The organism is Pseudocolwellia agarivorans (assembly GCF_002000085.1).
GTDB lineage: Bacteria > Pseudomonadota > Gammaproteobacteria > Enterobacterales > Alteromonadaceae > Pseudocolwellia > Pseudocolwellia agarivorans.
On the sequence record NZ_MUZU01000007.1, the window covers coordinates 173,014 to 230,684 of the forward strand.

Here is a 57,671-nt window from a genome sequence, read left to right on the forward strand (position 1 = left end):
TCTACAGATACATAACCACCATAGTACTTTACAATTTTTTTAATGATGGCAAGCCCCATTCCACTTCCCTCAACTTCATCACGAGGCTTCAGTGTTTTAAACATTTTAAAAATATTAATGTGATTATTATGGCTAATTCCGGGACCATCATCTTCAATGAAGAATTTATAATAGACCCCCTCTTCATGACAGCTCACGGTAATATTACCGTTATTTTTGTCATGATGTTTAATGGCATTATTTAGTAAATTACGGAGCACTTGTTCAAATGGAGCGCTAACTGTTAAAAAGTCAGGGAGATTACCTTTAACATGTAATTGAAAGCCCTTAGGTGGGGCAATAAGGCTAAATAACTCTTCAATTAACTCATTACAATGAATCTGGGTTAGCTTGTATTCTTGTCGATTAGCACGAGAATAATCCAACAAATCACTCAACAACGAATCTAAGCGCTGAACTCGTGAACGCATTAACCTGATATTTTCAGGTACTTCATTTAAATTTCCTTCTTCAACATCTTCAGCTATCCAATTTGCCAGTTGATCAATACCACGTAAAGGTGCTTTTAAATCATGAGAGGCTATATAAGCAAATTCATCGAGCTCTTTATTTGATCGCGCTAAATCTTTTGCTCGTTCTTCTGCATCATTTTTCGCCACCTTAGATTCAATCATTAATGCTGAAAGTCTTTTACGCTGCTGAGTTAATTCTTCTACATGCTCGTTAAGCAGTACGTTTTTCTGCTCAAGTAACTTTGTTCTTTCTTCTACTGTTTCTTCTAATTGATTATTTTGGTCTTTTAACTGTTTACCCAACTTTTTAATATGTTGAGAACGATAAATAACAACTTGTAAACCGTATATACATAAAGCTAACAACACACTTATCATAATGCCAGAAATGAGTACCCAATAAGCAATACGAGGAGATTCAATATCACGCAACAAACCTTCATTAAGGGATACATCCAACTTCCAACGGCGATCAGGAATTGTTAAATCAAAACTAAAAGCTGTACTTTCATTCCCGTTGCCATATAAAAGCCCTCCATTATCACTTTCTACATCGACTAATGTTAAAATTAAACCTTCTTTATCTGCTTTTTCTCTAACATTTTCCATTAAGTTATTAATGCGAAATACGCCTGTTGCATAACCAATAAGGAAATTAGAGCGTTCAGCCTCTGTAGTCGCAGATACGTTAGTTCGGTAAACTGGGGCTATCATTAAAAAACCATATGAGTCTTCGTTTTCTTGTACAAGGTTTATTTTAGACGTAGCTGTTATTTGTCCTGTATTTTTAGCTTTTTGTAAAGAAGCTCGACGAATACTATTACTGCTTAAATCAAACCCTTGAGCAGCTTTGTTAATATCATAAGGACTAATAAAGGTAACGGGGGTATAGTAAGATTTGTTGTTACTAACAATTAATTTACCTGTTTCTGTTCGTTCAGTAATATTAAAATTAGGGTGTTTAATTTTAATATTAGCTTCAAAAATCTTTCTATCTTCTGCAACAATATAAGGAACCCAGCTTAGAGCCTGAATATAATGACGCTTTTCAATATTAACTATGTCCATATAACGATCAAAATTATCTTGAGAAAGGTTTTGTAGGTTTGAACTATAAAATGCCTGTAACGCTTGTAAATCATTAACAGACATATCAATAGCATCTTGAAAACGAATTGAAACCTGTTTAGCAATATTTTTAAGTTTAAGGTAGCTTTGTTTTTTTAATTGCTCGCCCACTTGTATTGATAAGTAATAAGTACTAAAAACTCCCATACAACCAATAATAATAGAAAAAAACAAAGCTCTAATTAATAATTTATTCATTCTGTTAATAGCTCAAACGGTTAATATTATACTTACACTTCAAATTGCTGAACAATATTTCTGATTTCTTTTCTTTCCAATATATAATCGATACACCTTATTAATAATGGTTTAGACAAGTCATTTTTTTTAATAGAGTCGTTAATTTCATTCATTAAAAATTCATTATCCATTGTGGATTCTTCTTGACCAGATAACAAAATTACCGGCACATCAATTTTTTTAGATTTTAATGCTCGAGAAAAATCCTCCGCTGTATTACCGCTCAGTTGATAATCTAATAAACAAACATCTATCTTCTTTTGTTGTAATATAGCAATCGCTTCATCAATCCCTGAAGATTCAATTATTTGATATTCTCGCTCATTAACGTCTTTTAAATAGCGCTTAATTATTTTGCGATCAATAATATCATCGTCAATAACTAGTACCGTTATGTTTTGGTTTTTTTCGATACGATGATGTAAACGCTCTGAACGACTAATCAACAAACTTTTAAATTGCTCTTGTGCTTGAGTTAATGCATTTTCAACAAATTTCAAACGAGAAATATTTGTAATCGTAATTAACACACCTTGTTTTGCTTCGAGTGTATGCTCATTAAGGGTGTGAGGCATTATTTTTAATAAAACAGCTTGTCCTGATTTAGTCAGTATATCTCTTTCAATAATAATGTTTTTACTACGCACAATAGCAATTTGGATGAAAAACTCACTGTAATCTAATTGGTGTGTAATATCTTGTATAGAATGACCAATATCGCTTGGTCTTAAATTAAAATAATGAGTAGATTGTAATGTATATTTTCGGATGGCTAATTGCTCATCTAAAAAAACGATACCGATATCAATAGAGTTGATCACATTATCAAGATCTGTATTGGCCTCACTTAATTGAGTGATTTTTTCTTGGTATTCATTATTTACGGTATACAGCTCTTTATTTACTAATTGTAATTCGCTATTCGTTGTTTCCAACTTTTCTATTACTCGTTTTAAACACTCAAGCTCTTTGTTAAGTTCGTCTTTCAAAACATCATTTCTTTTTTGAGTTGTTTCTTCGGTTTCAACAGTTGCATGATACGAGCTGTTCAACGTTTGTGATGACTTGTCCATTAAAGGTCCACTTAAATTTTATTTATCACTTATAGCTAAATTATTAACTTGCTATAGTAGCGAGTGCTGCAGCATTAAGAAGTAACGATTGAGTATCTGTTTTCGTTAATGGTCTATTAAAATAATACCCTTGATGGGTGTAACAATCGTTGGCAATCAACCAATCTTTTGTTTGTGCGTTTTCAACGCCTTCAGCAATAACACCTAAATTCAACATTTCACATAACCCTATAATAGCTTTAACAATTTTAGCGGTATCATCATCAGATAAAACATCTTTAATAAAGCTACGATCTATTTTTATGTAATCTAATGGCATTCTTCTTAATAAATTTAAAGATGAGTATCCTGTACCAAAATCATCTAGCGCAATTAAAAAGCCAGCTTTTTGAAGTTTTTTCAAATTTTTGCCAGCAATGGTAGGATCTTCAATAAAAGCCGTTTCAGTAACCTCTAGAGTAAACCACGTTGGTGACATATCTTTACTGGCAAATAGATCAATAACTTGATCAGAAAAATCGTGAAAATGTAACTGCTTAGCAGATAGGTTTATCGCGACCCTTTGAGGTTGCTTAATAAGCCCTACTTTAACCCATTGACTCACGGTTTTGATAGCCTCATTAAATAACCATAATGAGAATTCATAGATTAAGTTGTTATCTTCAACAAGTTTAATAAACGTATCAGGTCCTACATGGCCTAAAATATCGTTGTTCCATCGTGAAAGTACTTCAAATCCTGATATTTGATTTGAATGAATGTTTACTTGCGGTTGAAATACAATGGTAAATTCATTTTTTGATGGGTTATTTAAACTTTCACGAAGCCTGTTTAACATGGTGATATTATGTTCAAGTTGGCTATCATAAAAATAAAATTGATTTCGCCCTAATTCTTTCGCTTTATATAAGGCTAAATCCGCCTTATTTAACATGTCGGTTGGAGTATGAAGCATCTTATCTTCATCGGTCATTGCAATGCCAATACTACAAGACATAGCTATAGGATGCTCTTCTACTGTAAAGGGTAAGTGCACAGCATTCACAATTTTTTGAGCGATTGAAGCAAGCACATGAATTGTTTTTATATCAGTAAAAATAATAGCAAACTCATCTCCTCCCAAACGAGCAATGGTATCTTCATTTCTTACCGTTGATGCCAAGCGTGAAGCGACTTCTTGAATAACTTTGTCGCCAACAGGATGCCCTAAGGTATCATTAATATTTTTAAACTTATCTAAATCTAAAAACATTAATGCAGTAATACCATGCCGACTAGAACGCGACAATGCTACCGCTAATCGGTCATTAAAAAAGCTTCGATTAGACAAGCCTGTTAAATGATCATAATTAGCCATTTTTTCTAATTTTTCTGCATGGAGATAACTCTCTGAAATGTCATGCAGGGTCAATATAAAACCAGTTAACTCACATTTATCATTAAATAAACCAATGGCATTAATAGAAACCCATAAATTAGATTGATCAATTCTTTTTAATTGTATTTCTCCTGTATAGTTTTTGGCGTAAAAGGTGACTCTTTGTATAGTAGGTAATATTTCTTGAATGTCAGATTGATGTAAACAAGAGAGCCAACCTTGCTCTTTTGAGTCTTTAATATTTTGTCCTGTATATCGCCCCCATGTTTCATTTACATAAGAACACCGCCAATTTTTATCTAGTTGTAAAATAGCCATAGGAACAACACTGGTTAAAGCATTAAATCGTTGTAAACTCGAAAAATAATCTTGTGCTGTAATTTCCGCATCATATTTTTCATTAAGCATTAACCCAAAACATTGAGTGCCTAAATACTCTATTTCAAACAACTGAATATCAACCTTAACTGATTGGTAAGAATTGTGTTCAAAATTAACATCGCACCACTGTTCTTTATTTAAGTGTCCAAGAAAGCCATATTTATTAATTGTATTAAGTAAAGCTGTTGCAACGCTCGGTATAGATTTTTCGAGTAGTTTATCCATAGTAGGCCAACCACGTTCAATATTTGAATGAAATAATTTCTGTGAAGCCGAGTTAGCTTTCAATACTTTGAATTCATCATTAAATATAAACGTTGGGTGAAAAGTGTTTTTTAATAAAGACTCTACAGCTTTTTTATTATTACTTATGTTTTTTTGGGGGGTTACTTTAACGGGGTATAATTCAGTTTCTTTAACTGAATGTTCAAACAACTTTAATGAAGAAGCAACAAGTGATGTAATATCTGGTAATTTCTGAGTGACTTTAGATAACTTCACATTAATTAATAAAATTACAGCATAAATCCCCAATGCGTCCTTAATAGGAACATAGCGTATATTATTGATGTTTTTATTATTTAATACATTGGAGTTGTGTAGATTACTGTTTTTGTCAAAAAATAGTGTTTCTTCTGTACAAGCTTGCTCAAAGAAGTTCCGTTCTAAATGTCGGGTTAATTTAATAACATCTTTTTCGGGTAAATCGAGAGAATTAATAACAACCTTTGTATCTAAATATACAAAGTTCGGCTGTACTGTCGTACTGACCACAAACCCCAGAGCAAACTCCGCATTATTTAATTCTACAAATGCTTCAACACATTCTTTAAAAATATAATGGTTTATACTATTCATACTTAGAGTTTCAACCTAATTTCATCCTTGGATAACATAAAACATAACGCTAAAGTTAAGGCGTTTCTTTGTATTTTAAAGTTAATTACTTACATATTAGTGCATATCAGTAAAAAAGCGAGAAAGTAGAGTATTTATTTAAATACGTATTTTTACGCCTTCATAACTATCTATCAACTTATAAAAAAATGAATAACCACTTAAGTTTCACAATTAGAAAAATAACGCATTTAAAAAATAAAATCATAGACTTACAAAACACAACCTCAAATAAAAATCAATAAGTTATAAAAAATCAAAGTCTACATTAGAGTAAAATAGAGTATTACTGGAAAATAAAATATAAAAAGCTAGAATGTAACTCTTTATTTTTTAGGTAGCCCCATGACAAACTCTAAACTACATTCTGTTTTTACTGCAATTGACGATATTAATTCAGAAGATCCCAATACCACGCTATTTAACGGAAAAACTCAACCTAAAGAATTATTATATGGTCAATACATGACCGCATGTATTAACCAATATTGGCCTAAAGCCAATGAACTATTACAAATAGCTGTTCGTGCGCAGCATATTAAACGCTGGCACCTAAAACGAACTGAATTTGATGCGGGTAAAGCAGGTTATTTAAAGTGGCGAATTGAACAAGGTAAATTTCACGCTGAATTAACTAAAAACCTCATGATTGAACATGGTTACTCTGAAGAAGATGCAGAAACTACCGCTAAGCTATTACGTAAAGAAAAAATAAAATCAAACCCTGATACTCAAACATTAGAAGATGTCGCTTGTTTAGTATTTCTGCAGCATTATTTTGATGAGTTTGCAGCAAAACATACCGAAGAAAAAATCATTAGAATATTACAGCTTACGTGGCGAAAAATGTCAGACCAAGCACATGAAATTGCACTTAAATTAACTTTACCTGATCATTTAGCCGCTTTAGTGGGTAAAGCCTTAGCATAATCGCCGTATTTAGATTGCAAACTAACAAACTCTAGACTATTTGTCTGCTTGCTGGTTTAGCAATAGGTAGTCTATAAACGAAAATAGCCGGCCCCACCATCAAAGTCATAACCAACACCTTTAACCAAATATTTTCCAGTATATAACACGACCAGACCCCAGCTAATACCATAGAACATAAAGAAATCATTTTAGACTTTTGTGATATGGATCGTGAGTCTTGCCAATCTCTGATCAACTGACCAAATAATTTACTGTTTAATAATTTTTTATGAAAATAAGGTGACGACTTTGCAAAACACCCTGCTGCTACCAACAAAAATGGCGTTGTCGGTAGCAATGGCAAAACAGCGCCTAAAATAGCTAAAAAAACAAATATACAGCCAGTGCTTTTTAAAAGAAAATTTTGAATAGATAACCTCATATCTCATCAATAAATCTATACCTTTAAGTATAGCTAAAAAGGTAATTTTGGCTAACCCAACCAATGACTTATCGTTCTGTGTTCCAACTAAATAAAGCAGAGCCTAAAACTAAAAATAGTGAACACATAGCAACTAAGCACCATAAGTGAAAGCTTATATCAGCTAAGCTTGCGCCTTCAGTAATTATTTTACGTGCTCCCGTTACTAAATGCGTTAATGGCAAGAAATTTGAAAAAGTTTGAATTGCACTTGGAGCACCTTCTAAACTAAACCAAACACCTGATAACAACATCATCGGCCATGATGTTAAGTTTAACAAGCCACCAATCAATTCTTCACTTTTACTTCGACTCGCTACTAAAAGCCCTAAAGTAATTAAGCTAAAAGCACCTAAGGCGCCAATAATAAATAAGTCTAAATAACTGCCCAACATATAAAAATCGAAGAAAATGTTACAGCCAATATACACAGTACTCGACATAAACATAACAATAAATAAACGTGATACCAGTTGGGCTGATACAAACTCAAAAGCGGATAAAGGTGTTGCCTTCAAACGCTTAAGCACTGAATTTTTTCTGTACCTAACAATGACGTAGCCAACACCAAACAAGCAGCTAAACATCATATTCATCCCCAAAATGCCAGGTAAAACCCAATCAACATATCGAATAGGCTTTCCTTGTGTAGTTAAACGTTGATAGTTTGTGTGTTCACTTTTAAATATTTTTTCCACTAAATAGCTATTAGGCGCACCTTCATTTACCCAATATTTTTTTAGGTTAAAATCTACTAGCAAGTCTATAGCATGATGTTCAAGCTTTGTGGTGGCTAGTGTTACATCATTATAATCAACAAAGTCTATATGCTTAGTTTCAATGAAACTTGATTGTGCTGTTGGTAAATTAATCACTCCTACTTTATAAACGCCACGCCCATCACCTGAAAAAACAAAAGATAAGCCTGCTAACATTAAAACAGGAAATAATACGTTCCAACCTAAAGAAGATCTGTCTCGAAAGAATTCAAGATTACGAGCTTTTACCACTGCAAAAAAACGTTTAAAGTTCATCAATTAATCCCTCAAAGAATAGCCAGTTAGTTTCAAAAACAAATCATCTAAGTTAGCTGACTTTACATGTAGACCTTCTAGCAAGACTTTATTCTCAATCAATTGTGTTAAGGTTTTTTCCACATGTTGCGTAGTGATCTCTACCCTATCGCCTTGAACTTCACCTTGAAACTTTTCAACTAGTTCAGGCGTTAAATGCATAGATGGAAGATAAATAAAAATACTCTCGAAATGTTTATTTAATAAAGCATCAGGTGTTCCCGATTCAATAATTTTCCCGTGATCCATAATCACTACTTCATCACACAATTGTTCTGCTTCGTCCATGTAATGTGTAGTTAAAATAATCGTTTTATCTTCAGCTTTAATATTCTTAATCAACTGCCAGAAATTACGACGTGCTTGTGGATCTAATCCTGTTGTCGGCTCATCGAGAAAAATTATTTCAGGATCGTTAATCAAAGCCAGCGCCAGTAATAAACGTTGTCTTTGACCACCTGAAAGTAAGCGGTTATTTTTATTTAGAAACTCACTAAGGTCACACAACTCAATCAATTTCTCTTGAGACACGGTTTTATCATAAAAAGCAGCAAATAAATCTAAGGTTTCTTTTACTGTTAAAAAATCTTGTAGTGCCGTATTTTGAAATTGAATACCTATTTGTTGAGAAATAGACGGATCAACCTCTTTTCCGTTATAAAAAACGCAGCCTTGAGTGGCAGAAATAATACCTTCCATTATTTCAATCGTGGTTGTTTTTCCTGCGCCATTAGGACCTAACAGCCCAAAACAATGTCCTTTCATGATTGAAAAACTCACATCGTCAACAGCATTTAAATCACCGTATTGTTTTACTAAGTTTTCAACCTTAATCACTTCCTGCATATTTATTCCTGTTGTCCAACCACAAACGAATATCTAAAAACAAAATATCTTATTTTATCTGCTTTTGGTAATAGCGTTGTGTAAATTGAATTAAATGATCATTAAATGCTTTTTTACCTGTAAAGCCATAAGATTCAGCTAGGTTTGAAATTTCTTTCCGTTGGAATATTTTACTAATGATGGGAGCCATAGAAGGATCAAAAGACCTTTTCATTTGATGCTGTAACCACTTATGTAGATGATAAACACAAACACTATATTGGCGTTTTTTAGTGTAAAAGTCTTCTATCGTTTTCAAGTCAGAGTTATTTAGTTTAGGTAAAGAATCTATTGGGCAATAAGTCATAATTTGCCAAACAAGTTCAGGTAACAACTCTTTATATTGTTCAGCTAATAAGTAGTCAAAACTCTGATAAAAACTATTTTCAATTTTATCGAGGTATTCACTGTGTTGTTGATTAATAACTTTTAGGAGTAACGCTGAATGTTCACCGCTGGCTTTATCTTTAGTAAAACCAATACGAGCAATTTTATAATTTTGTTTCTGCCAAAAATTAAGTAGTGGCTTGTTCGCCCCAAAACTTGTTCCAATGAAGTCGATATTTTGTTGCTGTGCATACTCTTCAATATTTGATAAGAACAAACGACCTAATCCCTTATCTTGCAACTCAGGTAGAATAGCAATACGCATAACTCTTAAATAAGAATAGTTAAAGCTGTTCTCTTCACCACAATGCGTTAATAAAGATTGCGGAATAAACTGATCTTTTAATCGTCTTTGGTTCGTTTGAATTAACCCTTTTAACTCTTCATCTGCATTTGTCCCTTCTTTTAATAATAAAGCGACACCAATTAATTGCTTTTGAGAAGACAGAGTCACTAACCTAATATTTTGGTTATCAAGTAATAATCTAAGATCGTTCGGTGACGTTTGGTAATGTGCCGTAACGAGCACAGCAAAAACTTGCTGTAAGAGTAACTCGTTTAACATTAACTTCTCTGTACTGACTTGGGTAAACTCAAAAAATAAATTCTCATTATTCTTTGCCATTAAAGATTCTGATAATGAAAAGCTTGCTGGTAAACTTGGCGTTTCTGCATTCAACAAACAAAGCTCATAAATAAAAGCTTCAACAGGATCATTTTCTGCCCACCTGATTGGCTGACTGATATGTAAAACTTTACCTTCTGGATATTTTTGCGAGACGTTCTTTTGGAATTTTAAAGAGAAACTTCTTCCTGCACCTTCGTATCCATGAACCGTACTAGCAAAAACCATCCGGTGATGTTTAACCAATAATTGATTTAAAAAATATAAAGGTATCGAAGCAGCTTCATCCACTAAAACTAAATTAAACACAGTTTTAGTTTTTATTAATTCGTCTACGGCAATAAACTGTACGCAACCATTTTCATGTTCTAATTGGTTGGTATCAATGGGATATTTATTTTTATGCGCTAAACTTTTTGCTAACTGCATAAAAAACACATTTAAAGATTTTCTATGTGTAGACGTAATAGCGATCCTTAATTCAGACTTTGTGTTATCTAATAAATGAGCACATGCTATCGCTAAAGCTGATGACTTACCTCTACCTCTGTCGGCTGTTAGTATTAAAGGCCTATTTCTATGACCTTTTACCACTTGGATAATATGCTTTACTGCAATGAATTGCTCTTCCGTTACACATTTCATTGCTAGAAGGGAGCTTTTTGGATCCTTTTGGGGAATTACTGAAATTTGTTTAAAACTGTTTTCTAAATTTATACTATCTGAATCAGCTTCCTTTACAATTTCGAAGGTTGAATAATTTAAAATTTTATTAACCAAACGTTGATTAAATAAGCTATTTCTAAAAAAGCTTGAGGCCTCTATCTTGTTAGGTAAAACGATAAAAAGAATACCTCCAGCAACCAAGGTGCCAGATAAAGCAGCCAAGGCATCTACATTGAGTTCTTCGCTATACAAAACAACAAAATGACTTTCTGTACCTAATTGATTTCTATATGTTTGCTTATTTATATTACTTTGACGTTTTACATTATCGCTGTAAATATACCAACGCTTTCTTTGTTTAACTTGTCCCTCATCAACAAAAGGATATGAATCAACTTTTTTAAGTAACGAATTAGCCCATTGCTCACTTCCTTGTAAAATAACTAACTGCCTGTTAAAGCGATTAAAAGCACTTATAGATATGTTATTTATCCACGAAGAAAAGTTAGTTGGAGTCATTTATGTACATCTAGAATATTAAATCAACATTTAGTTTATCAAGCTATTAAAAATATCTAAACAAACATAAATAAATTATTGATATTCAAATTTGAAAAGTTATAATTTTTTACCTATGTTCAAAGTATAAAGTTGTAAAATTTAGGTGTTATATGAGTGATGATCTAGATAGCAGTGATGAAATAGATAGTATTGACGAAAGTGATTACGATAAAGATCTAGCAAAAGGAACAAAAGCAGAGCGTAACAGTAAAGTAAGAAGGCGTATCGACGATCTCTTAGAAAGAAAACGCTTAAAAGAATTATTAGACGATAGTGATGATTGGGAGTTATAAAAAACAAAATACGCTAAATAATCAATACCTTAACCTCCCGTATTATTTTTATTATCCTTAGTATCTAAAACTGTTAAAATAATAAAAAATCATTTGAATTAACTTAATGAATTTACTTGAAAAACTAAAATGTTTACTCACCTTTGGTCAAGGGGTAGCTCTACCTTTACCTGATATTTCTTCAGAAACCGATCCATTAGCTTTATTTGAGCAGTGGTTTAACGATGCCCAAAAGTCGGGGATATTGTTACCTGAATCTATGTCTATAAGTACGTGTGACACTAACGGTCAACCACGTTCTAGAATGGTATTACTCAAAGAATATAATACTGATGGCTTTGTTTTTTATACAAACTATGGCAGCAGTAAAAGCCAAGAATTAGAAGCAAATAATAAAATATCACTGCTCTTTCATTGGAATGTTTTACAACGCCAAATTCGTATAGAAGGCGAAGTATCAAAAACATCGGCCGAGCAATCTAAACGTTATTTTCATAGCCGAGATAGAGGTAGCCAAATTGGTGCTTGGGCGTCTAAACAAAGCACTAAGTTAACATCTTCTGGTGAGTTAAAAGAACGTGAAGCTTATTATAAGAAGAAGTTCGCAGGTTTAGCGGAAATTCCTTACCCTGAGTTTTGGGGTGGTTGGAATGTTAAACCTACTTATATTGAATTCTGGCAAGGTAGAGCGAGTAGATTGCACGATAGGATCTGCTTTGAAAAACATAACAACAAATGGACTCATTTTAAACGTCATCCATAATCAACTAAATTATATATTGATTTAAGGAAGGGTGAAGCAAAGTGCTCTTTGTTTGTTCAACAATATTCAGACAATAAAAAAGCGCAAACAATAAAATGTTTGCGCTTTTGTGTTTCTAACTTGTTAATAATTCTTAGTACCTAATAATTATCCGCCAACTAAGGCTAATAAAATCCCAGCAGCAACTGCAGAACCTAGTACACCAGCAACATTTGGTCCCATAGCATGCATTAACAAGAAGTTATGCGGATTAGCTTCTAAGCCAACCTTATTTGCTACACGAGCCGCCATAGGTACAGCAGAAACACCTGCAGCACCAATTAATGGATTAATAGGATCTTTACTCACTTTATTCATAAACTTAGCCATCAGTACACCTGATGCAGTACCAATTGAGAATGCAACAGCACCTAAGCCTAAAATACCTAAGGTTTCAACGTTTAAAAACGCATGAGCACTTAATTTAGAACCAACACCTAAACCTAAAAATATCGTCGTAATGTTAATTAATTCGTTTTGAGCTGTTGTACTTAAACGATCAACAACACCCGATTCACGCATTAAGTTACCTAAACAGAACATACCAACCAACGGAGTAGCTGACGGTAAAAAGAATATTGTCATTAGCAACACACCTAATGGGAATATAATTTTTTCTATCTTAGTAACATGACGAAGTTGAGCCATTTCAATTTTACGTTCATCAACACTGGTTAAAGCACGCATAATTGGTGGTTGAATAATAGGAACAAGCGCCATGTATGAATACGCGGCAACAGCGATAGCACCCAATAATTCAGGCGCTAGCTTAGAAGCTAAAAATATTGCTGTAGGCCCATCGGCACCACCAATAATCGCAATAGCAGAAGCGTCTTTCAGTGTAAACTCAATACCAGGAATCGCATTTAAAGCAATAGCACCAAATAACGTAGCAAATATACCAAACTGAGCAGCAGCACCTAAAAACAACATTTTAGGGTTAGCAATAAGCGCCCCAAAGTCTGTCATGGCACCTACCCCCATAAATATAATGAGTGGGAATATACCCGTATCAATACCTGCGTAGTAGATATAATGTAATAATCCACCCACTTCAGAGAAACCGGCAACAGGGATATTCGTTAATATTGCACCGAATCCCATAGGAAGTAACAATAAAGGCTCAAAGTTACGCGCTATTGCTAAATACAATAACCCACAACCTACCAACATCATTACCACTTGGCCAACTTCAAAGTTAGCTAAGCCAGTAGACAACCATAATGTATGTAATGCTTCCATTATTTCACCTATGCTAAGCTTAGTAAGGTATCGCCAACAGTTACAGAGTCACCCTCTTTAACATGTATAGCAACAATTTCGCCTGCACTTACTGCACGAATTTCTGTTTCCATTTTCATTGCTTCCATCACAATAACAACTTCACCAGCTTCAACCGCTTCACCTTCATTCACTAACACTTTAAAAATGTTACCTGCTAATGGTGCATTTAGTGTTTCTGCAGCACTAACCGATGTTGACTGCTTAAGCATTTCACCACCGGGAGCATGTGAAACACTTTCAAGGCTTCCACCTGGAGCAACAACAACGTCATAAACTTTACCGTCAACACTTACTGCGTAATTCTCAGTAGGCTTATCTTCTTTCGATGCTGGTGCAGAAGCTTTAGCTGATTCTTTAGTAGGAACCGGTTCAAAAGCAGATGGATTGTTACGGTTTTCTAAAAACTTCAAACCAATTTGCGGGAATAATGCATAAGTTAATACATCATCAATTTCATCATCAGCTAGCGTGATTGACTTTTCTTTCGCTAAATTAGATAACTCAATTGATAAAGCGTCCATTTCTGGTTCAATTAAATCAGCAGGACGACATGTAATAGCTTCAGTGCCATCAAGTACTTTAGCTTGTAGCTCAGCATCAACAGGAGAAGCAGTAGCGCCATATTCGCCTTTTAAGATACCAGCAGTTTCTTTTGTAATAGACTTATAACGTTCGCCTGTAAGTACGTTTAGTACGGCTTGTGTTCCAACAATTTGAGATGTTGGAGTAACTAAAGGAATATTACCTAAGTCTTTACGTACACGAGGGATCTCTTTTAATACTTCATCAAATTTATCTGATGCGCCTTGCTCTTTTAATTGGCTTTCCATGTTAGTTAACATGCCACCAGGTACTTGAGCTAGGAGAATACGAGCATCTACACCTTTTAAGCTACCTTCAAATTTTGCATACTTTTCACGTACGCCTCTAAAATATGCAGCAACTTCAGCCATTTTAACTACGTCTAAGCCTGAATCACGTGGCGTACCATCTACAATGGATGCGATAGTTTCTGTTGGTGAATGCCCATAAGTTTGGCTCATTGAAGAAATAGATGTATCAATAACATCAATACCTGCATCAATTGCTTTCATATGTGTTGCAACACTTAAGCCTGTTGTAGCATGACAATGTAATGAAATAGGTAAAGCTACTGTTTCTTTTAATTTAGCAATTAACTCAGCTGCAAAGTAAGGTTTAAGTAAGCCAGACATATCTTTAATACATAAAGAATGTGCTCCCATATCCTCAAGCTTTTTCGCCATAGTTAACCAGCCTTCAAGCGTATGAACAGGACTTTCGGTATAACTTAATGTTCCTTGAGCATGCGCTCCAACTTTTACAGCTGCTTTAATTGATGTTTCTAAGTTACGAACATCATTCATAGCATCAAAAATACGGAAAACGTCAACACCATTTACGTGTGCACGCTCTACAAATTTTTCTACTACGTCATCAGCATAATGACGGTAACCTAAAATGTTTTGTCCACGAAATAACATTTGTTGTTTCGTTTTAGGCATCGCTTTTTTAAGGGCACGAATACGCTCCCAAGGATCTTCACCTAAATAACGAATACATGAGTCGAAAGTTGCTCCACCCCATGACTCGATTGACCAATACCCAATATCATCTAATGTAGAAGCAATGGGTAGCATATCTTCAAGGCGTAATCTTGTCGCTAATAGTGATTGATGACCGTCACGTAAAACGACCTCAGTGATACCTAAAGGCTTTGACATGAATATGCTCCTATCTATTTTTAATTATGTTGACTACGATATTTTGAAACAGCCGAAGATATAGCAGCAACTACACTTGGCGAAACACTATCTGTAGACTTGTTCGAAGCTTTATTAGCTCTCGATGATTTAGTTTGAGGTATAGCATCCGGATATTTAATTGCTAACTTAGCTAATACAGCGTTAATAAACACTACCAATAAACCAAGAAATGCGAAAACAAAAACCATACCGGCAAGCATTAATGTGCCTGCTTCAATAAATAATTCGTTTAGATGTTCCATTTTAGAACCTCAGATCACTCTAAAGATAATTAGAATAATCACTCCAATAACTAAAAACAAATTGTTTTTTCTATTTTCAGAAAAATAACATTTAGTCAATAGCATAAAATACTTAATATTCACTATTATTGATAATTATTCAGAACATAGTATTACAAAAATCGAATTGTATACAATTTAGCGTCAGCATAAACAAGAGCTATAGAGGATAATTTTATTTTTGCATACAATATACATAAGAGGCGTCTGTAGTCATAATTATTCATATTTATATGAATAAAATTTATTATACAAACGACAGCTTTCGTATTAAATACTCATTAAATGGATTAATTAATCAGACAGAACAACTTAACTTACTGTAATAATTTGGGGCGTAGCTATGACATACAACCAATACAACTTATCTGTTCACATCAGTCATCACCCATTAGATAAGATAAATTTTATTATTTTTATAAGCGCTGTACGCATTAATAGACTTGGTATTATTTACTGAATAAATTTTAGGCGAAAAAAAACCAGTCATAAGACTGGTTTTTTTTAAATTGGCGGACGCGGCAGGAGTCGAACCTGCGACCGCCTGGTTCGTAGCCAGGTACTCTATCCAGCTGAGCTACGCGTCCGCAATAAACTTGTTTTATATCTACGTTAAAAGATAAATGATAACCGTATTTACGATCTTTTATATTTAACCACTTAAAGAAAAAGTGGCGGACGCGGCAGGAGTCGAACCTGCGACCGCCTGGTTCGTAGCCAGGTACTCTATCCAGCTGAGCTACGCGTCCGCAATAAACTTATTTTATATCTATGTTTAAGATATCTTTTTCACAACCATTAAAATAATGGCGGAGAGGGAGGGATTCGAACCCTCGATCCGGGATAAACCAGATACTCCCTTAGCAGGGGAGCGCCTTCGGCCACTCGGCCACCTCTCCAATGGACGCGAATATTAATGGATATAAAAAATAAGTCAAACATTTTTTGTAGATTTATTTCTGTTTGGTGAGATTTCAGGCAAGACGTTTAATTTTCAGGCATAAATATACAAAAAGCCGACAACTGTCGGCTTTTAATATTTATCAGAATTAACTATCTGCTGGCTCTGCATTACCTTTTTCAGATTGAATTCTCATATAAATTTCTTCTCGGTGTACTGAAATTTCTTTCGGAGCATTTACACCTATTCTTACTTGATTGCCTTTAACGCCTAAAACAGTAACAGTAACTTCATCACCAATCATAAGAGTTTCGCCTACACGGCGCGTTAATATTAACATATTGATTTCCTTTTTATTTAATTCGGGATCCACTAAAGATTTATAAGCTAGTAATAAATTTAAATTTAGTCTAAAAATTATAATAAAGCACTATATCTATTCAAAAAAACTTTAACTTTTTTATAAAAATGCATTTTAATATTTAAATACCACTAATATATTTAAATATTAAACAATAAAATTAAAGCAGTAATGAAGTACTACATATAATTATTGCGTATATTAACAAGCTTATCGATGCAATAAACAACAAAATTTGTATTTAATGCACATTATTTAATAGTACAGCCCAAAAAAAACACAATATTAACAAAATAAAAACATTTTAATCACAAATTCAATATAACACTTGTGATAACTCGTCATTATTCATTAAAGCCCTCCCCTTATTGAGCAAATTAAAAAGGCTTATCTATTACGCTATTCTTTTCGAAAGATATTTTAGACACAAGATTAAAACTAAAATAATTAGCCATAGAAGAGACGACTTTGAATCAGTATCTTATTTATATAGTGCTTTTTAAACTTAGACTTTGTTGCCTTTATATACCCGTTATCATTCAGGATGCAGGTTTCAGTGAGAACTAAAAACAATTTGGGCACAGATTTCATGTTCCAGACGAAATCTCACATCCATTTATGCAAGGCATTAAGTTTACGTCATGGTTATTCTCGGTAACTGCTCCTGCGTTACCCTAATGTCCTACATCCATGTAGGAACCTGACTAAAGTTAATAACGAAGCATAAATTGTTTTTAGCCCCATCGAAGAAGCACTTGAGCAAAACCACTTCATCAACAATGCTTTTTATAAGGGAACGACGATTATTACAATGCACTGCCTTGAATTGATATCGCTCAAGTGCTCTGAAATAGCCTCTTGATTGGTAACGGGTATAAACCTTTAAACGCTAACCATTTCTATCATAGGCAGCTTAATATCAAATCATATTGGGGAAAAATTAATAGTCATAAAAAAAGCGCCTGAAGGCGCTTTTAAATAAATATAAAGTAATACAACCAGTAAATTTATGCTTTTACAGCTTTTTTAACTTTAGTTTTAGGCTTCGCTTTAGCTTTTACGGCTTTCTTTTTAGCTTCTTCAACCCATTTATTATCAATGTACTTTGCCGTCCAGCCTGTTGCTTTACCGTCAACCTCTGTCATAACATATTGCTCTTTAGTTTTGCGGCTAAATCGAACAATCGCTAAATTACCATCAGGATCTTTGACTGGAGCATCAGCTAAATAATAAAATTTAGATGATATTCTATCTCTGAACCTCAGAAGCTCCTCTACTTTCGGAGCTCTAGTTTCTCGAGATTTAGGGAAAGTATTTGCGGCTAAAAATATTCCAGCAGCGCCATCTCTTAGAACAAAATGTGCATCAGATTTTTCACAAGGCAATTCAGGTAATTGTACTGGGTCTTCTTTCGGCGGCGCAGCTTCACCACTTGCTAAAAGCTTACGTGTATTTTTACATTCGCTATTTGTACAATCAAAGTACTTACCAAATCGACCTGATTTGAGTTCCATTTCAGATTCACAGCGATCACATTCTAAAATAGGCCCTTCATAGCCTTTTATTTTAAATTCGCCCTTTTCAACTTCAATACCATCACATACGGGGTTATTACCACAAACATGTAACTTTCTAGTTTCATCAATAAGATAACTATCCATTGCTGTATTACATTTTTTACAACGATGCATAGCTCTAAGAGCTTCAGTTTCTTGATCTTCAGCTAAAACACTTACCGCTTCTTCACCTGCGGTAAGGTTCATTGTTGTTGTACAACGCTCCTTCGGAGGTAGAGCATAACCAGAACAACCTAAGAAAACTCCGGTTGAAGCGGTTCTAATCCCCATTTTACGACCACACGTTGGACATTCAATATCAGTAAGAACAGGTTCATTATTTCTCATTCCCCCTTCTTCAGTTGGCATATCCGCCACACTTAACTGTTTAGTGAAGTTACTATAAAAATTATTTAGAACATCTTTCCAATTTGCTTTACCACCAGCAACCTCATCAAGCTCTTGTTCCATATTTGCAGTGAAATCATAACTCATTAGATTAACAAAGCTTTCAGACAAACTATCAGTAACAATTTCACCCATTTTTTCAGCATAGAAACGTTTTTTATCTAAACGAACATAACCGCGATCTTGAATGGTAGAGATAATTGATGCGTAGGTAGAAGGTCGACCGATAGAACGTTTTTCTAATTCTTTCACCAATGAAGCTTCACCAAAACGTGCCGGTGGTTTAGTAAAGTGCTGAGAAGGGTTCAGTTGCTCCAAAGTCAGTACTTCACCTACCGATAAGTCAGGTAGGTGTTTATCATCACCTTTAGATAATTGCGGATGAACACGTGTCCAACCATCAAATTGCATTACACGACCTTTAGCTTTTAAATTAAAGGTAGCAGCACCAATGGTTAATGTACTTACGGTGTATCTTGCTGCGGTCATTTGACAAGCAACAAACTGACGCCAAATTAAGTCATAGAGTTTTTTCGCATCTGCTTCAATACCTTCCATAAAGGCAGACTCCATCTTCACATTTGATGGGCGTATCGCTTCATGCGCTTCTTGTGCGTTGCCTTTACTGCTATATAGTTTTGCTTTTTCTGGTAAATAATTTTCACCAAAAGTATCGGCAATATAACCTCTACACATTTCAACAGCATCTTTACTTAAGTTGGTTGAATCTGTACGCATATAGGTTATATGACCGGCTTCATATAAACGTTGTGCTAAGCCCATAGTACGCTTAACACCAAAACCTAATTTAGTACTTGCTGCTTGTTGCAATGTTGAAGTAATAAAAGGTGCTGATGGCGTACTTTTTGACGGCTTGTCTTCTCGCTTATCAACAGTGTAAGTCGCATCATTTAAAACAGCTAAAGCTTTATCTGTATCTGCCTTATTAGTTGGCTTAAACGCTTTACCATTGTTATGAGTTACATCTAATTCAAAATCTAACCCTGTTTTAGTTTTAGTATCTGCAGTAATTTCCCAAAACTCTTCAGGAACAAATGCTTTAATTTCACGTTCTTTTTCTACAACTAACTTAACAGCTACAGATTGAACACGCCCAGCAGAAAGACCACGAGCTACTTTCTTCCACAGTAACGGGCTTACCATAAAACCAACAACACGATCTAAAAAGCGACGAGCTTGTTGAGCATTAACACCCGGCATACTTAATTCGCCTGGTGTTGAAAAAGCTTGCTGTATTGCGTTTTCAGTTATTTCATTAAAAACAACGCGCTTAAATTTGTCGTCGCTACCACCAATTATTTCTTTTAAATGCCACGCGATTGCTTCTCCCTCGCGATCCAAATCGGTTGCGAGATATATGGTATCAGCAGTGCTGGCTAATTTAGTAAGTTCACTAACGACTTTTTCTTTACCTGGAAGTATTTGATAATTAGCTTCCCAATCTTTATCAGGATTAATCCCCATTCGATTAACTAAAGCTTCTTTATCTCTTTTTTCTTTATATTTAGCTTTGGCTGCGGGTGTCATTTTACGAACTTCAGCAGGAGACTTTGCAGGAACTTTTTTACCCGTACTTCCATGGGGTAAATCACGTACATGACCTACACTAGATTTTACAATAAAGTCTTTACCAAGGTATTTGTTAATTGTCTTCGCTTTGGCTGGTGATTCGACAATTACCAGAGATTTTCCCATATGATTTTACATTCCTAGTCACTAATTGAACTAAATCAATTAGGTATTATATAGAGTTAAAACTGTTCAATAATTAGGCGAGCAACCAATATATGAGAACAATTCACAATAAAATTGATGATTTAAGTGTTATTTACTATTAGATATATCTGCAATTATACAAAGTAACAAGCAAATATTATGATTATATTCGCCTGCGCTAATGCTTTTAGCTATAATGTTTAAGTAATTTCTGGCGTAATCATAATCGACTTTTATAAAAAAAATAAGGGTTAATGAAAATAATCATTAATTAATTTTCTATTACAGCCCTTAAAAAACAATGAATCGCCGCATTCCTCCAAAATTTTTACTTTTATAGATTTATAATTAATACAACATAGTGAGATTTCACATGACTACATCATGGCTAAATTTAAAAAATAAATTTACGCATTGTTTATGTCCTCCTGGAAATGGAGTATTTACAGTAAACACGGCAAAAGAACGAAAAGAACAACTACATCAATCACTTTTTGGACAAACAGAAAATATTGAACAACTATGGACTTCATCTTTAGATAATTTACCTTCTTCATCTAACGCTGTTATTTTAGGTATAGCTTCAGATTGTGGCGGCGGTATATTAAGGGGAGCGAATTGGGGACCTTTATTTGTTCGCGCAACATTATTAGAGCAATACAACGAATTAAATGCTTTTGATCTAGGTGACGTCAGGGTTATTCCGCACTTATTACACGATAAATACTTAAATGAAGCCACCATTTCAAATTGCCGAAAAGCATTATATAAAGATGAAAATAGTGAATATCCTGTTAGCCCTTTAACCATCACCGAAGATGTATTACACGATTTTTATGCTGAATTCCCTAAAAAAGGCATATTTGGTATTGGTGGCGATCATTCAGTAAGTTACCCGCTCACTAAAGCCTATTTACAAGCTAAAAAGAAACAAGGTATACGAGCAGCAATTATTCACTTTGATGCCCATACAGACCTACTAGTGGAACGCTTAGGTATAGATTTGTGTTTTGGATCATGGTGTACACACATACTTGACGATTTACATGACCACAGTCATTTAATTCAAGTGGGTATTCGCTCAAGTGGAAAACCAAAGTCTCATTGGGAAAGTACCTTTGGCGTGAAACAACATTGGTCTCATGAAATAAAAGAAAATGGTGTTGAAAATATCATTGAAAATATTTTAAAACAGCTAAAAGATGAAAACATTGATGAGCTATACGTAAGTTTTGATATTGACGCACTTGATGCATCTATTGCATCGGCTACAGGTACTCCAGAACCCGATGGTATGGATATGAAAGACACAATGCAGATACTACGTTCATTAGGTCAAAAGTATCCAATTACTGGTGCTGACATGATGGAAATAGCTCCATTTACCGATAGCTCTGGACTAGGTGAAGAAAGCAGAAACAAAACATTAACAGCGTGTGCTGAGATATCCGAATTTTTGATTGAAGAGATGTCGAAAACCTAATTTATAACTTTTTAAGGCTATATTTAGAACAATAAAAAAAGCTCCTTGAGGAGCTTTTTTTATTGTTTGTTTTCACAAAAAATTTTAATCGGGGATATTACAATCCAAAGCTCGACCAAAGGGACTGTTTAAACCTATACTTGAAGTAGGAGGAGTAACATCTTCATCCAGAATATCTTCAGCTGATGTCGATAATGTAAATGTTGTCTTAGTTTGACTTTCGGTGCCATTAACTTTCGCTGAAACAATTAAGTCTATATCAGCCCAACTACCATTACTTTGAGGATAAAGAATATCAATAATGGCTTTACCTTGATCATCAGTAATTATATTTCCATCAGCAGAAACAACATTCGTTGGTGTTAACTTTCCATCACCATTTATATCCTCTCCCAAATCCAAAATGCCATTAATATTAAAATCTTCATTTATGCATTTATGTTTACTTGTATAGGTTGTTGGTAAACTATTACCAGAAGTTACCTCTCCGACAGCGACCCAGCTTAAAAATGTACCTGCAGCATCATAAGCACGTGCCCAATGACCTTTATAATAAGCATTGGCGACAGCTGACACTGTTAATTCGACATTTTCAACAGGTGTAGAATCAACATCTGTAACAAATACACTAAACTGCTTGTTATAATTTGTAATATCTATTTCTTCAATAGTATTACCTGTACCTAAAGTAATAAATAACTCCCTATCTGCTACTGTTAACGTTACTGTATCATTTACCGTTGGAGTATCTGTCACCACAGCGTTTATCGAAACCGCATCTTGGGCTGATACGGTATTTGAGGTATATAATGTTGATGCACTACCATTACTATCTGTAACAGCCGTTGCAGGAGATATTTCTCCTCCAGTTACATCATCTAAGTTAAACTTAATAACCTTGTTTTTAACTAAATTACCATCGATATCTTTCACAACAACAGAAATAATAGACGTTTGTCCATTAGGACCTATTGAATGAGGCGAAGCCTGAGCAACAATTGTGCTTGCTGTTTCCGCAACAAACTCAAGTTCTAATTGATTATTTAAAGCAATATCTCCATCTATGCCACTAAATGTAACTAGAGATTTACCTGCATTGTTAGAAGTTAAACTTGTTGATACTTTACCATCAACAGTTCTTGCAGAGGTTGAAGATAAGTTTCCTCTTGTTGCTGTAAAATTAACTAACGTCCCATCAGGCACTATTACACCATTGCGTAACCAAGTTAAAGTAATAGTAGCTGTTTTCGATAACAACACATCAGGTATAGAGTCTAAATCTTGTGTTGTTAGATTGATATTTGTTCCGTTACCATCATTAAATGAAGAGAACAAGAAGGAATCTGCTTGAACAGCAACGTGTTGCGTTGCAGATGCACCTAACGCACTAGCAGTAATGGAGTTAGAGCCTCCAGTTGTACCTGTAACTGAAACAGTCGCTTGGCCTGTAGGACCTGTATTAACACTTTCAGGCAGAGTGATCAATGCACTACCTGAATTTGAAGTAGATAAAGTTACTAACGTATTTTTAATACTTTCTCCATCTGAATGGATTACTCTTACAATAAAATCATTTGAATCATTGATAGCTAGAGAAGAAGAACCTGTTAATTGCACCCTAGTTCCTACAACTTGAACATCAACAGAATCAGAAAATTGTGCTGTTGTTGCAGTTACAGTAATAATTCGATTAGAAGGATCACCAGATGTTTTAAGGATAGCTGTTGCTTTTCCATCAGGCCCTGTAACTCCATCTATAATTTCGATTTCACCAGAACTGGCAGCAAAAGTTATAGAAACATCTTCTAATAAATTATTAGCCTCATTTTTAGCAATAGCCGACAAGGTAATCTCCTGTGCACCACTTGAAGCAATTTGTTGACTGCTTGCAAATAAAGATATATTAGATACATCAGGTGTTGTACCTGTATTTGCGTCACCCGCACTATTAAAAGAAAGGGTGCGAATAATTTCTTCATCTAATATAGATATTGTCGCACTAACCTGCCCTGCACCAGCAGTTCCACCAGCATTTAGTATCATGGTAGCAATACCATCAGTCCCTGTTACACTAGTACCTAAAGAAGGAGTAAAATGAGCTAAAACATCAGCGCCTTCATTTAATAAAAAGGTCACAAATACATTTTGTAATGGTTCACCGTTTTTTAGAACAGTAGCATTAATAGTTGCAGGGCTGGCATCTGATATATTTTGATCTGATATAGCCAAAGACATTGTAATGACATCTTTATTCTCTGGTTCTTCTGGATCTGGAGTCGTAGTTCCAAAACCACCTTCACCACCACCACAGGCCACTAACGTAAAAAGTAGTATGATTAAACTAAAGCGTTGAAGTAGCGCCATAAAAAGCATCTCCCTGGTAAATTTTTATTATCAACTTTGCCATCTTAACTGAAAAAACACAAAAAGGTCACTACCTTATTAAAAAAACTGACAATTGTTGGCTTTTTAATAATAACTTTTGCTGTTAGTCTTACAGGATTATCTCCTATCAATAAAAAGTAATTTTAAATTATGACAAATAAACCTTCTTCAAGCCTTACTACACGTATTGTAATTGCTATGATTGCTGGTATTTCAGTGGGCTCATTTTTACAGTGGTTAATGCCAGATCAATCAGACGTGGTTGTTCCTCTTTATTTGTTTGACCTATCTATTAGAGGGTTGTTGGTTGACGGTGTATTTGAAGTTGTTGGCAAAGTATTTGTTGCCAGCTTACAAATGCTTGTGGTTCCTTTGGTATTTGTTTCACTAATTTGTGGCACATGCTCACTAAAAGATACGACAAAACTTGGTCGTATTGGTGGTAAAGCCATAGCCTTATATTTAATAACTACCGCGGTTGCAATTAGTTTTGCGATGTCGTTAGCTTTATTTATTAGCCCTGGCGAAGGCGTAAATATGGTAGCCAATACAACATTTGAGAGTAGAGAGGCACCATCACTTGCCCAAGTACTTATTCAAATGTTTCCAAGTAATCCTTTCCAAGCTTTCGCTCAAGGCAATATGCTACAAGTTATCGTATTTGCATTACTTTTTGGTATTTCCATTGCATTATCAGGTAAAGCAGGTGAAAGAGTAGCAAGTCTATTTGAAGATTTTAGTGTTGTGATAATGCGCTTAGTTACCGTATTGATGAACATTGCTCCTTATGGTGTATTTTGTCTGTTAGCTGGCTTATTTACCGATGTATCTATAGAAACCTTTGGTAATTTAATTAAATATTTTTTAGTGGTTTTTGTTGCATTGGTTTTACATGCTACAGTCACCTACCCTGTATTGTTAAAAGCATTAACCGGATTAAATCCTCTTATTTTCTTAAGAAAAATGCGTAATACCGCAATTTTTGCTTTTTCAACATCAAGTAGTAATGCAACGCTTCCTATTACAATGGAAACTGCCACAAAAAAAATGGGGGTTAAAAACTCTATCGCTTCTTTTACCGTACCTTTAGGCGCAACTATTAATATGGATGGCACCGCTATTATGCAGGGTGTTGCTACCGTATTTATCGCACAAGTGTTTAATGTTGATTTAACTCTTTCCGATTACTTAATGGTTATTCTTACCGCAACGCTAGCCTCTATTGGTACTGCTGGTGTACCAGGTGTAGGATTAATTATGCTTGCCATGGTACTTGATCAAGTGGGTTTACCTGTTGAAGGTATTGGCTTAATTATAGGCGTTGATAGGCTGCTAGATATGACTAGAACAGCTGTAAATGTAACAGGCGATAGTATGGTTACTTTAATTGTGGGGAAATCTGAAAATCAATTTGATGAAGAGGTATATAACGATCTTAATGCGGGTCAAAAAATTGAAGATATTGATTTTAGTGATTTAAAACATAATTAATCTACATTTTAATAAACCGATACTTACCAGCTACGACAACTATTATACAAATAAAAAGGGAGATAACTTAATTGAGTTATCTCCCTTTCTTTTAAAGATATTTTTACAGCGTTTATTCGTTAATACCCAATAATTCAACTTCAAATATTAAAGTAGAAGCAGGTGTTATTTTTCCTGCGGAGCGGTTGCCGTAAGCTAAATACGATGGTATAAAGAATTTAAATTTATCACCTACTACCATTAACTGAACACCTTCAGTCCAACCTTTTATCACTTGATTTAAACCAAAGCTTATTGGTTGATTACGATCTACAGAGCTGTCAAATACTGTCCCATTTAGTAAAGTTCCATGATAGTGTACTTTTACTTTGTCAGAACTTTTAGGGTGTATAGTACCCTCACCTTTGTTTAATACTATGTATTGTAAACCAGAGTCTGTTTCAATAACGCCTTCTACATTTCTATTATTATTTAAAAAAGTCTCGCCTTCTTGCTTATTTAAATTCGCAGCTTCTTTATTGGTATTAGAGCGAAAATAAAATAAAACAACAATCACTAGAATAACAACAACTACAATAACTTTACCCATAATTTAATATTTACCTTTAATGTATTTTTTAAAATTTTATTGATATAAATCTGATATATAACGTTTAGCTGAATCGCTCCATAAAAATCGTGTTTTACTCGCGTTATCCGATATTTCTTTATATTTTTTAGGCTCTTTAAGACATAAAGATAATGTGTTTTTAAAGCAACTAATCATATTCGTTGCTTGGTTAAATTGTGTATCACCATCAAATAAAAAACCATTTTCATGATCTTTTATTGTATCGGTTAAACCGCCTACACTATGAGCGATACAAGGTTGCCCCGCACGCATAGATAACATTTGGCTAATACCACATGGCTCAAAAGAGCTTGGCATCATAAACAAATCGCCCATGTTATAAATAGCTTCAGATAAGGTTTCAGAATAGCCTTTTAAAAAGATGAAGTTTGAATTTCTCCCTGCGGTTTGAGTTAAAAACTGCTCAAACCCAGCATCACCACTGCCTAATAAAAGAAAAATTCCTTTATCGCCTAATTCGTTCAATATGTGCTGTAGTGCTGATTGACCATCTGCCATTTGTTGTTGCAACAATAATACTTTTTGATTGGTAATTCGGCCAACAGACGTCATGATGAAAGGACGTTTAGCTACTTTTTTAGAGGTTAACTTGCCTAATCTTGTCGATGCAATTAAATGAGCACTCGCTAAAACGGCTTGATTACCCGCCCATTTTAATACCTCGTTTTCGCAAAATGAAAAAAAGTGATTTAATGATAAAGCCTTTCGCTTTGAATCATCGTATTCACAACCATTTAAAATACCAAACAGACGGTTTTCATTCGAGGCTCTTTGTAAATCATTTTCTAAACCTTCCCCACCAAAAAAACCTTGTTCATAGTTACTTGGTTTAACAATTTCTTTCGTGTAATTCGGTGATACCGCATGCACTTTATCGCATAAATTAATTGCAGCTCTCATAGGATTAAAACAATGATGATAACTAGGGTCATTAATCACATTTACATCGTAATTAAGGTGTGGAAACCAAGCTTCTAAAGACGACTCATCTCCCAATAAAGGACGAATACCTTGTAGTGCAAGGTTATGAATCGTGTATGTTGTTCTTATATGTTTAAGGGCTTCATACTGAGGATCATACGATCGTAAAACAGATAAAACCGCGGTATGCCAATCGTGTAAATGCAATACATCTATTGGCCCAAAAACATGAGCTATTATTGCCTGTCCTACTGCTGCATTAAATAAAGCAAATTTAGTTGCATCGGTAGCGAAAGGTCGATTATTAGGATCATCACAATAAACACTACCAACACCGCAGCTTGAAAATAAAGGGTGATGAGCTATCCATTGAGTTACATTTTTATCGCTGTTTTCTACTGTATATTTATAAAAACTAACTTCTTGCGATTCTCCCGCAAACATCACGGTAACACTTTGTATAAATTCTGCTTTGTCTACTTCATGTAATATTCCATAATTTGGCATAACAACATTTACTTGTTCGCCTTCGGCAGCTAATGCTTTTGGCATGTCTCTTACAACATCGCCTATACCGCCAACTTTACCGCCAGGTAATGCATCATTTTCAGCCGACACCATTAATATATTCATGAACCACCTTTGAAACTAATGAGTAATCACCAACTTTTAGCTAGGATTAATAATTTGAATTTTATCTAAAAAATAGAAACACATTTTAGGTTTATTTAATATTAATTTAAAACCTAAAATGTGGATTATACAGGGTTTTACGCTTTTTGAATTTCAAATACTACAGTTGATAAAGGGGGAATAGAAACCTCTATATAATGATCTCTACCATTATACTCGCCTCGTTGAGATTCAATAATAGGCGCGTTCTTAACATTACTACCACCGTAAATAGCATTATCAGAGTTTAAACGTTCAATATAACGACCTGCATTTGGCACACCTATTTTGTAACACTCATAGGTTGAAGGAGTCATATTAACCATCACAAGCACTAATGCCTCACCTTGTGTGCCTTTACGTAAATAAACGAGTATAGATTCTGAAGCATTTTCTGAAATCAACCATTCAAAACCATTACCATCACAATCTAACTCATGTAGAGCCGGTGTTGTTTTATAAAGTGTATTCAAATCCCTTACTAAGGTTTGAACACCTTTGTGTGGTTCATATTCAAGTAAGTGCCAATCTAAGCTTTGATCGTGATTCCACTCATCATGTTGTGCAAACTCACAGCCCATAAAAAGGAGTTTTTTACCTGGATGCGTCCACATAAAACCATAATAAGCACGCAAGTTAGCAAATTTTTGCCAATCATCGCCCGGCATTTTTTGTAGTAAAGAGCCTTTACCATGAACCACCTCATCATGACTTAACGGCAATATAAAGTTTTCACTAAAGCCGTAAACCAAACCAAAAGTGAGTTCATTATGATGATGTTGACGATAAATAGGATCTCTTTCCATATACTTTAAAGTATCGTTCATCCAGCCCATGTTCCACTTAAAACCGAAACCTAAGCCGTTTTCACTTACTGGTTTTGAAACCCCTGGCCAAGCGGTTGATTCTTCAGCCACCATCATAACGCCAGGATAATTGAAGTAAGCTCGACTATTTACTTGTTTCAATAATTCGATTGCTTCTAAATTCTCTCTACCACCATGAATATTAGGTAACCATTCATCCGCCTCTCGGCTGTAATCAAGATAAAGCATAGAAGCAACTGCATCGACTCTTAAACCGTCAATATGAAATTGATCTAACCAATAAAGCGCATTACTAATAAGGTAACTAACAACTTCTGCTCGTCCATAGTTGTATATTAAGGTTTTCCAGTCTGGATGAAAGCCTTTACGTAAATCTTCATGTTCATATAAACAACTGCCATCAAATTTCCCTAAACCGTGAATATCTGTTGGAAAATGTCCTGGCACCCAATCAAGCAATACGGCAATATTTTGTTTATGGCAACAATCAACGAAATATTTAAAGTCTTCAGGTGAGCCAAATCGACAAGTAGGAGAAAACATTCCAATAGGCTGATATCCCCAAGAACCATCAAATGGATATTCGCTTACTGGCATCATTTGTACATGTGTAAACCCCATATAAGCGACATAAGGAACTAATTGTTCAGCTAAATCTCGATACGTTAAGTATTCGTTATATTCTCCACCTTTACGACGCCATGAACCTAAATGCACTTCGTAAATAGAAACAGGGCCGTGATATTGGTCAATATCCGTAGACCTTTTTTCCATCCACTCACTATCTTGCCATTGATAAAGACTTTTATTGACTGTTACCGAGGCATTTTGAGGTGCATGTTGCATTTGAAAAGCATAAGGGTCGGCTTTTAAAGGTAAAACTTCTCCAAATTTACTTACAATCTCATATTTATAATTAACGTCGCCTTTAACGTTTGGGATAAATATATCCCAGACTCCGCCACCGGGATGCTTTCGCATTACGTGACAACGACCATCCCAAAAATTAAAATCACCTACAACAGATACTCTTTTTGCGTCAGGAGCCCATACAACAAAATGAGTCCCCTCTACACTATCAATTGCTTTAGAATGAGCCCCCATCCATCGATAAGCTTGCTCATGAGTTCCTTCACCAAATAAGTAAAGATCATCATTTTCAAGTAAAGAAGGAAAACGATAAGGATCATCAATTATCAGTTCAGAAGACTCATAAGTCACTTCAAGTTGATAATTCAAGCTATTTTCCGTGCTCTCAATATAACCTTCAAACAAACCAGAAGGCTCTATCATTGATAACGAAAAAATCTTTTCTCGACTCGTTTTATCAATAACATCAACAGCTAATGCTGTAGGTAAAAAACTTCTAATGATTAATCCACTTTTATCAGGATGATGATGCACTCCTAAAATAGAAAATACATCTTCGTGCTTACCTGAAACTAAGGCGTTAATTTCTTCTTGACTCAAAATACTCAACGCTTTTTTATTCATTTAGCTTACCTCTGATATGTTAATCATGACTTATTGCTGCAATCATATCTCGTGTAACTAATACAACACCTTTGGCTGTTACTCTAAGGCCATTCGCTCTATCAGCATCATGATCTATACCTATTTCCATACCATCAGGAATAACGCAACTTCGATCTATAATCGCTTTTGAAATTTTACAGTTTCGACCAATAATGGCGCCAGGTAAAATAACTGCGTCTCTAATTTCACAGAAAGAATTAATTCTTACTTTTGAAAATAACAATGACCTTTTAACCGTTGAACCTGACACAATAACACCGCCAGAAACAGTTGAATCAACAGCCATTCCTCTTCTACCATCTTCATCAAAAACGAATTTTGCTGGAGCAGTTTGCTCTTGATAAGTCCAAATAGGCCAACTTTCGTCATACATATCAAGCTGAGGTTCAGGGCTTACAAGTTCCATATTAGCTTCCCAAAAAGAATCTAATGTACCCACATCGCGCCAGTAAGGTTGTTTTTCGTTATTAGGATCACGAAATGGAAAGGCAAAAACTTTATGCGACTCAATAATTTTAGGAATAATATCGTTACCAAAATCACCACTTGATGTGTCTTGTGCTGCATCTTTTGCGAGTTCATCAAATAAAAATTGTGTATTAAAAACATAATTCCCCATGGAAGCTAAAGTCATCCCTGGCTTACCCGGTACTTCCGATGGATGTTCTGGTTTTTCATCAAAACGACATACACGACTGCTTTCATCAACGGTCATAACACCAAAAGATCCCGCAGCTTCTTCTACAGGAACCTCAACACAACATACGGTCATATCAGCGCCAGTTTCAACATGTTTAGCAAGTAATTCACCATAGTCCATACGGTAAACATGATCGCCTGATAAGATCATGACATATTTAGGTAATTCGTGACGAATAATATCTATATTTTGAAAAACAGCATCAGCCGTACCTGAGTACCATCCATCGCCTTTTCTTTGTGAAGCTGGCAGTATTTCTACTGATTCACCTAATTCTTTTTTAAAGTGGCCCCATGCTCTATTTACATGACGTATTAATGAATGGGATTTATATTGTGTTGCTATACCAACACGACGAATGCCCGAATTAATACAATTTGATAAAGGAAAATCTATAATACGGAATTTACCACCAAAAAAAGTCGCTGGCTTTGCTCGCCAATCTGTAAGTTCATGCAGTCTTGAACCTCTCCCCCCTGCTAAAATTAATGCGTAAGTGTCTCGAGTTAAGTTACTAATATATCGATTTTCATATGTGGGCATAATGCCTCCTTTTATCGTATTAATTACCGTAAGCTATTTATTTGTATTGTTATATTTAAAGCTTCCAAATTTCATCTCGATACTGCTTGATCGTACGATCACTCGAAAAAACACCGCTCCCTGCTGTGTTTAGAATACTTTTATTTATCCATTGTTTTTGATTTTTAAAAAGAGCATCTACTTGACGCTGAGCTTCATAGTAAGAGTCAAAATCGTAGGCGGTTAACCACGTATCTTGAGGACTACGTATTGATTCTGTAATTGAATCAAATATACCCGGTTCAAATAAATTGAAATGTCCGCTTTCTAGTAGCTTCATAACAGCAGACAAATGAGGTGAATTATTAATAATTTTGTTAGGATTATAGTTGGCTCGTATATCTTTTATTTCATGTGCTTGAGCACCAAATAAAAAGAAGTTTTCTTCGCCAACTTCTTCTCTTATTTCAATATTTGCGCCATCAAGAGTTCCTATAGTTAATGCGCCATTCATCATAAATTTCATGTTTCCGGTGCCAGAGGCTTCTTTGCCTGCGGTGGATATTTGCTCTGATAAATCAGTCGCAGGGCAAATAACTTCCATTGCCGTTACATTATAATTAGGAACAAAAGCCACTCTTAAATATTTCGATACTTTAGGGTCTAAATTAATCGTGTCTGCAACGTTATTAATTAATTTAATAATTTGCTTCGCCATAGCATAACCCGGCGCAGCCTTTCCCCCAATAAGTACGCATCTAGGTGCTAAGTTTTCTGTATCACCATTTCTAATTTGTTCGTATAAACCAATAACATGTAAAATGTTCAAAAGCTGACGTTTGTATTCATGTATTCGCTTTACTTGAACATCAAACATCATATTTACGTCAAACTTAACACCCGTATTTTTTTCAACAAACTCAACCAGCGCTTGTTTATTTTGAGTTTTACATGCTTGCCATTGCTGCTGAAAAACCTCATCACTTGCATATTGTTTAAGTTGCTTTATATGTGAAAAGTCAGCTACCCAGTCTTCACGTATTTTACTACTAATAAGTGCTGATAACGGTTTATTACAATGAGACAACCAACGTCTCGGTGTTACACCGTTAGTTTTATTATTAAATTTTTCAGGCCATAATTGATAAAATTGATTGAATAAGCCTTCTTTTAATAATTGCGTATGTAAAGCAGCCACACCATTAACTGAATAACTACCAACAATGGCTAAATGCGCCATTCTTATTTGGGGTTCATGACCTTCTTCAATGAGCGATAAAGAACGTTGCTTATCCATATCACCCGGCCAAGAAACGGCAACGTACTGTAAAAAACGTGCATTGATTTCATAAATGATTTCTAGAATTCTAGGGAGTAAGTGAGCAAATATCCTAACGGGCCACTTTTCCAATGCTTCAGGTAATAGTGTGTGGTTAGTGTACGCCATGGTATTCGATGTAATATGCCAAGCTTTGTCCCATGATAATGAATAGTCATCCATTAATATGCGCATAAGCTCTGCCACAGCAATACTTGGATGTGTATCGTTGAGTTGAAATGATTGCTTATCGATAAATTGCTCAAAACTATCACCAAACAATTCAACATAATTATTTACGGTATCTTGCAATGAAGCCGAAGACAGGAAGTACTGTTGACGTAACCTTAATTCTTTACCATTTTCGCTGGTATCATTTGGGTAAAGCACCATGCTAATTTGTTCAGCTAAGTTTTTTGTTGCAACCGCTTCTGTATAACCTCCAGCATTAAATTCATCTAAATCGAATTCGTCTGTTGCTTCAGATTTCCATAACCTTAATGTATTTACTGTGCCATTTTTATAACCGGGGATAGGCATATCATAAGGTACAGCTAACACGTCATGGGTGTTATTCCATTGTCGAAGTTGATTACCGTTACGTTCAGTAATCACATCAACTTGCCCAAAAAATTTAACTCTAATAGCCTTATCTGGAACAGCAATTTCCCATGGGTTACCTTCTCGTAGCCAACTATCAGGATGCTCTACTTGCTCTCCATTTTTAATTTGTTGATTAAACATGCCGTACTCGTAACGAATACCATAACCAATCACGGGTAAAGCCAAACTTGCACAACTATCTAAAAAACATGCTGCAAGGCGACCTAAACCGCCATTCCCCAGGCCTGCGTCGTGTTCAGCCGTTTCAACTTCTTCTAAGTCGCAGCAATAACCTTTTAACGACTCACGTACCGTCTCGTCTAAGTCAAGATTAAGTACGGCATTGTTCAAGGTTCGCCCCATAAGAAACTCTAACGATAAATAGGCAACTGAACGTTCTTCAATTCTGTTAGCCCTTGTTTCTCGCCATTGAGCAACTAATCGATCTCTAATCGTTATTGCTAAAGCATTGTATAAATAAAGGTGTGAATCATTAACCTTGTCTCGACCTAGTGTAAAATAAAAATGTCGAGATAAATCATCAGCAAAAGTATTGTTGTCCATTAAAACACTGTCGTCTAACGATGTTACTTGGCAAAAATCATCAGTATTATTCACTAGGCTCAGATCCCTTATGTTCATTTGATAAAACAATTGTTGTACGTGGTTGAAGTGTTATTGTTCTTTGCGCTGGTAATTTAGGAATTTCGTTGTTTATTGCACTTGATGAGGTGTCTACCATCACATCCCAATATTCAACGTTATTTATTTCAGGTAAAACAAACTCAACAGGCTCTGCGCCAGCATGAAATATACAAAATACAGATGATGCATCATCAGCTTTACCTTGAACTAAGTAACCAACAGTAGATGCATGGTGAGAGTGCCAGTTTTCTTTATGCATTATATTGCCTGAGCAGTGATACCAAGTTATATCCACATCAGATTTAGGATCATCTTTATGAATAAATCGATGATAAGCCAACATAGGAAAACGCTTTCTTAATTCAGACAAACGCGCTAACAAAGCAGTCAATTCGTCAGCGTATAAAGCATCTTCTTGCCAGTTAAGCCAATTAATCTCGTTATCTTGACAATAAGCATTATTATTACCTTGTTGAGTACGCCCTATTTCATCGCCAGCTAATACCATAGGTACGCCTTGCGACAGCATAATCGTAGACAACATGTTTTTAATTTGCTTTAAGCGTAATGCAAGTATTTCAGCATTATCAGTAGCGCCTTCTACGCCATAATTTTTAGACAAGTTTTCAGAATGACCATCACGGTTTTCTTCGCCGTTGCGTTCATTATGTCGCTGTTCATAGCTCACTAAATCATGCAATGTGTAACCATCATGGCTCGTTAAAAAATTAATGCTTGCATAAGGTTGACGTCCGTGATGTTCAAAAACATCGCTCGAACCATGAATTCTTCGTGCAAACTCAGGTAATAAGCCTTTATCTCCACGCCAAAAGCGTCTTATAGAATCTCTGTATTTATCATTCCACTCTGACCAAGGTGCTGGAAACCCACCTAATTGATACCCACCTGGGCCTATATCCCATGGTTCAGCAATAACTTTTACGGTGTTAAGTAATGGGTCTTGTAAAATGGCGTCTAAAAATCCACTATGTTTATCAAAACCATGAGGTTCACGGCCTAAAATAGTGGCTAAATCAAACCTGAAACCGTCAACTCCCATCACTTCAACCCAGTAACGTAAACTATCCATGACCATTTGAAGCACTCTTGGGTGGCTTAAGTTCACCGTATTACCACAACCCGTATCATTAATGTAATAACGAGGTTCAGATGGATTTAATCGATAATAAGAGGCGTTATCTATTCCTCTAAAGCTCAGTGTTGGACCTAAAGCGTTGCCTTCTGCAGTATGGTTATATACAACATCGATTAATACTTCAAAACCAGCTTGATGCAATTCATCAACCATGCGTTGAAATTCAAAAACTTGGTCGGTACTTAAATAATCTGAATGAGGAACAAAAAATGAAATACTGTTATATCCCCAATAATTACTCAGATCTTTATCATGTAAAAACTTTTCAGAAAGAAATTGCTGTACCGGTAATAACTCAATGGTTGTAATACCAATAGCACGATAGTGTGCAATCATTGATGGGTGACTAATACCTAAAAAAGAACCTTGTAATTCAGGAGGAACTTTTGAATTTAACTGTGTAAGGCCTTTAACATGCCCTTCATATATCACAGTATTTTGCCATGAAACAGGCACACGTTGTATTTGAGGTTTTTCAGGATCTATCACTACTGACTTTAGCATAACATCAGCATTATCTCTGTCATCAAACGACAGGTCTTGTTCAGGAGAATCGGCTTTATAGCCTAAATGACGATCAGACCAAGTAAACTTGCCTTTCAATGCTCGGGCGTAAGGATCTAATAATAATTTATGATGGTTGAAGCGATGCCCTGCTTCAGGATGATAAGCACCATAAACACGATAGCCATAAACTAAACCAGCTTTGGCTCCTTTTAAATAACCATGCCATACATGATGTTCACATGAAGGTAAAACGAATCGCATTAACTCCTGATGGCCTAATTCATCAAAAACACACAATTCAACTTTTTCAGCATTAGCTGAAAAAAGAGAGAAGTTCACACCTAAATCATTAACTGACGTACCCAATGGGTAGGCGCGACCGGGCTCCATACTATATTGTTCCATTAATCACCTTTATTCTTTTTACTGACTAAATAACCACTACACAACACGAAGGTAATTAATATTAACACGGCTAAATTTAAGCAATGTCTTCTCTAAACCATATACCTATTACAAAACCGCTACAAATTAAAAATACATTAAAAACGTTTTATGTCTAAAAACTTTTTCGTATATAAATATGAGGAATAAGAAAGGTAGTTGTTACCAGTTAAATAAAGGTAACAACAAACTAAGCAACCATTTGATTTATAATAAAATTATATTATATACGTGTTGATACGACACTATCTTCTGAACCAAATGAATTAGGTATATATTGATCCGCTTGATAATCATTTTCCCACTCGGCACCATCCAATAAATACTTAAATTGGAATTGACCATCTTTAGGTAGCCTAACTTTTGTACGAAACGTTTTTTCTTTTTTACTAAATTTCATTTCAAGAGGTTGCCAATCGGTAAACTCTGCGACTAAAGCAACAGACTTAACATCGTCTCGACTAAACTCAAATGTTATTTCTGCTTCATCTTTTGTTTTAAAAAACTTCTTAGTTAACATTTTATTCTCCATGTTTAAATAGTATTGACACCTTTACTATATTGGAACAAATTTATGACAAATAAATTACATTTATTTTCTCTTATTTCCTTCCAAATAATGTGTTGATAGATTTATAAAATAAGTAAGATAGAGTGAAAAATAATAAAAATATATATCACCTATATTTTATAGGCTGAAATAAATAAGCATGCAAATCATATATAGTTTAAATGGCTATAAGTGATAAAAAATCATCTATGCCGTTTAAATTATTAGTAAATTTCAATCACTTTATTACTTCTAAACTTACAAGCACCTTCCTGTCACTTTGACAACATCATATCCACTTACAATCAAGCGCAATTAAAATAAAGACAATAAATATCAAAGCTTTAAAAAAAATAATTACAAATAATAAAATATACATTGAAATATATTAAATAATAACTTAACTTAATGTAAGCGCTTCCAAACACAAACACTTAACATATAAAATGCATTAATTACTTAATTGAACATAATTAAATGTAAGCGCTTACAAAAAAACAATTGTACAATCTAGGGGAAATGATGAAACATAATAAATTTAATAAAACTAAACTGGCAACCAGCTTATCTATAGTGTTAAGCACTACAGTAATTACTCCTTTATCTTTTACCTATGCTGAAGAGATCAGTAAGGATGAAGTAGAAATAATTCAAGTAACAGGTATGCGTTCAAGCATTAAAGAATCTACGGCACTAAAAAGGGATGCAAGTGGCGTTGTAGATGCTATTTCAGCTGAAGATATAGGTAAATTTCCAGACACTAACTTAGCAGAATCACTACAGCGTATTACTGGTGTATCAATTGACCGAGCGAGTGGTGAAGGTAGTAAAATAACAGTACGAGGCTTTGGTCCTGACTATAATATGGTCACTCTTAACGGTCGTACTATGCCAGCATCTAGTTTACCTGCAGGTGGCGGCGTTGCAAACTCTCGTGCATTCGATTTTTCAAATCTAGCCGCTGATGCAGTTAAATCTGTTTCTGTTTATAAAACAGGTCGAGGTAATATTGCTACAGGCGGTATAGGCGCAACGGTTGATATAGTGACAGCTAAACCATTAGATAACCCAGGAATGCAAGTCAGTGTTGGTGCCAAAGCATTAATGGATACAACTAATAGGGTTGGTGATGACGTAACACCCGAGCTATCAGGACTATTTAGTTGGACTGATGACGATGAAATATTTGGTGCATCTTTAAGCTTTAACGCAAAAGAGCGCCATAGTTCAGCATCAGGTGCATTTGTTAATGAATGGCGAACAAGTGCCTATGATGGAACAATTCCTCAAGCAGCTGACAATATTTTATTAAGTAATGAACCCGCAATCGGACAATTCTATTCTATGCCTTCCGACTTACGTTACTACATAACTGATGAAGAACGTAAAAGAACAAATGCTCAATTAACACTACAATTTAGACCTATAGAAACACTCACAGCAACTCTTGACTACACCTATTCAAAACAAGATGTTTTTCAAGCGCGAGCTGAGCAATCTATTTGGATGGATACCTATAAATCAAACTTAGGTTTTGACGGTGAAACCGTTGGAACTCCTGTAGATTATAATGAAGATCGTGGTAATCAGGCTCCTCGTGATTTGGGTTTAGCCCAACAAGAGTTAAATCAAATAAATGAAAATGACTCTATTGGCTTAAATATAAGTTATGACGTAAACGATAATTTTAACATTACTTTTGATGGGCACATATCTACAGCAGAAAGCGCTCCAGATGCTGATTATGGTTCATGGTTAAATACAGGCTTAGGTGCCAATATTTCAGCTGGTCAAGGGGTCGACTTTACCAATGACTTCCCTACTATGAGGGTTGATTTTGATGACTGTAATGCTGAGCGAGGACTCAATTGTAACCGTGTACTTGATCAAGATGATGTGGGCACATCCATTTTAGATATGAGAATAGCATCTCAAAAATCAGATATTGACCAATTTCGTTTAATGGGTAAATACGAATTTGACGAAGGTAGTATTGAATTTGGTGTTGAATCTCGTTCAATGGAAAGTCACTCTACTCAAAGCTTAACTCGTCATACCATGGGTAACTGGGGTGTAGAAAACCCAGGTGAATTACCTGAAGGCTTTTTAACGCTTGTAGACTTTACTAACGAGATAAGTGATTTTGATAAATCAGGCGCTTTCAACCAGGGTTTTACTGGTAGTGCTTCTCAAATAGCGGCTTGGGCAGCAGATGAATATGGATTCGATTTTGTTGCCGATGGTGCTCTAGCTACAGATAGAACCATTAAAGAAGACGTTACTTCAGCATACATTCAACTTGATCTATCAGGTGAATTAGCTGGTCGTCCATTTAATGTTGCAGCAGGCGTTCGATTTGAAAGTACAGATATCACATCATCAGCGAATGTATCACTACCTAATGCCGTTGCATGGGAAGGCAATAACGACTTTAACGTAAGGTTCGGAGAAGGAAAACAAGACTTTTCTACTGATGCTAGTTATACGCATTTATTACCAAGTTTTGATTTTGACATAGAAGTTATTGATAACCTCATCACTCGTTTATCTTTTAGTAAAACCATCGCTCGTCCTACTTATGACCAACTGAGTGCTGCCGCATCAGATGTTAGCGGCCCAAGTGGACCAACAACATTAGCGGGTGTTCAATTAGGAACAGCCTCTAATGGCAACCCTGAACTCGTTCCCCTTGAATCAGACAATTTTGATATATCAGCCGAATGGTATTTTGAAGAAACAAGTTATGTCTCAATTGGCTACTATGAAAAACGAGTAAATAATTTTGCTGGTCGTCAACCTGTTATCGAAAACGTGTATGGACTGCGTGATGCAACGGCCGGTCCTCGAGCTAAAGCAGCAGAAGCGGCGTTAATAGCCTTAGGTGAAGAAATTACTGATACAAACCTTTTTGCCATGGTTGCAGCCACAGAAAACAATGTTGATTTTTACTCAAGAAGTGCTGAAAGCTTTGAAGTTGACTACGATGTTTTACCCAATGCTGATGACCCATTAATGGATTTTACAGTCACTAAATTTGTAAATAACAAAGAAGCAAAAATAGACGGTTTTGAAATTGCCGTACAACATTTCTTTGGTGAATCAGGTTTCGGCATACAAGCGAACTATACTACTGTTAATGGTGATATTGGTTTTGACAACAATGGAGATCCATCAGTAACACAGTTTGCACTTGTTGGGTTAAGTGATACAGCCAACCTTATTGCTATGTATGAAAATGATGATTTTCAAGCCCGTATAGCTTACAACTGGCGTGATAAGTTCTTAAATACACAAGCTCAATATATTAACGAACCAGGTTATACTGAAGAGTACGCTCAAGTTGACTTTAATGTTGCATACCAAGTTAACGAAGAATTATCTGTTTTCGTAGAAGGTATAAATATTACCGGTGAAGATACTAGAACTCATGGTCGCACAAAAGTACAACTATGGAATTTAGCGGAACAAGGCGCACGTTTTGCTTTAGGTGCTCGTTATACATTTTAAATATTACGTATAACAACTATAAGTGCCGTATTTTTATACGGCATTTATTTTTATATAGCTATGTTTTTATCTATCCACTGTAATCAGTGATTTAACTAACCCACGTCACCAGTACACTCATAAAGAGAATTTTTATGAATAAGCCTATCAAAAAAATCATTATTGTTGGCGGAGGCTCTGCTGGATGGTTAACCGCCGGATGCATAGCTGCAGAACATCTTTCTAATTCAGCATCTTCTATCGAAGTTACACTAATCGAATCTCCAGATGTAAAAAGCATAGGAGTAGGTGAAGGTACTTGGCCATCAATGCGCAACACTTTAGAGAAAATAGGTATTTCAGAGAAACTCTTTATACAGCAATGCGACGCTTCATTTAAACAAGGTTCAAAATTTATAGGCTGGACTACTGGGCATAAAAATGATTTTTTCTACCATCCTTTTATGGCACCTGATGGCTATGGCCATATTAATTTGCACCAAGCATGGCAAAAAAATCAACCACAAAGTTCTTTTTCCGAGACTATAAACGTACAAAGTCATCTTTGTGAAAAACATTTAGCCCCTAAACAAATGGCTACACCAGACTACGCAGCAGTGACAAATTATGGTTATCATTTAGATGCGAAAAAATTTGCTGAATTATTACAAAAACATTGTACAGAAACTTTAAACGTTAAATATGTTATTGATCATATGGAACAAGTTATTTCAGCAGAAAATGGTGATATAGCCGCAATAAATACGAGAAATAATGGAAACATTGAAGGTGAGCTTTTTATCGACTGTACGGGAAGTGCTTCATTATTAATCGGTAAACATTTCGCTATACCTTTTTTAGACAAAAATGATATTTTATTCAATGATCGAGCAATAGCAACACAAATCCCATACCCAAATAAAGCAACTCCTATTCCTTCTACTACCCTTTCAACAGCACAGTCTGCAGGGTGGATATGGGATATAGCCCTCCCCTCAAGAAGAGGAGTTGGGTATGCCTACTCAAGTAAATACATTAGTGATGATGAAGCCGAAAAAGAATTGCGAACCTATATTGCTCAATCAATAGGCCAGCAACAAGCAGAACTCATTGAAACTAAGAACATAAGATTTAACACGGGTTATAGAGAAAAGTTTTGGCATAAGAACTGTTTAGCCATAGGTATGTCATCAGGCTTCCTAGAACCTTTAGAAGCCTCAGCTTTAGCTATGGTTGAGCTAAGCTGCAACATGCTAGTTGAAGAATTTCCTGTCGATAGAAAACATATGGAAATACTCGCCCAACGATTTAATAAAAGATTTACATACCGATGGGAACGTACCATTGAGTTTTTAAAGTTACATTACGTTTTAAGTAAGCGGACTGATTCGCCCTACTGGCTTGAGAATAAATCATTAGAAACAATTCCTTTACGCCTTCAAGAATTATTAACACTGTGGGAATACCAATCACCTAGTCGTTACGACTTCATTCAAAATGAAGAAATATTCCCTTCTGCAAGTTATCAATATATTTTATATGGTATGGGGTTTACGACTAACCTAAGAAAACTAGCACGTAAATTCGAACATCCAGATGTAGCAAAAAAGCTATTACATGAAAACAAAATAAAAATAGACAGGTATAGCGCTGGATTACCTAATAATAGAGAACTAATTGATTATATTTGTCAAAATGTTCATAAGCATTAATCGAGGTATATTTTGAAACAAAAACATATTCAAAACGTAATTATTGCAGGTGGCGGCACAGCAGGTTGGATGGCTGCGGCAGCTATATCAAAACTGATAGGTAAAAATTTAAACATTACATTAATCGAATCAGATGAAATAGGTACAGTAGGCGTTGGGGAAGCAACAATTCCTCCCATTAAAACCTTCCATAAATTACTCAATATAAATGAACAAGAATTTATGCGAGAAACTCACGCCACTTTCAAATTAGGTATTAGCTTTGAAAACTGGGGAGAGATAAATGATGAATACATTCATTCATTTGGAGCAACAGGAAAAGAATGCTGGGCAGGAGAATTCCATCATTTTTGGTTACAAGGACGACAAAAAGGTTTAACAAAAGAATTTGGCGACTATTGCTTTGAACTACAAGCAGCCAAAGCCAATAAATTTGGCTTATCCAAACAAACACCGATTAATTATGCCTATCATTTAGATGCGACCCTCTATGCAAAGTATTTACGAAAGTTCAGTGAAAATTTAGGTGTTAAGCGTATTGAAGGTAAAATCAATAAAGTTAACAAACACTCCGATACGGGCTTTATTTCGTCTTTAACGCTAGATTCTAAACAAATCATCGAAGGTGATTTATTTATAGACTGTACAGGCTTTAAAGGATTACTCATTGAGCAAGCTCTGCATACTGGTTACGATGATTGGTCACATTGGTTACCATGCGATAGCGCCATTGCAGTTCAAACAAAATCGGTAGAACCAGCGACTCCATATACCCGATCCATTGCTAGAAGTAGTGGTTGGCAATGGAAAATACCTTTACAACATAGAGTTGGCAATGGGTTAGTTTATTGCAGTAAATACATATCTGACGAAGCCGCGACTAAAGAATTATTAGCGAATATTGAAGGCGAAACCATTACAACACCAAGAACAATAAAATTTAAAACAGGACGCCGACGTAAAGGTTGGAATAAAAACTGTGTAGCTTTGGGGCTTTCTAGTGGCTTTATCGAACCATTAGAGTCAACCAGTATTCATTTAATTATGTCTGGTATCATTCGTTTATTACGCTTATTTCCGTTCCAAGGAATTGAACAAACAATGATAAATGAATACAACAGCAAACTCACTTCAGAACTCAATGCTGTTAGAGACTTTATTATTTTGCACTACCACGTAAACAAACGATCTAATAGTGAGTTTTGGCAGCATTGCCAAAATATGGAAATACCAGACTCTTTAGCACATAAAATTCAACTATTTAAAGAATCGGGACGAGTATTTTTAGATGACGGTGACATTTTCCGTGTAGATTCATGGACACAAGTGATGATTGGCCAAGGTTTAATACCAATGCAACATCATCAAATTGCAGATATCATGTCAGACGATGAATTAAAGAACTTTCTTAACAGTTTAAAGCAATCTATTGATAACGCAGTAACCAAGCTTCCACAGCATCATGATTTCATTAACCAGTATTGTAAATCAAACCTAGCTTAGTGATTTTAAGCAACTCCCTAATAAACAGGTATTAAATAATATTAATTTTCAAACGTAAAAAAGGAGACAAACGTCTCCTTTTTAATAGCTATAAAACCAATTTATTCAGTAAACTAGCTCGGGAAAATTCGATTCTTTTGCCACAAGTTACTAAAAATACGATCTACCGACATAGACGCCGCTTTAGAAAATTTTTCAGCTAAGCCTTTTTTAACAACGTATTTAATCGAGATAACTTTATTCGACTTATTCGCCAGTTGCAGATAGTCATCACTTGTTTGAATATCATCAACTAAACCTAACTCTTTAGCCTTTATGCCAAACCAATGTTCACCGGTTGCCACTTTGCCTATTTCAAGACTTGGACGATGATCCGACACAAACCCTTTAAATAGTTGATGAGTTTCTTCTAACTCTTCATTGAACTTTTCACGACCTTTATCGGTGTTTTCACCAAACATAGTTACCGTACGTTTAAATTCGCCCGCGGTAAACTGTTCGTAATCAATATCGTTTTTCTTTAATAACTTATTAAAGTTAGGTACTTGTGCAATAACACCAATAGAACCGACAATCGCAAACGGAGCAGATATAATTTTGTTAGCTACACACGCCATCATATAACCACCACTTGCAGCGACTTTGTCTACAGACACCGTTAGAGGGATATTATGCTGACGAATACGATCAAGTTGAGACGATGCTAAACCATAACCATGCACCATGCCGCCACCACTTTCTAATCGAACAAATACTTCATCTTTTGGTGTAGCGACTGCTAATACTGCGGTAATCTCTTCACGTAACGAAGACACTTCTTTAGCGTCGATACTGCCTTTAAAATCAAGCACAAATACACGTGTTTCTTGTTCTACTTCACCACTTTTCACTGATTTTTTATCTGCTTTTGCCGTTTCTTTCGCTTGTTTTTTTTCTTCTTTTTCTTTTTGTTTAATCTGTTCTTTCGTTAATAGATGTTGCATAACTTCATGCTCTACATCATCAAAGTGCTCAGATAAATCGGTAATTTCTAATTCACCTTTTTTAGTGCCCTGCTTAATCGCTGACGATGCAATTACCGCAACAATAGCGATAATAGCCAAAACAAAAGTAATTGTTTTGGCAAAAAACAATCCGTACTCGTACAAAAATTCCAAGTTTATTCTCCTAAGCGTAAACCGCTTTAACTTTATTTATATTTAACTAATACCGATCGGATTAATCAAGTTGGTATAAATATGGGGATAAAAATGTAAAAAAAAAGCCCTTAAAAAGGACTTTTCTCTCTCAAAGATCTTCATTATAAATGAAGTTTCTTTATTATTGTACAACCTCAGTATTTGTTACGTTAATCAATTGTCCTTTACTTGCAAAGAAAGCAACAACTTGAGACTGCATTTCTAACGTTGCTGCTCCTGTTAACATAGCATCTGAAGCCTCAGGTCTAACAGAAGGATCTAAAATAGAAGCATGATGGCCATTTAAAAATCTAACCACACCAGAGCCTGCACTTGTCGTACTCACACTAGGCAATCCTAATAACGCCACAGCACCTTCAGTACCACCAATTGGAGATGTTGACACCGTATTAGGTATAACTTGATCTGAAAGGTTTGTTCCACCATCACCTATTACTTCAATTAAATGAGTGGGAGTTTGAGTCGCAGCCATTTGTGCAGCATAGTTAATAGGGTCTCCTGAACCTATAATTGTTTGAGCAGCAAAAACAAACTGTGAGAATATTCCATTAAGACCCGCTTGTTGCTCAGCAGTTAAATTAGCATAAAATAATCGGTAAGCTCCAATTAACTGAGCTTCAGTTGGTTTATCATATTGGGTAGCAACAAAGTTTTGAAAATCATCTGATTGAGCAAAAGCTAATTTAGATTTAATTACATCTTCAAAAGCACCAGATTCCATTAAGAAATTAGCTACCATAATACCTGGCATAGCTAAAGAGTTAGACGTTATTTTAAACATTGGATCTAAAGCTGGATTAATTGGCGCATTAGCAAGCGCAACAAAATTAATACCTGTTATCGCTCCTAATGAATGTCCTAAGTAATGAACTTCAGACGTATCAAGGTTTACACCTACTGTCGCGTTCAACCCTAAACGTAAACCTAATGTATCAGCCGTACTTTGACGTAAATTATCACGCGTAGTTAACAAGCTCGCTAAGTTCATATAATGAGTTGCAGATACGGTAGAAGCATTAATTTCATCACCCGGTTTAGTCAGGTCTAAATCAAACCCTCGGCTACCATGTAGTGGATGATCTATTGCAATTGTTGCGAAACCAAATGTTGATAAAACACCTGTTATCGCCAGCATGTCTTCTTTTTTAGACGTAATACCATGTTGAAGAATAACCACAGGCCAACCACTCTCTGGTGTTTCTAAAGCCGGTAAACCATAACTCGCTCTAACCGCATCAGTAACAGGTGATAATTTAGGCGTGGTCATTTGAACATCAATATCTCCCGGATGAGAAATATAAGGAATATCACTCTCGCCTTGCGGCATAGGTACAGGGTTAAACTTTGTTAAGTTTCGTTCGGTATCTAATGCTAAAGCGCTGCTTAAATCTCTTAAGCCAACCGCCATACAAAAATCATCATTGGCGCTTAGAGGATCCGCAGGGATCGCCGCTGGATTTTGTGCTGCTAAACCAGCAATCATAGCGCCAGAATCACATCGAGCTTGCCACCAAGAATTAACAGGGGCTTCAGGATTTTCTACACTAGGAATAGGTAAATAATACGGAAGGGTTACATTACCCGTATGGTAGTTAGCCGTTGAATATAAAGCTTGTAATGACTCAGGTAATACTCGACCTTGCGATAAAAACACATCATTCACAGTTGCTACCGATGAATTAATAGTAATAACTGGAGGTAAACCACCAGCAGCTAAATTAGCAGCCATTAAGCCTTTAACCGTATTTAATACTTTCGTCGTCGATTGTGTTGTCATCGCCATAGTGTAAATTAACGAATCAGATTCAACACCTTCGCTTATTACAGCTTTTTCGAAACTATTAATAACAGCTTGTAAACCTAATTGAGCTTCAGAGCCTAATGGATTGGTATTAATATCTTGGCGAGCTAACTCATACGTTGTAGAGCCTGCAACGGCTTTACCATTAGTATCTTTAAGAGAGTTAGTTAGAGCAAGTAAATAAGTTGTCTCTGCTTTTAGCGGACTTAATGGCACAACAGCAATACTGTTACCTGATTTTTGTGCAATAAAGTCAACACCAAATGTTAGCTCGCCGACTATTTTACATGCTAATCCACGAGTAACCCCTGTACATTCAGGATCATTTAAATCACCGCCCATTGTAGCTTCAAAAAGCTTAATAGAACTCGCTACCGAATCACCATCAAGAGAAGTTCCCGCTGGAAAATCTACATTTAAAAGAAATGGATTAACGGTAGACCAACCATCTAAAGCGCTTAACGCAACAGAAGGATCGCTTTCATCGGTAGGATCATCAACGGGTATATTCAATGTACCATCAGTAGTACCTTGAAATAACAAATCATTAGGTACTGATAAAACACCATTTGAAGGATCGAATACAATACGTGCCGAAGCCGTTACTATAGAGTTATTATTTTCTGCATTCTGCTGTACGTCTTTAATACTTTCACTATCGCAAGCAGATAAGCCTAGTAGACTTGCAATAGACATACTTAATATTACTTTTTTCATTATATCTCCCCAGATTAATTCTTTCCTATATACAAAGTTGTAGTCGTTTTAACGAATTTTGCATAATATTTATGGTTAAAACCCAACTTGTTAGACCAGTCAAACTTACCCTAAGAATTTCATTTGTGCTAGTTGTTTTTTTAAATAACAAAAAGTTTATGGATCTTTTATCAATTATTTCTGACTTTTTACTCGTTTGTTCGCTCAGCTCAGAGTAGAATTCATTCCCATATTTTTACAACCTTCTAATGATTATGTTTGATTTTAAATGTGAAGCTAGCGAGCTAGCGAATAAAGTTATTTTAGTAACTGGCGCTGGAGATGGCATCGGTAAACAAGCGGCCCTTACTTATGCCAGTTTAGGAGCCACTGTTATATTACTTGGTAAAACAACTAAAAAATTAGAAGATGTTTACGATTTAATTGTAGAACAAAACTCGCCACAACCCGCAATTATTCCTTTAGATTTAAAAGGCGCAACAAAGCAAAATTACATCGATATGGTTGCAACTATTAAAAGTCAATTTGGTCGACTTGATGGCGCATTACTTAATGCAGCTATATTAGGTGAATTATCTCCCTTTACACAAATTCACGATCAAATTTGGAATGACATTATGCAAGTGAACGTAAATGCTCAATATTTACTTTCACAAGCCCTGCTGCCTTTATTACAAAGTACTAACAGTGCTTCGTTAGTATTTACAACTTCAGGTGTTGGCAATAAAGGTAAAGCTTATTGGGGGGCTTATAGTATTTCTAAATTTGCTACCGAAGGTATGATGCAAGTTATTGCAGATGAATATGACACAACCTCAGTTCGCACCAATGCTATTAACCCAGGAGCTACCGATACCAACATGAGATCTATTGCTTATCCTGGCGAAAACAAACAAAACCTAGCGGCTCCTACCGATATAATGCCAGCCTATATTTATTTAATGAGTGACAAGAGCTCTCATGTAAATGGCCAAGTTATTAACGCACAAGCTGCATCAAATTAATTTTTTGAATTAAGCACTTACATCTCTATCCAAAAAATATTTAATTAGTAATACCTTCAAAGCCTATTACTAATTAAATTATCCTTATATTACCAAGCTAGTAACGACAACAATTAAGCAAAAAACACTTAATGAAGGCACCTTCAACGTTGACACCTTTTAAAATAAAAAATTAATAAATAAACATAAAGATTTGAATAAAGTCATTGCAGATGTAGAATTGCATTACTCATGACAATTATGCCAACAGGCATTGTTAAGCTGTTTAGCAGAAGGTAGTAATACGTTTATGGATCATTTTGAACAGTTAGGTGTAGGTAGAGCATCTACAACCATCGAAATTAAAAAAGCCTATCGTAAGCTTGCAAATAAATATCATCCTGATAGAAACGATAGCACCGAAGCAAAAGAAAAATTTCAATTAATTCAGCAAGCGTATGATGTTATTTCTGACCCGAAAAAACGCGCTTTATACTTAAAAAGCAACTATACCGTAATAACAGATCCCCGAGAAATTGCCGATTCTTTTTGGCACAGTGCATTAAGTTAAGCTTCTCTACTAGGAAAAAAAATGCAAACTGAAACAAGCATACCTGACTATTTAACCACTGACTTTTCTATGTATTTAGAAAACATGAACTCATTGGCTGATCCTGAAAACCCTGATTTATTATCAAATTATCTATCTAATTTATTCGAACAATTAAAACAAATGCCTTTATTATTTAATGGCATGGTTGATCAACTTGCAATGGCTATATCAACCAAAGTAAGAATAAACAGTAAAAACTTAGCAGCATTACCACTTTCGCAAGAACCTACGTGGGAAGAAGTAAAACCTTTTGTGGGTGTTCATGCTGATGCAAGAGCTTGTATTACTGAAATAATGACTCACGCAGAACAAGACTTAAAAACAGCGATTTTACTAATTCATTTTTATAACAGCTACGATTCAAAACCTTTAAAAGCTGAAGAAGAAGATGATGATGACCAGCACAATAATTATGACGATAATGACTACGATGAAAACTACTAATATTTGTCATTAACCATTACATCAAACGAAAAACATATAAGTATTAAGGAATAACCTTGACTAAAAATGCATTAATTCTAGCGACCGACATTATTGAACAAGCACAACACAGCGGTAGACGCGCTGGTACCTCTTTAGAAGCTATAGCTTCTGAACAGGGCGATGCAACTATGTTAGCCGTATTAACAGAAATGGATATTTTAACCGTAGCTAAAATTGTTCGTGAGCACGACGCAACTATCCCTTCTATTGCAACCTGGTTAATGGATGCTGAATCAATTAAACAATTATTAAACGTAGAGCCCTCTTATTGGCAAAATATGGATGAAGACACGGTATTTTGTGCACAAACCGAAGCTCACAGCTTATTAACTCAAATATTTTTATCTTCAGACGACGAAGAGAAACAACTAGAAGTACTTAAAGCCATAGTTGAAGACGATTTTGGTCTTCTATATTTGTCTTTACCTTTTGTGGGCCATGACTTTTCTGAATTAGAAGAAGATGAAGAACAAACATCGGGCAGTGTAGAAGAATTGTTAATGAAAATAAAAACGTTAAGCGAAGAAGCTTATCGTGAAGTAATGGTAGTAAGTACCAACGGAACACTCGACAACATTGAAAATGCCTTAAAACAAAATGCTAATAAACAAAGAGTAACAGCGGTTGAAATGGATACCGACGATATGTTCGCACCACTTTAGTTTTAGTAACATACCGTATTTACTTATATACAAAACGTTATTGCCAATACGTTATTTTCAGTAATAATTGATTAGGATCCATCGATGACCGATTCATCAGTAAGCATTGCAGAATTAAGAAATCACCCTTTCCTACTTTTAGTATTAAAAGATGGAGAAAATGAAGGCTACTTCACGCCAGAATTTATGCACAAAACCAAACAACAATTATCTGATATGTCGTTAAGAATAGCCTCAGACAACTTATCAATAATTTATGCCGACCAAATAAGAAAAGGTTGTGAAATTGTACTTGGTATGTGTAATTTAGGTTTATTAGAGCTTTGCGATAACGACACCGAAAAAGCTAAAAAAATTATTCAAACCGAAAGCATTGTGTACTGCTTTAGAGCCGGTTGGGCTAAATACGCCGAACTGAAAAAAATATCGCCTACATTTTTTGAAGAAATATCTATCACAAGTTATGCCCAAGCTATTAACGACACATCAGATATTAGAGCAATGCATAACATATTAGAAAAAACCGGCCAACAAAGTGCCATGCTATTTAATATCTATAAAAGCATTGCCTCAGTTTACAGCGCAAATACCATTCTTGTAGATAATGACGAAGAAATTTTACAGTTTGAAATACAAAAATTTCTTAATTCAGCGATTACCCTATTACTCATAGATACTGATAAAAAGAAATACACCAATAGTTTATACGAAGAATTAATCACCTATCTCACCACTACAGAAAAAGACGAAATATTTGATAAAGTTGAAGCTGCTATAGCCAAAATTAGCCAACAACTTCCATTATCAGCAAGAGAATATCTACAAGAAAAAGGCTTACTAGAATTTACCGATTTAAAAGGCTTAATTGAGCAACAACTCGATATTGAAGTGTTTATTCCTGACATATTAGAACTGCCCATCAGCGTTATTAATGAATTACATGACGACTTTGACGGTGGTTACGACTTCCATGCTGATGACGATGAAGATCTTGCTTATTTAATACCTGATGGGAAATAGCTAAGATAACAATTTTTCATTCATCATTTAGATAATATTCCTATCAAGGTAAGTGATTAATAACACAATTGATTTACAAAAAAATCAACGTAGAATAGGAATATATTTTCCTCTTTATTTATAAGGTATTACATGGAAGTTACGCTAACACGATTACAATCAATCTTTGCAATATTCATTATCAGCTTAAGTTTACTGGTTGGTGGTCAAGTTTGGGCTCAGACTGTAACACTTGAACACGCAAAGGCAAGGTTAGTGAGTAAATTTGCTAAGTTTATCGATTGGCCAGAGGAGAAAACACAGCCTAAATTTATCATTGCGGTTTACGACGACATAAAAAAATATATCTATTTAAGTGATTATTTTGAAAATAAAGGCGTAAAAGGTAAAGATATTGAAGTACGTTTAGTTAAAACATTTAAAGAAGCCAAAGACGCGAATATTTTATATATAGCTTCAAGCAAAAGAAATATTTTAACTTCAGCTAACAATACATTGAGTAACGCCCATGTGCTGATTATTACTGAAAACAGTAAAGATCATAAAAACACCATGATAGATCTTTCATACGATAAAGAAGAATCAAATATTGTTTTTAAAGTAAATCAAGAAAACATTACTGATCAACAATTAATATTTCCTGAACTCTCTGTTTTCCTAGATGATAAAAACGACACTAATGAAGAGATATTATCAATGGGCCCTACGGCCGCTTTAAAGGATAAACATCAAAAAGAAGTACTGTTACTTGAAAACAAAATAAAACAGCAAGAAGTATCGTTAAATCAACTTAATACAAAATTAGAATTAAGCGAAGAAAACTTAAAAAAATATAACTTAGTTTTACAAAAAACCACCAAACGTTTAAATAATGCTGAAAAAGAAAATGCTCAAAAAAGCCAAGAAATAAAAACTAAAGTTAACGAATTAAAAAACGTAGAAAAAAAATTACAGGTTCAACTCGCACAATTAAAAGAAAATAAACAAGGGTCTTCAGTTACCGATAATACCCCACTCCTTGAAGAACAAAACAAACTAATAACGGAATTAACAGAAAAACTTAAACAACAAAAGAAAGCGTTAAATAATAATGCGACAAAATTAGCCAATATAACTAAAAAAAATAAAGCGCTAACTCAGTTTGAATTATTGTTTTATATCTTCTCTGCTATCACTTTAATTGCGTTATTTAGTGCATTCATCATGTGGAAAAAAGCTAAAAAATTGGCCACACCAACTAACGATATAAATAAAACTTTATTATTAACGAGAGAAGGCCAACTGATCAGATCAGAAAACTTTGCCGCTTTAGGGTATGTCGCTACCGATATTACCTATGCAGTTAACTTATCTTTACTTGATTTAGAAACTCAACTTAAATTAAATAAAGATGCTAAAAGCCTTAGTATTTTACAGCCAGTCATTACTTTATTAGACAACTTTAACCTAATAGCTGCAGATCAAGATGATACCGAAATTCAACATTTTGATGTGATCGCTTATATGCAAAAAATGTTGATGCTGTATGATTTTGAATTCAAACAAAGTGATATTATTTGCAATTACTCTGGTGAAGAAGCATTAAAAATAAAATCAATACCAAGTTATATTGCAGTAATATTAATCAACCTAATAAATAACTCTTTAAAACACGGTTTTGATAATGAAGGTAATGGTAAAATAACGTTAGAAACCCAAAAATTGGGTAAAAGTGGTATTAAAATTATTTATTCTGATGACGGTATAGGAATGAATAAAGCGACTTTAGAACAAGTATTTATACCTTTTTTTACTACACGTAAAGAGCGCGGCTATGTGGGTGTAGGTATGAGCACTACCTACGACATAATTAAAAATAAATTAGCGGGCGATATAAAAATAGAGAGTAAAGAAGGTAAAGGAACAACGGTTATCATTACGCTACCGTAAGTTTTACATATCATTATAGTTAATAACCTATGTCGCTTTAGAAAACCGATAAAATTCTGTTTAATATGGCTTGGCATAGGTTACATAATACAACTCATCAAATGAAATAAACCTATTCAACATTCAATGTTTTTATTAGCGTAAAAGCTCCTCTTATATCCCCTACATTAAAGCCTATTGCTTTGTCTTCAGGATATAATGCTTTTACTTTATCGTGAACGTCGTTAGAGAGTTTTGTGCCATGGCATGTCAAGCATAAGCCAGCTGTTGGTATAGGTTTCATGTAGCGATAAACCGATTTATCGCCACTTTTAATTATTTCAGAGTACTCCATATTTTTCAGGTCTTCCCCTGCTTTTTTTCGCTTTTCAAATTGTTGTAAAACTGAAGTTTCCCATTCATCTGCAATGTTGTTCTCATTTCTCACCCTCAAAGAAGTTCTACCTATATTCCAAGGTGATACAGATGAGTTTTTGTCAGCAATAGGCTTTGCCTGCAGATTACAAACCTCTAATGCCTTTAGCGGTCCCTCAGTTTGCATTGCCGTTTTTAATACCTGTTTTAAATCACTTCCAAAAGATTTTACTAATGAACGTGCTTGCTGAATCTCTTGATTAGGGAGTGTCTCAATAGCTGCAGCCAAAAAAGGTAATGATATGAGCGTACCAGCGAAAAGTAGCTTTGTAGTTATTGACTTCATTTTTTTACCTCATTGTTAACGTGTTTATCTATATTTTGTTTATATTAAAATCATATACTTAAAAATAATTGAGTAGCTTTTGATAATAATCGTTCGTGTTAATCAATTCATTATGACTGCCTTGAGCAATAATTCTCCCTTGCTCCATCACGATTATTTTGTCCATTTTTTCAAGCATAAAGGGTTTATGAGTGATCAAAAGTAAACTTTTGTGTTGCTGCTCAACATGCGTTAATAAACTATTCATCACTATTTTTTCGTTATTTCTGTCAAGGCCTTTTGTGGGTTCATCTAACACTAAAACTTGAGCTGAGCGAATGAATACTTGCGCCATTTGTAATCGTTGAATTTGGCCACCCGACAAACCTATACCTGTAGAACCTAACCAGGTATTAAAACCATTAGGTAAACTCTCAATAAACTCGAGTAAGTTAACTTGCTTGCAAGCATTACGCATTTCTTCGTTAGTCACATCATGTTTAGCTAAACGTAAGTTATCTGCGATACTCGCATCAAAAATATGCCCTTGCTGACTCATTAAAGCGATATTTTCACGTAAAGATACTTGTTTTAGCTGACTTAATTCATGCTCCGCAATAGAAATTGAACCTGTATTTACACCATTTTTTGTTGGCCAAAACCCCATCAGTAAATTAATTAAGGTTGACTTACCTGCGCCACTAGCACCAACAATAGCGACTTTCTCAGCCACTTTTATGGAGAGCGTTATATCCGTTAAACTCGCTTTGCTTTGCTCAGGATAATAAAAAGTAAATTTATCAAATTGAATATCCCCTTGTTGCACTTCTCGGCTTCCTACATCAATGGGTTTATCTTTATCTATAATGGCAAAAAGTCTGGCTGCACTAGCTAAGCTTTGTGGCAGTAGTTGTAATGCAAGTGGCATGCTGCTTACGGTTTCAAAGCTAACCAGCACAAGTAAAATAATGGCAACTAACGATTTACTATCAATCTCACCCGTAGCAAGTTTTGGCAATAAAATGAATAAACAAGCTAACGCCGATAAATGTATAAACAAAAAGATCAGTGCATTTAAAGCGGCATTAATTTTTACTAATTTGTAACGAATATCATAATACTGCTGCGTAATACTGGCGATAGAACGCTGATAACTAATAGCCACTTGATACACTAATAAAGTTTTAACAGCACTAATACCATTAACTAATGTTTCTGTTAGGTGGCTTTCTAAACGTGTTTTTTCTTTTGCTAGTTTTTTAGAAGAGAAATAACTCATCATGGGTAAAACAATAGCAACAATCAACAAAGCGCTAAGCATGAACCAAGCAACCGTTATTGAAAATAATGCCAAAGCATAACAAACAATAGGTACTGAAATGAGGGCAACAAATATAGGTAACAACACCCGTAAATAAAAGTTATCTAAGTTGTCTATGTCTTGCTGTAATCGAGCTAATAAGTCACCAGATCTTAAATCCATTTGATAATAAGGTAACAATGGCTCTAGCTGTTGATAAAAATAATGCCGCATATGAGCTAATGCATTAAAAGTAGCTCTATGGGTTAACATTCTTTCAGCGTAACGCCCTGCGGTTCGCACTATAGCTAAAAATCTTATTATCGCTGCAGGCGTAAAGTAGTTAACGGTTATGCCTGTTATACCACCAATCGCCATCAAGGTAATAAACCAACCGGAAATGGCAAGTAAACTAATATTAGCTAATACTGTAATTACAGATAAAAGCGCCCCCAATAACATTAAAGGTAGCTGCGGTTTAAGAAGTTTAATTAAACGGAAAAATACCTTCATATATTAATCTGCTTAGCGTAATAGTTATTTTGAGCGAGCAACTCTTGATGCGTACCTGACTCAATAATTTGGCCTTGTTCAAGTACAATAATATTTTTTGCGTTTATAACCGTATGTAATCGATGCGCAATAACAATAACAAGATGATCTTTAGCATAAGCATTAATTGACTCAGTAATGAGCTGTTCAGTTTGCTGATCTAAATGGCTTGTAGGTTCATCTAAAATAAGTACATCAGGTTGATGATAAAAAACCCGCGCTAATGCGAGCCGTTGTACTTGTCCTCCAGAAAGACCAGCACCAGACTCACCGACTTGGGTTTCTATACCACCTTCAAGGCTTGATAAATACTCAGCTAAACCTGCTTTAGTAAGTGCTTCATGCACTAAGTCATTATCATAGGTTTCTGACAAAGCGACATTAAAGGCTAATGATCCATGAAACACTTCAGCTTGTTGAGCAATCCAGCCACAATGTTGTAACCAAGCATCACGATTATCTGATCTTAAAGGAACATGGTTAATAAGCACTTGGCCTGAGTTAGGTTGTACAAAGCCTAATACCATATCAATTAAGGTTGATTTTCCCGAACCACTGTCACCAATAACCGCATATAAACCTTGCTCCGCAAAGCTGGTATTTATATGAGTTAAAGCATTCGTGCGATCTGGATAGGCGAAATTGGCTTGTTCAATATCAACAGTAAAAGGTGAACCGAATTCTGGCCTGTTATTTTGTTGATCTTGAGATTTTGTTTGTGCTTGATTAAGAACCTCAACAAGATCCTCAGCAGCAGTAACACCGGCCATTTTTGCGTGATATTGCGTACCTAACTGTCTAAAAGGTAAATAGAACTCGGGCGCTAATAGCAAAACCCATAAGGCAAATACATAATCAACATCGCCGTAATACAAACGAAAACCGAGTACAACAGCAACTAATGCAATAGAAATAGAAGCAAGAAACTCTAAAACAAATGACGAAAGAAAAGCTATTTTTAGAATTCCCATGGTTTCGTCACCATAATCATCACTAATGGTTTTAACAGCAGCTATTTCTCTGCGCGAGGCATTGAATATTTTAAGCTGAGTTAAACCCTGAATAATATCAAGAAAATGACTACTCATACGCTGAAGCTTAGTCCAATGTTCTTGGTTTAAACGTTGTGCTTTATGACCGATTAAAATCATAAAAAACGGCACCATAGGCGCAGTAAATAATAAAATTAATCCCGATTGCCAATCGATAGGAAATACAGCAATCAATATAGCGAAAGGAATAACCGCACAATAAGCGATTACCGGTAGGTATCCAGCAAAGTAGTCTTCTAACGAATCGATTCCTTGATTAAGTAAACTGGCTAATTTTGCACTACCTTTAGTTTGCGTATAACTAGGTCCTAATTGAAACAAGCGATGCAATAAACGTGAACGAATATTAGCTTTAATCAACATAGCGCCACGGCGGCTATAACATTCGCTAAAATAACCAAATACAGCACGAATAAATATAACGGCCACTAATACAAAGCTAACTTGAGTAAGCGTAAATATTGGTTCTTCTTCGCTCGAAAATATAACAATATCAATTAAATAAGCTAATATTGCCGTTTGTAGGATCATTAACAAACCACTTAATGATCCTAATGCTATCGCTCGACTTAATCTGCCATGGGCATGTTTTTTTTGAGCTTTGAGCCAGCCATTAACTTGTTTCTTTTGTTGTTCAGTTTTATCTTTCATTTAACTCACTTTATTCTCTGCTATCACTGAACACTGGCTCGTTTTCTAACACGAAAAAACTATAGAATTAATCGTCGTTATTTTGATCATCAGCCACGTTGTCTACATGCTGTTCCATCTCATACCACATGACATTAATGATCCCAAAAGACACGGCAAGTAAAACACCTAAAATCCAACTAAAATACCACATACATAATTCCTCTAAACTGACTTAATATATACTGAGCTAATACGCGGTGTGATTATTTTGCTCAATTTCTTCAATCGTAACGGTACGCCACATTTTTCGGTAACACCAAAAGGTGTAACCTAAAATAATTGGTGTA

Annotated in this window: 41 protein-coding genes and 3 tRNA genes (2 of these 44 only partly in view); 14 read left to right on the top strand and 30 right to left on the bottom strand. The window is 35.1% G+C overall.

Annotation, left to right across the window (positions count from 1 at the left end):
* The 3 genes in view from B0X80_RS12560 to B0X80_RS12570 are tightly spaced (at most 43 nt apart) and all read right to left on the bottom strand, a layout consistent with a single transcriptional unit that may run on beyond the window.
* Positions 1-1,838, bottom strand: the 5' portion of a protein-coding gene (locus B0X80_RS12560; protein WP_077340765.1) for a CHASE domain-containing protein. The gene continues 103 nt to the left of window position 1, outside the view; 1,838 of the gene's 1,941 nt are visible here — the first part of the coding sequence; its start codon is at positions 1,836-1,838; the stop codon falls past the left edge of the window.
* A gap of 32 nt (positions 1,839-1,870) precedes the next feature.
* A complete protein-coding gene (locus B0X80_RS12565) occupies positions 1,871-2,953 on the bottom strand; it encodes a PAS domain-containing protein (protein ID WP_077340767.1) in 1,083 nt (360 codons plus the stop codon).
* Positions 2,954-2,996: 43 nt separating this feature from the next.
* The gene (locus B0X80_RS12570) at positions 2,997-5,570 is read right to left on the bottom strand and encodes an EAL domain-containing protein (protein WP_077340769.1); all 2,574 of its coding nucleotides are present in this window, start codon (positions 5,568-5,570) and stop codon (positions 2,997-2,999) included.
* A 384-nt stretch (positions 5,571-5,954) separates the two neighbouring features.
* Here B0X80_RS12570 and B0X80_RS12575 point away from each other — a divergent pair, with 384 nt between their 5' ends.
* A complete protein-coding gene (locus tag B0X80_RS12575) occupies positions 5,955-6,539 on the top strand; it encodes a DUF4202 domain-containing protein (RefSeq protein WP_077340771.1) in 585 nt (194 codons plus the stop codon).
* 31 nt (positions 6,540-6,570) lie between these two features.
* Here the strand turns inward: B0X80_RS12575 and B0X80_RS12580 are convergent, their stop codons facing one another.
* The 4 genes from B0X80_RS12580 to B0X80_RS12595 all read right to left on the bottom strand — a co-directional run bounded on the left by B0X80_RS12580 (position 6,571) and on the right by B0X80_RS12595 (position 11,157).
* Positions 6,571-6,963, bottom strand: a complete 393-nt coding sequence (locus B0X80_RS12580) for a YbaN family protein (protein WP_077340773.1) — start codon at positions 6,961-6,963, stop codon at positions 6,571-6,573.
* Positions 6,964-7,031: 68 nt separating this feature from the next.
* On the bottom strand, positions 7,032-8,036 hold the full coding sequence (locus B0X80_RS12585) for an ABC transporter permease (protein WP_077340775.1): 1,005 nt from the start codon (positions 8,034-8,036) through the stop codon (positions 7,032-7,034).
* A 3-nt stretch (positions 8,037-8,039) separates the two neighbouring features.
* Positions 8,040-8,921, bottom strand: a complete 882-nt coding sequence (locus tag B0X80_RS12590; RefSeq protein ID WP_175623936.1) for an ABC transporter ATP-binding protein — start codon at positions 8,919-8,921, stop codon at positions 8,040-8,042.
* 49 nt (positions 8,922-8,970) lie between these two features.
* Positions 8,971-11,157, bottom strand: a complete 2,187-nt coding sequence (locus B0X80_RS12595; RefSeq protein WP_077340777.1) for a tRNA(Met) cytidine acetyltransferase TmcA domain-containing protein — start codon at positions 11,155-11,157, stop codon at positions 8,971-8,973.
* Between the two features lie 152 nt (positions 11,158-11,309).
* On the opposite strand from B0X80_RS12595, the gene B0X80_RS12600 reads away from it, so the two are divergent.
* Together B0X80_RS12600 and pdxH are read left to right on the top strand one after the other, a co-directional pair.
* Entirely contained in the window at positions 11,310-11,492 is a 183-nt protein-coding gene (locus tag B0X80_RS12600) for a PA3496 family putative envelope integrity protein (RefSeq protein WP_077340779.1), read from the top strand.
* A 106-nt stretch (positions 11,493-11,598) separates the two neighbouring features.
* Positions 11,599-12,255 (top strand): pyridoxamine 5'-phosphate oxidase, encoded by a 657-nt coding sequence (gene pdxH, locus B0X80_RS12605; RefSeq protein ID WP_077340781.1) that lies wholly within the window; start codon positions 11,599-11,601, stop codon positions 12,253-12,255.
* A gap of 147 nt (positions 12,256-12,402) precedes the next feature.
* Here the strand turns inward: pdxH and B0X80_RS12610 are convergent, their stop codons facing one another.
* The 8 genes from B0X80_RS12610 to topA all read right to left on the bottom strand — a co-directional run bounded on the left by B0X80_RS12610 (position 12,403) and on the right by topA (position 20,585).
* The gene (locus B0X80_RS12610) at positions 12,403-13,536 is read right to left on the bottom strand and encodes a sodium ion-translocating decarboxylase subunit beta (RefSeq protein WP_076419292.1); all 1,134 of its coding nucleotides are present in this window, start codon (positions 13,534-13,536) and stop codon (positions 12,403-12,405) included.
* 8 nt (positions 13,537-13,544) lie between these two features.
* Positions 13,545-15,320, bottom strand: a complete 1,776-nt coding sequence (oadA, locus tag B0X80_RS12615; protein ID WP_077340783.1) for a sodium-extruding oxaloacetate decarboxylase subunit alpha — start codon at positions 15,318-15,320, stop codon at positions 13,545-13,547.
* Positions 15,321-15,340: 20 nt separating this feature from the next.
* Complete coding sequence (locus B0X80_RS12620; protein WP_077340785.1) at positions 15,341-15,604, bottom strand: OadG family protein; 264 nt, start codon at positions 15,602-15,604, stop codon at positions 15,341-15,343.
* Positions 15,605-16,153: 549 nt separating this feature from the next.
* Positions 16,154-16,230 (bottom strand) — tRNA-Arg (locus B0X80_RS12625).
* An 85-nt stretch (positions 16,231-16,315) separates the two neighbouring features.
* Positions 16,316-16,392 (bottom strand) — tRNA-Arg (locus B0X80_RS12630).
* Between the two features lie 58 nt (positions 16,393-16,450).
* Positions 16,451-16,542, bottom strand: a tRNA-Ser gene (locus tag B0X80_RS12635).
* 150 nt (positions 16,543-16,692) lie between these two features.
* Positions 16,693-16,884, bottom strand: coding sequence for a carbon storage regulator CsrA (gene csrA, locus B0X80_RS12640; RefSeq protein ID WP_076419289.1), 192 nt, complete (start codon positions 16,882-16,884; stop codon positions 16,693-16,695).
* Between the two features lie 1,028 nt (positions 16,885-17,912).
* The gene (gene topA / locus B0X80_RS12645) at positions 17,913-20,585 is read right to left on the bottom strand and encodes a type I DNA topoisomerase (protein ID WP_077340789.1); all 2,673 of its coding nucleotides are present in this window, start codon (positions 20,583-20,585) and stop codon (positions 17,913-17,915) included.
* 394 nt (positions 20,586-20,979) lie between these two features.
* Between topA and B0X80_RS12650 the strand changes: the two genes are divergently transcribed.
* Complete coding sequence (locus tag B0X80_RS12650; RefSeq protein ID WP_077340791.1) at positions 20,980-22,089, top strand: arginase family protein; 1,110 nt, start codon at positions 20,980-20,982, stop codon at positions 22,087-22,089.
* 84 nt (positions 22,090-22,173) lie between these two features.
* Here the strand turns inward: B0X80_RS12650 and B0X80_RS12655 are convergent, their stop codons facing one another.
* Positions 22,174-24,453, bottom strand: a complete 2,280-nt coding sequence (locus tag B0X80_RS12655; protein ID WP_077340792.1) for an autotransporter outer membrane beta-barrel domain-containing protein — start codon at positions 24,451-24,453, stop codon at positions 22,174-22,176.
* 171 nt (positions 24,454-24,624) lie between these two features.
* Here B0X80_RS12655 and B0X80_RS12660 point away from each other — a divergent pair, with 171 nt between their 5' ends.
* Positions 24,625-25,965: a dicarboxylate/amino acid:cation symporter gene (locus tag B0X80_RS12660; protein WP_077340793.1), complete on the top strand. Its 1,341-nt coding sequence runs from the start codon at positions 24,625-24,627 to the stop codon at positions 25,963-25,965.
* A 112-nt stretch (positions 25,966-26,077) separates the two neighbouring features.
* Here B0X80_RS12660 and bamJ read toward each other — a convergent pair whose 3' ends face one another.
* From bamJ to B0X80_RS12695, 7 genes are all read right to left on the bottom strand, one after another.
* On the bottom strand, positions 26,078-26,554 hold the full coding sequence (gene bamJ, locus B0X80_RS12665; RefSeq protein WP_077340794.1) for a BamJ family beta-barrel-assembly machinery protein: 477 nt from the start codon (positions 26,552-26,554) through the stop codon (positions 26,078-26,080).
* 36 nt (positions 26,555-26,590) lie between these two features.
* Positions 26,591-28,150 carry a glycogen synthase gene (locus B0X80_RS12670; protein ID WP_077340795.1) on the bottom strand — a complete coding sequence of 520 codons (1,560 nt, stop codon included), beginning with the start codon at positions 28,148-28,150 and terminating at the stop codon, positions 26,591-26,593.
* Between the two features lie 137 nt (positions 28,151-28,287).
* A complete protein-coding gene (glgB, locus tag B0X80_RS12675; protein WP_077340796.1) occupies positions 28,288-30,510 on the bottom strand; it encodes a 1,4-alpha-glucan branching protein GlgB in 2,223 nt (740 codons plus the stop codon).
* 19 nt (positions 30,511-30,529) lie between these two features.
* Positions 30,530-31,795 carry a glucose-1-phosphate adenylyltransferase gene (glgC, locus tag B0X80_RS12680; protein WP_076419281.1) on the bottom strand — a complete coding sequence of 422 codons (1,266 nt, stop codon included), beginning with the start codon at positions 31,793-31,795 and terminating at the stop codon, positions 30,530-30,532.
* Positions 31,796-31,850: 55 nt separating this feature from the next.
* Positions 31,851-34,337, bottom strand: coding sequence for a glycogen/starch/alpha-glucan phosphorylase (locus B0X80_RS12685; protein WP_077340861.1), 2,487 nt, complete (start codon positions 34,335-34,337; stop codon positions 31,851-31,853).
* Complete coding sequence (glgX, locus tag B0X80_RS12690) at positions 34,306-36,408, bottom strand: glycogen debranching protein GlgX (RefSeq protein ID WP_077340797.1); 2,103 nt, start codon at positions 36,406-36,408, stop codon at positions 34,306-34,308. The genes B0X80_RS12685 and glgX overlap by 32 nt, the downstream gene beginning before the upstream one ends.
* 262 nt (positions 36,409-36,670) lie before the next feature.
* Positions 36,671-36,967, bottom strand: a complete 297-nt coding sequence (locus tag B0X80_RS12695) for an isoamylase early set domain-containing protein (RefSeq protein ID WP_077340798.1) — start codon at positions 36,965-36,967, stop codon at positions 36,671-36,673.
* A 552-nt stretch (positions 36,968-37,519) separates the two neighbouring features.
* On the opposite strand from B0X80_RS12695, the gene B0X80_RS12700 reads away from it, so the two are divergent.
* From B0X80_RS12700 to B0X80_RS12710, 3 genes are all read left to right on the top strand, one after another.
* Entirely contained in the window at positions 37,520-40,504 is a 2,985-nt protein-coding gene (locus tag B0X80_RS12700) for a TonB-dependent receptor (RefSeq protein WP_175623938.1), read from the top strand.
* 134 nt (positions 40,505-40,638) lie between these two features.
* Complete coding sequence (locus B0X80_RS12705; RefSeq protein ID WP_077340800.1) at positions 40,639-42,195, top strand: tryptophan halogenase family protein; 1,557 nt, start codon at positions 40,639-40,641, stop codon at positions 42,193-42,195.
* A gap of 12 nt (positions 42,196-42,207) precedes the next feature.
* Positions 42,208-43,698: a tryptophan halogenase family protein gene (locus tag B0X80_RS12710; RefSeq protein WP_077340801.1), complete on the top strand. Its 1,491-nt coding sequence runs from the start codon at positions 42,208-42,210 to the stop codon at positions 43,696-43,698.
* Between the two features lie 113 nt (positions 43,699-43,811).
* On the opposite strand, the gene sohB is transcribed toward B0X80_RS12710, so the two are convergent.
* Both sohB and B0X80_RS12720 read right to left on the bottom strand, forming a co-directional pair.
* Positions 43,812-44,855: a protease SohB gene (gene sohB / locus B0X80_RS12715; protein WP_077340802.1), complete on the bottom strand. Its 1,044-nt coding sequence runs from the start codon at positions 44,853-44,855 to the stop codon at positions 43,812-43,814.
* Between the two features lie 163 nt (positions 44,856-45,018).
* Complete coding sequence (locus tag B0X80_RS12720; RefSeq protein ID WP_077340804.1) at positions 45,019-47,415, bottom strand: VolA/Pla-1 family phospholipase; 2,397 nt, start codon at positions 47,413-47,415, stop codon at positions 45,019-45,021.
* 254 nt (positions 47,416-47,669) lie between these two features.
* Between B0X80_RS12720 and B0X80_RS12725 the strand changes: the two genes are divergently transcribed.
* From B0X80_RS12725 to B0X80_RS12750, 6 genes are all read left to right on the top strand, one after another.
* On the top strand, positions 47,670-48,419 hold the full coding sequence (locus tag B0X80_RS12725) for a YciK family oxidoreductase (RefSeq protein ID WP_077340863.1): 750 nt from the start codon (positions 47,670-47,672) through the stop codon (positions 48,417-48,419).
* Positions 48,420-48,708: 289 nt separating this feature from the next.
* Complete coding sequence (locus B0X80_RS12730; protein WP_077340806.1) at positions 48,709-48,969, top strand: DnaJ domain-containing protein; 261 nt, start codon at positions 48,709-48,711, stop codon at positions 48,967-48,969.
* A 21-nt stretch (positions 48,970-48,990) separates the two neighbouring features.
* A complete protein-coding gene (locus B0X80_RS12735) occupies positions 48,991-49,455 on the top strand; it encodes a hypothetical protein (protein WP_077340808.1) in 465 nt (154 codons plus the stop codon).
* Positions 49,456-49,511: 56 nt separating this feature from the next.
* A complete protein-coding gene (locus B0X80_RS12740) occupies positions 49,512-50,159 on the top strand; it encodes a hypothetical protein (protein WP_077340810.1) in 648 nt (215 codons plus the stop codon).
* An 84-nt stretch (positions 50,160-50,243) separates the two neighbouring features.
* Positions 50,244-51,179 (top strand): DUF6178 family protein, encoded by a 936-nt coding sequence (locus tag B0X80_RS12745; RefSeq protein WP_077340812.1) that lies wholly within the window; start codon positions 50,244-50,246, stop codon positions 51,177-51,179.
* Positions 51,180-51,311: 132 nt separating this feature from the next.
* A complete protein-coding gene (locus B0X80_RS12750; RefSeq protein ID WP_077340814.1) occupies positions 51,312-53,108 on the top strand; it encodes a YfiR/HmsC family protein in 1,797 nt (598 codons plus the stop codon).
* A gap of 112 nt (positions 53,109-53,220) precedes the next feature.
* Here B0X80_RS12750 and B0X80_RS12755 read toward each other — a convergent pair whose 3' ends face one another.
* From B0X80_RS12755 to cydB, 5 genes are all read right to left on the bottom strand, one after another.
* Positions 53,221-53,808, bottom strand: a complete 588-nt coding sequence (locus tag B0X80_RS12755) for a Tll0287-like domain-containing protein (protein WP_077340816.1) — start codon at positions 53,806-53,808, stop codon at positions 53,221-53,223.
* Positions 53,809-53,866: 58 nt separating this feature from the next.
* Positions 53,867-55,600, bottom strand: a complete 1,734-nt coding sequence (cydC, locus tag B0X80_RS12760) for a thiol reductant ABC exporter subunit CydC (protein WP_077340818.1) — start codon at positions 55,598-55,600, stop codon at positions 53,867-53,869.
* Entirely contained in the window at positions 55,597-57,342 is a 1,746-nt protein-coding gene (gene cydD / locus B0X80_RS12765; RefSeq protein ID WP_077340820.1) for a thiol reductant ABC exporter subunit CydD, read from the bottom strand. Before cydD ends, cydC begins: the two co-directional genes overlap by 4 nt.
* A gap of 67 nt (positions 57,343-57,409) precedes the next feature.
* The gene (gene cydX, locus B0X80_RS12770; protein WP_076419258.1) at positions 57,410-57,535 is read right to left on the bottom strand and encodes a cytochrome bd-I oxidase subunit CydX; all 126 of its coding nucleotides are present in this window, start codon (positions 57,533-57,535) and stop codon (positions 57,410-57,412) included.
* Between the two features lie 36 nt (positions 57,536-57,571).
* Positions 57,572-57,671, bottom strand: the final stretch of a protein-coding gene (cydB, locus tag B0X80_RS12775) for a cytochrome d ubiquinol oxidase subunit II (RefSeq protein WP_077340822.1). Its footprint extends 1,055 nt past the window's final position; 100 of the gene's 1,155 nt are visible here — the last part of the coding sequence; its start codon lies off the right edge, out of view — the gene reads right to left on this strand; its stop codon occupies positions 57,572-57,574.

Bases quoted from the DNA above. Each gene is read 5' to 3' on its own strand.
- B0X80_RS12565 (WP_077340767.1), bottom strand. From the start codon at position 2,953: ATGGACAAGTCATCACAAACGTTGAACAGCTCGTATCATGCAACTGTT.
- B0X80_RS12570 (WP_077340769.1), bottom strand. From the start codon at position 5,570: ATGAATAGTATAAACCATTATATTTTTAAAGAATGTGTTGAAGCATTT.
- B0X80_RS12575 (WP_077340771.1), top strand. From the start codon at position 5,955: ATGACAAACTCTAAACTACATTCTGTTTTTACTGCAATTGACGATATT.
- B0X80_RS12580 (WP_077340773.1), bottom strand. From the start codon at position 6,963: ATGAGGTTATCTATTCAAAATTTTCTTTTAAAAAGCACTGGCTGTATA.
- B0X80_RS12585 (WP_077340775.1), bottom strand. From the start codon at position 8,036: ATGAACTTTAAACGTTTTTTTGCAGTGGTAAAAGCTCGTAATCTTGAA.
- B0X80_RS12590 (WP_175623936.1), bottom strand. From the start codon at position 8,921: ATGCAGGAAGTGATTAAGGTTGAAAACTTAGTAAAACAATACGGTGAT.
- B0X80_RS12595 (WP_077340777.1), bottom strand. From the start codon at position 11,157: ATGACTCCAACTAACTTTTCTTCGTGGATAAATAACATATCTATAAGT.
- B0X80_RS12600 (WP_077340779.1), top strand. From the start codon at position 11,310: ATGAGTGATGATCTAGATAGCAGTGATGAAATAGATAGTATTGACGAA.
- pdxH (WP_077340781.1), top strand. From the start codon at position 11,599: ATGAATTTACTTGAAAAACTAAAATGTTTACTCACCTTTGGTCAAGGG.
- B0X80_RS12610 (WP_076419292.1), bottom strand. From the start codon at position 13,536: ATGGAAGCATTACATACATTATGGTTGTCTACTGGCTTAGCTAACTTT.
- oadA (WP_077340783.1), bottom strand. From the start codon at position 15,320: ATGTCAAAGCCTTTAGGTATCACTGAGGTCGTTTTACGTGACGGTCAT.
- B0X80_RS12620 (WP_077340785.1), bottom strand. From the start codon at position 15,604: ATGGAACATCTAAACGAATTATTTATTGAAGCAGGCACATTAATGCTT.
- csrA (WP_076419289.1), bottom strand. From the start codon at position 16,884: ATGTTAATATTAACGCGCCGTGTAGGCGAAACTCTTATGATTGGTGAT.
- topA (WP_077340789.1), bottom strand. From the start codon at position 20,585: ATGGGAAAATCTCTGGTAATTGTCGAATCACCAGCCAAAGCGAAGACA.
- B0X80_RS12650 (WP_077340791.1), top strand. From the start codon at position 20,980: ATGACTACATCATGGCTAAATTTAAAAAATAAATTTACGCATTGTTTA.
- B0X80_RS12655 (WP_077340792.1), bottom strand. From the start codon at position 24,453: ATGGCGCTACTTCAACGCTTTAGTTTAATCATACTACTTTTTACGTTA.
- B0X80_RS12660 (WP_077340793.1), top strand. From the start codon at position 24,625: ATGACAAATAAACCTTCTTCAAGCCTTACTACACGTATTGTAATTGCT.
- bamJ (WP_077340794.1), bottom strand. From the start codon at position 26,554: ATGGGTAAAGTTATTGTAGTTGTTGTTATTCTAGTGATTGTTGTTTTA.
- B0X80_RS12670 (WP_077340795.1), bottom strand. From the start codon at position 28,150: ATGAATATATTAATGGTGTCGGCTGAAAATGATGCATTACCTGGCGGT.
- glgB (WP_077340796.1), bottom strand. From the start codon at position 30,510: ATGAATAAAAAAGCGTTGAGTATTTTGAGTCAAGAAGAAATTAACGCC.
- glgC (WP_076419281.1), bottom strand. From the start codon at position 31,795: ATGCCCACATATGAAAATCGATATATTAGTAACTTAACTCGAGACACT.
- B0X80_RS12685 (WP_077340861.1), bottom strand. From the start codon at position 34,337: ATGAACATAAGGGATCTGAGCCTAGTGAATAATACTGATGATTTTTGC.
- glgX (WP_077340797.1), bottom strand. From the start codon at position 36,408: ATGGAACAATATAGTATGGAGCCCGGTCGCGCCTACCCATTGGGTACG.
- B0X80_RS12695 (WP_077340798.1), bottom strand. From the start codon at position 36,967: ATGTTAACTAAGAAGTTTTTTAAAACAAAAGATGAAGCAGAAATAACA.
- B0X80_RS12700 (WP_175623938.1), top strand. From the start codon at position 37,520: ATGAAACATAATAAATTTAATAAAACTAAACTGGCAACCAGCTTATCT.
- B0X80_RS12705 (WP_077340800.1), top strand. From the start codon at position 40,639: ATGAATAAGCCTATCAAAAAAATCATTATTGTTGGCGGAGGCTCTGCT.
- B0X80_RS12720 (WP_077340804.1), bottom strand. From the start codon at position 47,415: ATGAAAAAAGTAATATTAAGTATGTCTATTGCAAGTCTACTAGGCTTA.
- B0X80_RS12725 (WP_077340863.1), top strand. From the start codon at position 47,670: ATGTTTGATTTTAAATGTGAAGCTAGCGAGCTAGCGAATAAAGTTATT.
- B0X80_RS12730 (WP_077340806.1), top strand. From the start codon at position 48,709: ATGGATCATTTTGAACAGTTAGGTGTAGGTAGAGCATCTACAACCATC.
- B0X80_RS12735 (WP_077340808.1), top strand. From the start codon at position 48,991: ATGCAAACTGAAACAAGCATACCTGACTATTTAACCACTGACTTTTCT.
- B0X80_RS12745 (WP_077340812.1), top strand. From the start codon at position 50,244: ATGACCGATTCATCAGTAAGCATTGCAGAATTAAGAAATCACCCTTTC.
- B0X80_RS12750 (WP_077340814.1), top strand. From the start codon at position 51,312: ATGGAAGTTACGCTAACACGATTACAATCAATCTTTGCAATATTCATT.
- B0X80_RS12755 (WP_077340816.1), bottom strand. From the start codon at position 53,808: ATGAAGTCAATAACTACAAAGCTACTTTTCGCTGGTACGCTCATATCA.
- cydC (WP_077340818.1), bottom strand. From the start codon at position 55,600: ATGAAGGTATTTTTCCGTTTAATTAAACTTCTTAAACCGCAGCTACCT.
- cydD (WP_077340820.1), bottom strand. From the start codon at position 57,342: ATGAAAGATAAAACTGAACAACAAAAGAAACAAGTTAATGGCTGGCTC.
- cydX (WP_076419258.1), bottom strand. From the start codon at position 57,535: ATGTGGTATTTTAGTTGGATTTTAGGTGTTTTACTTGCCGTGTCTTTT.